This window comes from Nodosilinea sp. LEGE 06152, assembly GCF_015207525.1.
Classification (GTDB): domain Bacteria; phylum Cyanobacteriota; class Cyanobacteriia; order Phormidesmidales; family Phormidesmidaceae; genus Nodosilinea.
The window spans coordinates 1-49,238 of sequence record NZ_JADEWR010000028.1 but is presented as its reverse complement, the minus strand read 5'-3'; the positions used below and the strand labels follow the sequence as shown (position 1 = coordinate 49,238).

Here is a 49,238-nt window from a genome sequence, read left to right as displayed (position 1 = left end):
TACGGAGTCACAGGCTCCTGGCGATTTTTCGAGTTTTATCCTTAAAGGTGCGGCGACCCAAGCTACACGCGGTTTGCTTAACCTAGGGTGGGACGGTCTGCCACACTTTTTAAGATACAAGGGTGGGCACTGCCCACCATTGGGGAAACTATTTTCCAGAACTCCCATCAGCGCTGCCACGCCCGACTCAATAAACAGGCTAAGTCAACGCCCCACCGCAGCTCGACCCGGCCCCAGCCGTGCAGCCGTAGCAGAAGGGGCGCGTCTGTATCTCTGTGATCAGGTCGAGCGAGTTGGCGGTCAGCAGGTCGGCCACAGTTAGGGGCTGACCGCTGGGCGATAGGGAGGGCACCGACTCCATTTGGTTAAAGTCGCAGTCGTAGAGAACACCCTCGTAGTCGACCGAGAGCTGGTTGCGGCACATTAGGTTGGGTACGGTGGCGGGGTTGTGGTGGTCGGCTAAAAAGCGCAGGTAGGGCCAGTAGAGGTCTTTGCCCTGCAAATACTGCTTGACTCGACCGATGGGCAGGTTGGTAATGGTGTAGAGGTGGTTAAAGACGATGCCAAAGTGCGATCGCAAATATTCCTCATAATCGCTCTGCAGCCCCACCTGGCTGGGAGTCAGCGAAAACTCAGCGCTGCGGGGCACGGGCGGGTTGTAAACCAGGTCTAGGCCCAGGGCCGGGTCGTGGCCGTAGCCCAGCTGGTTGAGCCGCTGCAAGGCCCGAATTGACTCGCTATAGACTCCAGCTCCTCGCTGCTTGTCGACATTGTCTTCGAGATAGCAGGGTAGCGAAGCCACCACCTGCACCTGGTGGCGGGCAAAGTAGTCGGGCAAATCCTCAAAGCCTGGCGCAAAAAAGATCGTCAGATTCGATCGCACCATGACCGTTTTTCCTAGCCCTCGCGCTGCCTCGACCAGAGGGCGAAAGCCGTAGTTCATCTCGGGGGCACCGCCGGTCAAATCGACGGTGGTAATTTGCGGAAACCGCCGCATTAGCTCGATCAGCTGGTCGGTCACAGCTGGGGAAAGCTCTTCGGTGCGGTTGGGGCCAGCCTCGACGTGGCAGTGGGTACAGGCCAGATTGCACTTGCGGCCCAGATTGATTTGCAGCACGCCAATCGGCAGTTTAGTCAGGGGCTGATCGAGCCGCTGGTCAAAGGGGGTAACGGTAGCGACAGGAGAGGGGGGAGACTGAACCATGAAAACTATGTCAGTAAAACAGCATTGGTAATACGATTACCCAGTCGGCTTGGATAACAGCCGGGCGTGCCGACGGTCGAAGGCAGCTTTTGGCATTAGAACCCAAAGGGCTGAGAACAGCCTGAGAACGGCTCTACTGCGCTTCTCCATTCTGCCAGGCTCAATTCTGTCGGGCCACGACTTGGGGGTACAAATGTTGGCTCCCGTTTGCTAGTCGGCCTCACGGCCGCCCTGGATTGGCAGCCGCTCTCCGTCTACCCTAACCTGGTCGCGGCCCTGATGTTTAGCGCTATAGAGGGCATCGTCGGCCCGCTTAACTAGCTGGGCGGGGCTGCCGTCGCTGGCGGGTAGGGCGCTGGCCACCCCAAAACTCATGGTAACGATCTTAGCCACCGCCGACCCCTCATGGGCAATCCGGTGACTGCGAACCAGCAGGCGAATGTCTTCGGCTACGGTTTCGGCACCTTTTAGGTCGGTGTTGGGCAGCACCAGCACAAACTCCTCGCCGCCGTAGCGAGCCACCAGGTCGCCGGGGCGCTTGGCGGCTCGGGTGAGCAGGCGGGCCACTAGCCGCAGGCAGTTGTCGCCCGCCTGATGACCGTAGCGATCGTTGAACCCCTTAAAACTGTCAATATCTGCCATAATCAGCGACAGTGGGCCGTTTTCGCGGCTCATGCGCCGCCACTCTCGGTCGAGGTATTGCTCGAAGCGACGGCGATTGGCGACCTGGGTGAGGCCATCCAGGTAGGCCATGCGCTTGAGCCGCTGGTTGGCCAGCGTTAGCTCGCGGTGCATTTTGGCCTGCTGGATAGCGATGCCGACCTGGGTGGCCAGGTTTTGCAGCAGCCGCACATCGGGGGTGCGCCAGGCTCGCGGCGATCGGCACTGGTGGGCAATCAGCAGCCCCCACAGGGTTTGATCTTCCAGCAGGGGCACCACTATTTCGGCCTGAATTTGAAAGTATTCTAGAAACGCTAGCTGGCTGGGGGGCAAGTTTTGGGTGTAAATGTTTTCGACGGCCAGCCCCCGTCCGGCCCGATAGTGAGCCAAAAACTTTTCGCCCACCGACCAGGGGTCGCGCAGCGACCAGCCCAGCATGGGTGGGTAGGCCTCCGCACACGATTCTTGAATGACCTCACCACTCATATCGGCCCCACACTGGATCACAATGACGCGATCGGCTTCGATAAACGCCTGCACCGAGGTCACAGTCTGCGCCAAAATGCTGTCTAAATCGAGCAGGTGCCGAATGCGCTGGGCAATTTCGGCGACCAGCCGCTCCCGTTGAGACTGGAGCTTGATTTCAGCCTCGGCCCGCTTTTGATCGGATACATCGAGGGTGACCCCAGCCAGTCGGGGGGCGTGTTCGCCGTCGTCAAATACCTGCCCCCGAGCCGACAGCCAGCGAGTCTGACCGTCGCGGTGCAGCACGCGAAACTCGACTCCGTAGCGCTGTTTGAGCTGAATTGACCGCTGTAGGGCCTGGTGTATGGCAGCCTGATCGTCTTTGTGTAGGTAGGTAAAGAGAGTGTCATAGCTACCGTCAAACTCGCCCGGAGCTAGCCCCAAAAGCCGCTCCTGCTCATCAGAAATCACAATGGTTCCCTGGGCCAAATCCCAGTCCCAGGTACCCATTTGGGCTCCCTGGAGAGCCAGCGCTAGCCGCTCTTGCTGCTGCTGAAATAGGGCGGCGGCGTAGTGGCAGGCCGTGAGTTCGGCCCTGCCCGACGATACCATTTCGGCATCGTCGGGCAGGGTACAGAAGCCGTTTGGGGTCAGCAGACCCAGCCAGTGGTGGGCTTGATCGACTACGGGCAGGTAGGGCTGTTCGGGATGGAGGCGGCTAAAGCCTTGGGGCCAGGGCGGGGAGGTGTTGAGGGGTCGCAGCCAGTCGATGGGGGTCATCCAGAGGGCGACCGAAGTTTGGCTAAAGTTGACCTGGTAAGTAGCGGCCTGAGCGGCGTTGTCGTAGCTAAACACCCCCGACAACGCCCCACTGCGGTAGACCAGAGCATAGGTTTTGGCGGCTTGACCCATCGCTTTGATGACCCGCTGCAGGGTGTCCTCTGCCTCCACGCTAAGGGGCGAGGAATCAATGGTTGCTGTTAAGGCAGCGGCGCTGACCAGGTCGTTTTCAAGCACAGATTCGGGAGCCGGGATAGGTCATTAATGTTGAGAGAGTGGAAAGGCGAGGGGCAGTGGAGGTAGGGTTGGTGGGTACGGGATGATGCCGCAACGGCTTGTGATGTCAGCGGTGATGGCTGTTGTGGTTGTAATGCATACCACAGTGCACACACTTAGGATCTAGAATGCCCGTCGCTCGCTGCAGGTGGGTCATTATTGAGGAGGGCTTAACAACTGGCTGGGGGAAGGGGCTGCGTGTCTCTACCGAAATTGGGATTCAGATTTTACTGGCCTACGCTACAGGGCAAATCAGTTAAATCACGGAAGTAGACAGGGCAGTGGGATGGGCTCTTCGGGTTGGCGAGGGGGAGTTCTCTAGGCCGAATTCTCTATACTAGAAGGATGTATTTGTCCTAAATTGAGCGTATTCTTCTGTCTGAGCTGCCGTTGATTCACCAAGAGACTCTGAACCTGCTGGAATGGCCTCGGCTATGCCAGCACCTATCTACCTTTGCGGCGACCAAAATGGGTACGCTGGCGGCTCAGGCCCTGGCGGCCCCGGCTAGCCAGGCGGGCAGTCAGGCGCTGCTGGCCCAGACCCAGGAGGCCTATTGGCTAGAGGAACACAACAATGGCCTCAACTTTGGCGGCATTCGTGATGTTGGTGCAGCGGTAGAGCGGGCCTACCGTCAGGGGTTGCTGAGCGGCGAGGAGCTGCTGGCGATCGCAACCACCCTCAACGGAGCCCGCCAGCTGCGCCGCACCATCGACAGCCAGCCGCCGGAAGACTTGCCGGTGCTGCAGGATCTGGTGGCCGACCTCAGTACCCACCCCGACCTAGAGCAGCAGATCTACCACTGCATCGACGATCGCGGCGATGTGACCGACCGGGCCAGCGCCAAGCTGGGGGGCATTCGCGATCGCATCAAATCGACCCGCCAGGATATTCAGCAGCGGCTGCAGCGCATTTTGCAGCGCCAGGCCGGAGCCATGCAGGAGCCTCTGATTACCCAGCGGGGCGATCGCTTTGTGCTGCCCGTCAAAGCACCCCAAAAAGATGCCGTACCCGGCATTGTGCACGATGCCTCGGCCAGTGGGGCCACCCTTTACATTGAGCCCCAGGCGGTGGTCGAGTTGGGCAACCGCCTGCGCCAGCTGCAGCGCCAGGAAAAAACCGAGGAAGAGATCATTCTGCGCCAGCTCAGCGATGCGGTGGCGTTGGTTTACGACGATCTGTCTGCGCTGCTGGCCATTGTCACCGAGCTAGATTTGGCCCACGCCCGCGCCCGCTACTCGCTGTGGTTGGGGGCCAACCCGCCCCGCTTTACCGAACCCCATGAGCAGACCACCCTGCGCCAGCTGCGTCACCCCCTGCTGGTGTGGCAGCAGCGCCACGAGCAAGGCCCAGAGGTGGTGCCGATCAACCTGCTGATTCGCCCCGACCTGCGGGTAGTGGCCATTACCGGCCCCAATACCGGCGGCAAAACCGTTACCCTCAAAACCCTGGGGCTGGCGGCGCTGATGGCCCGCGCTGGTCTTTACATACCCGCCCGCGAGCCGGTAGAGCTGCCCTGGTTTGGGCAGGTGCTAGCCGACATCGGCGACGAGCAGTCGATTGAGCAAAGCCTGTCGACGTTTTCGGGCCACATTCGCCGCATTGGCCGCATCTTGGCCGCATTGGGGAATGGAGGCGAGGGAGATGAGGTAGGTGAGGCGAGTTTCGCGTCAGCCTCTGCAGAATCCACAGCAAATTCTGCCTTGCTACAGGAYYRWSWCTTANNNTANNCATCCCCCCATCCCCCATCCCCCCCGCCTACCCACCCACCCACCAACGCCCTCGTTCTGCTCGACGAAGTTGGCGCGGGCACCGACCCCAGCGAGGGTACGGCGCTGGCGATCGCGCTGCTGAAGCACCTGGCCAATCGGGCGCGGTTGACGATGGCGACTACCCACTACGGCGAGCTGAAGGCGCTGAAGTATCAAGATGCGCGGTTTGAGAACGCCTCGGTGGAGTTTGATGAGGCAACGCTGTCGCCGACCTACCGGCTGCTGTGGGGCATTCCAGGGCGATCGAATGCGCTGGCGATCGCGCGGCGTCTGGGGCTCAACGCCGGGGTGATCGACGCGGCTACGACCCTAATGGCGACCGGTGCCCGAGAGGATGTTAACCAGGTGATTGCCGGACTGGAGGCTCAGCGCCGCGACCAGGAGAATCGATCGCAGGCGGCGGCGGACCTGCTGGCGGCCACCGAGAAGCTCCACGATGAGGTGCAGCGCCGGGCCGACCTGCTGCGCGATCGCGAGCAGGAACTCAAACTCCAGCAGCAGGCGGCGGTGCAGCAGGCGATCGCCGACGCCAAGCGCGACATCGCTAAGGTGATTCGTCGCTTGCAGCAGGGCGATGCTACGGCCCAGGATGCGCAGCGGGCCACGGCGGCGATCGATGCGATCGCCCAATCCCGTCTGCCTGCGGCAGCGCCAGCGCCAGCGAAACCGGGCTACCGGCCAGGGGTAGGCGATCGCGTGCGCATCCCCAGCCTGGGCCAAACCGCCGAGGTGCTCACCGCCCCCGACGACGACCACCGCATTACCGTGCGCTTTGGGCTGATGAAAACCACCGTCAGCCTGGCCGATATCGAGTCGCTGCGGGGTGAAAAGGCCGAGGTGCCCGTTAAGACAAAGCCCGTCGATACCGTACCCGCCGCCCAAGCCGCGCCCCCGGCCCCGGCCATTCGTACCAGCCGCAACACCATCGACCTGCGCGGTATGCGGGTGGCCGAGTCGGAGGCGGTGCTCGAGGAGGCGATTGCCAAAGGCAGCGGTGCCCTGTGGATTATCCACGGCCACGGTACCGGCAAGCTCAAAGCGGGAGTGCACGAGTACCTCAAGCGCCATCCGCAGATTCAGCGGTTTGAGCCTGCGGCCCAGGCCGACGGCGGCACTGGGGTCACGGTGGCCTATTTGTAGAGGGTAGGGGTTTGTTCAAAATCTCGCCTGATTGTAGGTCTCTGGTTACGACTGAAAAATGTCGTAGCGCATTTTTTCAAGTTCGCGCTTGAGAACTTCAATATCCGTAGAGCAAATTTGGTAAACCTCCTCTGGGTCGATATCAAAATAATCGTGGGCTAGGATATTTCTAATGCCTTTAATATCTGACCAGTTGACATCAGGATAGCGAGCAAACCAAGCGTCACCAACAATTTTGTGAATTCTTCTAATATTTTCGCTAATGGCAATTAGCATCTAGCCGGTCGAGGCCTTCGTCGCTGGACACAAATCGTCGGCATGATTGATGGTTGCAAAGCGGCGTTCAATTCTACGAATCGCTTCTTCTACTTCAAGCAGCAACTCCAAGAGAAGAGAGCGATCATACATAGATAGCATCTTGATTGATTCTGGCTTTAAGAAAAGGATTCATTGACTCTCTGTATCGAATGAGATCCACCTCCCGGCCAAATACTTCCTCAAGCACGGCCTTCAGCCGTGCTCGTTTTAGCATGTCTGGACGCATATGGACAACTACATCAATATCGCTATCACCATAGGCTTCGTTTCTAGCTACTGAACCAAAAATGCCGATTCTGCTGATTGAATACTGCTTTACTAGCTGAGGCTTAATCGCCTGGAGTCGGCTCAGTACCTGCTCTCTAACGGCAAAATTGGTCGGGTGTATTGGCATAACAGCGCTCTCAGGTGTTTATTCCTAGGCTGCCTAAGCAGACGGGGCGGTAGGCAACGGCGACTCTGGGGGCTTACATAAAAAATCATAACCTCTTGGCTGAGTCTGCTCGATTGGTCTCGGCACTCTGTATCGAAATCGGTAACAACGCCATTGGCCGGAGATCGCCGTGGCACAGTGAATGGACTAGCTTCTATAGATGAGTGTGAGGCCCATGAAAATTAAGTCTTTTACCCCCAGACGAATGGCGGCGGCGGCGGTGATGTCTGCAACCCTGGTCTCGGGGCTCGGTTTTGTGCCTGTCTTTACTCCCACCGCGATCGCCCAGGAGGCTGCCATGAGAACGCTAACCGTAACTGGCCAGGGTGAGGAGTCGGTGCAGACAACCAAAACTCGGGTCGAACTCGGGGTCGATGTGCAGGGTACCGATGCGGCCGCCGTTCAGCGCGAGGTGGCCCAGCGCACCTCAGCGGTGGTTGAGCTACTGCGATCGCGCTCGGTCGAAAAGCTTGAGACCACAGGCATTCAGCTCAGCCCCCGCTACAACTACGAGAACGGTCGCCAGGATGTGATTGGCTACACCGGCAGCAACACCGTTAGCTTTCGTATGCCCACCGAGAGCGTTGGGTCGCTGATCGACGATGCGGTGAATGCCGGGGCTAACCAAATTCGCGGCGTCAGCTTTGTGGCCGACGAGGCTGCACTGGAGGCGGCTCGTCAGCAGGCGCTGCGCGAAGCCGTAGAAGATGCCCAGACTCAGGCGGGCGTGGTGCTGGGGAGCCTGAGCCTGCGATCGCAGGAGATTGTCGGCGTTCAAATTAACGGAGCGGCACCGCCTGTGCCGGTGCCCATGATGCGCCGGGCCGAGTACGGAGCCATGCAGAACGATGCCTCAACTCCAGTAGTAGGGGGCGAGCAAACGGTCCAGGCTCAGGTGACCCTACAGATTCGCTACTAAGGAACCTGGCTGAATGCCCAGAGGCCGTGGGCAGATCTGGGATCAGGTCGCAGGACGCCGATGCGGCCGCGCCTCAGCCCCAGCGGAAGTTCGTGAGCCATTGCGCGTATCCTAGAGAGAGCGTGTCGTTATCAAGACACGCTCTTTTTTTGTCGCTTATCGTTTGACTACTATGCCTGAGCTTGTCAGCATTCAGGTGGGCCTGCCCCAAACCCTGGGCACCGATGCCGCCCCTAACCCCATGGATCAGCGCTGGACCACCGGTTTTTTTAAGCAGCCAGTTGAGGGGGAGGTGTGGCTGAGCACGACTAACCTGGCAGGCGACGGTCAGGCCGATTTAAAGAACCACGGCGGCATTGATAAGGCGGTGTTGGCCTACAGCGCCGAGCACTACCCTGACTGGCGATCGCACCTCAACCACCCCGAGCTGCCCTACGGCGGTTTTGGCGAAAACTTTACGGTGGTAGGGCAAACCGAAGCGGACGTCTGCATCGGCGACATCTATGCGATCGGCAACGCCAGGGTGCAGGTTTCGCAGCCTCGACAGCCCTGCTGGAAGCTCTCCCGCCGCTGGCGCATCGCCGATCTGGCCCTTCAGGTGAAAGCCAACGGTCGCAGCGGCTGGTATTTTCGGGTGCTGCAGGAGGGCGCGGTACAGGCGGGGCTGGCGATAACCCTGTGCGATCGCCCCTACCCCCAGTGGACCGTAGCCCGAGCCAACCACATCATGCACCACGACCTGAGCGATCGAGCGGCGGCGGCTGAGCTAGCCCGGTGCCCCCTACTCTCGCGCAACTGGCAGGAAAAACTGCTCAAGCGGGGTGCGCCGTCCTAGCCAGGGTTTCGGGCTGAGCCAGGTTACAGACCTGCGCCGGTTGTCGAGACACAATTCGCAGCTCGTGGGGGTAGCGCGGGCGCGGATCATCCACAAGCCAGATGGGTGGTACCATCGTGGCCTCATAGCCCTCGATGGCGTAAAGGATGCCAGGTTCGTCAACCCGCTCGACCAGGGTGCCGGGCAGGTATTCAAACAGCTCGTCCCAGGCGATGGGCGAGTCTGGTGCTAAGTCTGGCGCTAGGTCGGTTAATGAATCGGGATGCATCAGACGTAAAAGTGGCTCTTGTGCAGCAGCGTTTCGCCGTGGTCGGGCACCCAGGCGACCCAGGTGTCGGGCGATGCCTGGCAAAGCAGTTTGGCCTCGGCGGCGGCGTACTCGTTGGGCCGGTCGGCCAGCGTTACCCAGGTGTCACGGGTATAGGCAATGTGGCAAACCGGGGGCCAGCCCGAAGTAAGTTGAGCGTCGGCTTGAGACTGAAGTTGCGGGGTCATAGGTCGCCTTTCTAAGTTCACTGCTGGCGACGGCACCCTCTTTGGCAAAGGTGAAGAGGGCTAGTCGAGCATTTCTGTATCTATTTTTACAGAATGCGCACAAATGTGCCGCGATCGCGCTAGATAAGTTCACAAACCATGACTTATTGGCCTGTGCGGCTTGGGCAATGCTCAGAAGGTTGCTAGGTAGGCTGACGCCAAAACCCCTGGTGCAGCGCCAAAATCTCCGCCTCTACCGCCGCGATCGGTCCCCAGACGCGAATGGCTTTTTGGCCGTGGTCAAATACGTAGCGGCAGGGCACATTCAGCGTTGGGTTTGCCGCGTGGTCGCCTGTAATTCTCAGCAGCAGCAGCTCTGAAATGCCGTAGACCAACCGCCCCACATTGGCCCAGTACTGCGCCCCAGCACACATAACGCAGGGTTCAACCGTGGTGTAGAGAGTGCAGTCCCACAAAAAAGCGGGCTCAAACTCGGCGTAGGCGCGCTGCATCAGGGTCAATTCGGCGTGGTTGACCGCATCTACGTTGCCCTGCTCCAACAGCACGGTGGCATGGTCAGGGGCTACCAAAATTGCCCCAAAGGGATGGTGCCCCTCAGCCATGGCCACCTGGGCGATTTGGTTAGCTCGCTGCAGGTGTTCAATCATTTGCACAGATGTAGGGTTGTTCATAGCGCACGACGGCATTTCTTCACTTTAAAGGGGCGAGGTTTTAATGGGTAAGATATAGATAAATCTATGCTAAAAAACTGGTAAAGCTATAGTTTGCGGGGCAGCATATTTCACTGATTAAATAAATGATACAACGGTACCTTTTGCCCATTTCCTCGCTAAGCACAGGTGAATCTTTTGCTAGAGGCTGAGTTAAAAAAGTCTCTGACTAACGACGAATAACAGGCTACCAAAAAAACTCTAACCTGTAAGACAAAGCGGGTTGATTAGCACTCTAATTTTTTTAGTTTGCCAAACCAGTTTTCCCGTATAGATAGACAGTGTTGTTTGTTCTCAGGAACCCAAACTATGAAAATTAATGCTTTGTCGAAATGGATCGGGGCCAGTGCCCTTGCGGTTAGCATGGCCGTTCTGCCCTCTCTCAACATGCCTGCTCAAGCCACCGCAAATGACCCAGTAGCACCCACTCAAAACGTTGCTACCGAAGATGATGGCTTTGACTGGGGCTGGCTAGGTCTGCTGGGTCTGCTAGGTCTGGCTGGCTTGAAGGGGCGCGATCGCCATACAACTACCACAACCGATCGCGTTGGTACGACTTCTGACTACAGCCAGCGTTACTAAATCGGTGGTCTAGCCGCGGTGCAAACCAAACCAAACCAAAAAGCAGGGGTCCCAACCGGTCTCCCTGCTTTTTGGTTTAGCTAGCAAAAAAAAGACTATTTCTACCTACTTACGATTCGCAACAGTTCAGCCAGGGCTGTACAGCCCTGGCTGATGTTCGAACCTAGCTGGTGGGCGGTTGGTTGAGCGCTTGCCGAGCTTGGCGCAGTTCATCGCTGTTGCCTTCAACAACCAGGCGAAACTGACGAGACAGGTCGGGATCACCCTTGATTTTTTCGCTCACCGGCTGGCTATCTCGCACCCCTTTGCCCACTAGTGCACCAAATATTGCACCTGCAAGCGCGAAGCCAAGCACCATGAGGCGGCTAAGGTTTGAATGGGGATAGTCTCCAGTCATTTGAAAGACGATAATGATGGTGGCAAACACGCCCAGCGCGCCACCCAAGAATCCGCCCGCAAAGAAACCTGCCTGCCCGCCTACGGTTGTACCCTGAGCGTACACTTGGGTAGTGGGGGAAACATGGTCGTCAACGTAGACTCGCTGCCCCATGATGCCGGCGTCTTGAATAGCTTTTTTAGCCTGGTCAGCTTCACGACGGCTGCCGTAGACCGCAATGACTTCACTGTTTTGCCTGGTTTGCATTGTTTGGGCTGTCATAGGATAAATTCCTTAAATGCTAAATACTGTTTAAACCTTGAGCAGGGCGTATGGCTCAGCCTCGAACCTGGCCCAAGATTCACCTTTTATAATGACAACCTCAGCCATAACCATGCTCTGTAGATAGATAGACTTGCAGGCCGAGCCATCAGTCCTTTATTCGTACTCCGTTTGGTTGTTAACTAGATGGTTTTACGACCTTCTAGGCGCTTAGAAATGAATAACTAAGTAAGTGCATAGTAAAAAAACTATTCTCTAGTCACTATTAAAACGGTTAGGACAGGTAGCATTTTAGGAACGCTGGCTATACGTCAGTTCGCTACCTCAATTATCGCAATGGCCGATTGCCCATGCCTGAGCTAACCGGTTATTGCGATAAAATTATTTTTTTCTTTAATTCTTTTCCTTTATCCAGAGTAGCAAAATAAAAAAGCGGCATTGAAACTAAATCAATGCCGCTTGCTCACACGTGATCAGAACTTTGACTGGACTCCTACATGATTCCCCAAAAATGGAGCACGCCCTGCCCGGAGAAGAGTTCGATAAGAATGGCCGAAAGAAAGCCAATCATCGCCAGGCGACCGTTCCAAATTTCGGCACTGGGAACGAAGCCCCAGTTCCAGTGGGTACCAGGATAGAAGTAAGGCTGTTTCACGTCTTCAGTTACAGTCGAGCGCTCTTTAACGTTTTGCATTTGAATTACCTTGGTTGACGTCACTGACAACAACTTAACAATGCTAAATAAAAGAACCATCCTTCCATAGAGACAGATCAAGATGGTTTAGAGCAGCGGCTTGATCTGCTTTTGGAGGGATACCTTTTATGGCCAAGTTAACAACAGATTAATGAAACACTGCGAAGAGCGATCGCGCCAGGGGTAGCCAAATTTTAGTCAACCCAAACTGTTAGGATTTATACCGTTTAATCAGTCGCTACACTAACAGTAATGGCCAGTAATGGCCGCTAGAAAAGATCGGTCGCAATGTACAGGACAATCTGCCATGAAATTGGGTCAGAGCTTGCTGATGTTAGGGGTTGTTGTTGTGGGGGTGGGGGTTTTGGCTTTTTGGGCCTACAGTGCGGCTTCTGCCCCTTTGCCGGAGGGCTTTCCGCCGCCCACAGCCGAGGGTGAGATTGAGCTTAAGCAGTATCCAGCCTACCGAGCCGCGACAGTGCAGGTCACGGGCGATCTGGCCAATGCCTCCTCCCGAGGGTTCTCGCCCCTGTTTCGCCACATTAGCAGCAACGATATCTCGATGACGGCTCCGGTCGAGACGCGGTACCCTGCGGCAACGCTCCAGGAGGGGGCAGCGGTGGCGCAGGGAGAGGCCGCTGTTTCGTTTTTATACCGCAGCTTAGATATCGTGCCCCAGGCGGTGGCCCAAGATGTACAGGTAGACGACGTTCCACCGATGACGGTGGTCAGCATTGGCGTCAGGGGTGGCTACGACTACGATATTTATGCCCGCAGCATCGCACGGCTTCGGGCCTGGCTGTTGGCCAATCCCGACTACGCCGTAGCGGGGTTACCCCGACGGTTTTTCTACGATGGGCCTTACGTTCCCGACCCGATCAAGCGGAGCGACATTCAGATTCCGGTGCAGCGCCGCTAGGGTGTGTAATCAATTCCCGCTACAGTCCTTATTGCATTGGCGTGTTGCCACGCCCGACCCAAAGAACAGGCTAGGGGTGTGGGGCGATTTAGGCTAGTTGGCCCAATCCGCCCCACGCGAAGCGATGACATGACCTATAGCGTTGCGGCCGCCTACTGGTCTACGGTACTGGGGTCCATATACATAAGTTCCCAAATATGGCCGTCTGGATCTTGAAACCCGTGGGCATACATAAACCCGTGGTTCTGTGGGTCGCTGTAGGTGGTGCCACCGGCATCGAGGGCTTTGCTCACCATCGTATCGACCTCTTCGCGGTTATCGCAAGATAGGCACACCAGCACTTCCGTACTTTTGGTAGCGTCGCAAATTGCTTTGGGCGTAAACATTTTGAACTTTTCTTCAGTCAGAAGCATGACGAAGATGTCGTCGCTGACCACCATACAGGTAGCTGTTTCGTCCGTGAATTGAGGATTAAACGAGAAGCCAAGCTGGGTAAAGAACTCAACCGACTGGTCGAGGTTTTTGATGGGCAAATTAACGAAAATTTTACGTCCCATGGGGGCTCCTTGGTAAGGTTAGAAGGGTTTCGCTGCGGTTTTGCGCTGGCGATCTGAGCTATTAAAGTCGGGCTTTGTCTTCTAGTCGAATGGAAGTGGGCAAAATCGACGGGTTAAAACCAGCTTGTTTAGAAAAATTGGCAAGCCCTGGGTGCAGGTTTTGCCCGCTCCTACTGGTCGGTGGGTAGGCCAGTCAGCTCTAGAATGGGGCGAATTTCGACGGTGCCTTTATACACCGAGGGAATGCGTCCGGCGATCGCGATCGCGTCATCGAGGTCCTGCGCATCAATTAAAAAGTAGCCGCCTAGCTGTTCTCGGGTTTCGGCAAAGGGGCCATCGGTCACCAGTCGTTTGCCGTCGCGCACCCGCACGCTGGTAGCCGTAGTGACCGAGTGCAGGGGGGAAGCCCCCAGGTATTTGCCGCTGGCGTGCAGGTCTTGGGTCAGCTGCACCGACTCTTGGTAGCAGCGCTGCTGCTCATCGTCGGTCCAGGCATTTTCGTCGCTGTAAATCAGCAGCATGTATTTCATGGTTTGGCCTCCAACGTTCATGGGTAAGAGCGGCTACTGTCGATGGTAGTGGGCCGTCATAAACTGGTGCCACTGGCCATCGTCGGTCAAAATTTGTGAGGTCATGATGCGGTGGTTGTCGTCAACAAACTTAATAATGTCTTTGTAGGGAGCCATAGCGGTTTCACCAAAATTAGGCCCCTCAGTTTCTAAGGTAAGGGTTGTTTTGGCCTCATTGAGCGCGCCGCTGTAGATCCAGAGGTGGGTCATCATCGAGCCGACAAAGGTGCCGGTGTAGCGCTGGGTTTGAGGGTCGTAGCCGAGGGTCATGATGGTCGTCCCGGTGTCGCCATCCGGCATTTCGCCTTCGCCTTCGGCTACCACCCAGAGCCCGTCCAGGCTGCGCACCACCTCAGTACCGCGAGTTTTTGAGGGGGGCTGGTCGGGTCCCATGCTGCACTCACATTCGCTGACCCATTTGCCCACGAGTTTGTCGAGCCAGCGGTGTTCTGCCTGCGGTTCAATCTGCATAATGTTTCTCCTAAAGTTGTTGAAAAGGTGGTTGAACGAGTGGTTGCACGGAGCGAGCAAATGGGTTCTGTAACCCGGCCCTACCCCGCTTACCGATGTGCTTACCCGTAGGTAGGCCGCTGCGGCCAGCCGGGGGGAGAATCTTCAAAGTCTTCCTGACGGCCGTAGGGGGTCAAGTCGAGCAGGCTGTAGGCGTCGGTCAGGCCTTCGCACCCCCGCGCATAGGTCGAATAGGTGTGAAAAACGTCGTCGTCGATGCGAAAGAACACGCTCATACCGTGGCGTTCGCCAGCGGTAGACTGCTGGTCCTGACCGTTCGAACTCGACTGGTCGCGGTAGTTGTACTGCACCGGGGCAACCGATGCATCTAGCGAGACGTGGAAGTCGTAGTTGAAGTCGCGGCCAAAGGAGGAAACCCAGGGCAAAGTCCACTGGTGGCGAGCTTTGTAGGCCTCAAGCTTGGCTAGCGGCGCGCGGGAAATGAGCGCGAATGTGGTGTCGCGATCGCCCAGCAAGCTCAGGTTGCCCAGGGCGTTGACCAGGCCAGTACAGCCCGAGCAGCCGTTGTCCCACTCAGGGGCAAACATAAAGTGGTAGACAATCAGTTGAGGGCGACCCTCAAACAGATCGAGCAGGCTGGTTTCACCATCAGGGCCTTCAAAGCGGTAGGTTTTCTCTAGCTTGACCATTGGCAGACGGCGGCGCTTGGCATTGACGCGATCGCGCTGTTTGGTCAGCTCTTTTTCCTCGGCTAGCAGCGCCTTGCGATCGGCCAGCCAGGTTTCTGGCGATACCACCGGGGGATGTGCGCGAGTATTGGTGGTCATGACGGGTTCTCCTTACAAAAAGACAGGTCTTTAGTACACATTGGTCTCCAAGGTTTTGCTCTGGTTAACCTGGGCGTTAATCTCCTCATCGGCTGGGCGAATCTCAAAGGGGCCGCTGCGAACGCCGGGATGATGCGACATCAGCTGAATGGCGTGGTTGAGATCGCGGGCCTCCAGCATTAAGATGCCGCCGAGCTGCTCTTTGGTCTCGGCAAAGGGGCCATCGGTGACGGTCACTTTGCCGTTTTGGTAGCGCAGCGTGGCCGCGTTTTTGACGCTTTGCAACGCTTCTCCACCAATGAAATGGCCGCTGCGCTTTAGTTCATCGTCGTAGGCAAAACAGTCAGCCATCAGAGCCGCCTGTTCGGCTTCAGAAAGCCTGTCCCACTGCGCTTCGTCGAAGTAGCCCAGACAGATAAATTTCATGGTTGCCTCCAAAAGTGGGTCTGAATTGGTCACCTTTGTGGAGTAGTCGTTCGGCGAGACCGCAAATCGACAGGGCTACAAAAAAACTTTTAAATTGCGGAGGCACTGACCTCAGGATCAGAATTCAATCAGGTGGGATAGCCGTTTCGGCTGTACACAGTTAAGCAGGATGCTTAACCTACGAGGCTCATTGACAAATCGATACACCTCTGAGAGGGCTACCTTCTCAGACCAGCTCGCGCAGACGGCTTTCTAAAAATCGACGCTCAGGCTCTTGCTTAACCAGTTCTAACGCCCGCTGGTAAGAGGCTCTGGCAGCAGCGGTTTCCCCTAGCCGTCGGCACAGGTCGGCCCGGGCCGCGTGGGCCAGGTGGTAGTTGGCCAGATCACCCTCGGCCAAAATCTCATCCAGCAGTTGCAACCCCGCCTGCGGTCCATCGCGCATAGCGACGGCGACAGCTCGATTGAGCTGCACCACGGGGGAGGGTTCGATTTGAGCCAGCAAACCATAGAGACCGACAATCTGTGTCCAGTCGGTGGTGGCGGGGCTAGGGGCCTCGGCATGAACGGCGGCGATCGCGGCCTGCAGTGCGTAGGGGCCAACCTGCTGCGACGACAGCGCCTGCTGCACCAGGGCTCGCCCCTCGGCAATTTGGGCCTGGTTCCACCGGCTGCGGTCCTGGTCGGCCAGCAAAATTAAGTCACCCTCGGGGGAAGTGCGAGCCGCCCGCCGCGACTCCTGCAGCAGCATCAGCGCCAGCAGCCCCATTACCTCTGGGTTGGGCAGCAGCTCCATCACCAGTCGCCCCAGCCGAATCGCCTCGCCCGATAGGTCGGCGCGGGTTAGCGATGGGCCAGAGGAGGCCGCGTAGCCCTCGTTAAACACCAGGTAGATAACCTGCAGGACGGTATCTAAGCGATCGGGCAGATCCTCTATCGACGGCACCTGGTAGGGAATGCCCGCCGCGCGAATTTTGGCCTTGGCCCGCACAATCCGCTGGGCCAGGGTAGGGGGCGCAACCAAAAAGGCGCTGGCAATCTCTTCGGTTTTGAGGCCGCAAACTTCCCGCAGGGTGAGCGCTACCTGGGCATCCTGGGGCAGCGAAGGATGGCAGCAGGTAAAGATCAGCCGCAGGCGATCGTCCTCGACATCTTCATCGGCTCTGACATCGGGTTCAGCGGCATCGATCCGCTCGGCCAGTTCGGCCAGGGAAGCGTCGAAACGGGTGCGCCGCCGAATCGTATCAATGGCTCTAAACCGACCCACCGAAACCAGCCAGGCGCGTGGGTTGTTCGGAGCACCATCTCGGGGCCACTGCTCCATAGCGACGGCAAAGGCTTCATGTAGAGCTTCTTCGGCCAGGTCAAAGTCGCCCAGCAGCCGAATCAGCGTGGCAAACACTCGCCGCGACTCGGCGCGGTAAACGGCATCCACCTGCCTCTGCACCGAATTGGACTCGTTCATAGGGCATGATCCCGAAACCAAGGTCCGTCCTCTTGGTTCAGTCTAATATAGTTTGTCCGTACTATTACCCATTGCCGGGATTGTTCGAGATCGGCTTGTGCTACGCAGCTAGGCTTGCCCACTAGCTAATCACGACTAGTCACGGCAGCTCACGACTGATCACAGCGGTCGGGCTGCCCCCTGGTGGCCCCTGGTACTTGTCGCTTCCCGACATACGAAGCATGGAATGTTGTCCAGCGGAGGCGATCGCAGCACCAGCGCCCTGGCCGCGCGGGTGTGATTGATCTCGAAGTTGGACTTTAAACAGGAAGCCGAATAGGTGAATTGGAAAGTTAGTTTTCCTTGGTAAAGCCTCATAAATTTCAAGCAATTACACGCTTTTTTATGAGCTGGTCACTACAAAAACGGTACAGAATATCCGCTGACTGCGCACAGGTGGACAGCCTTTCAATATAGGTCTAGCGAGAGATGTAGCGCCTGGTATATGCGTTGAACATGTTTGAAGCCCCAGCGCTCTGAACTCATTCTTTTAATGGTACCTGCGCATGTCAGAGTCAACGCGGTTTTAAGACCGAAGTACGCTTAGGAAGCAACTATTGTGAGTCAAAGCATTAAGGTTGAAAAGACAGTAACGATTGATAAACCCGCCGCAGAACTCTACAGCTTTTGGCGTCAATTTGAGAATTTGCCTCGCTTTACAAGGCACCTCAAAGACGTGAGAGTGATCAGCGACAACCGATCACACTGGGTCATAACTGGACCTTTAGATGGAACGGTTGAGTGGGATGCAGAAATTGTTGACGATCGCCCCAACGAATTAATTGCCTGGAAGTCGGTTCCTGGAGCAGACGTTGACAACGCTGGCTCTGTTCAATTTAAAGCCGCTCCGGGTAATCGTGGCACCGAGGTCAAAGTGGTCACAGTTTATAACCCGCCTGGTGGGGTAATTGGAAACATGCTGGCAAAGCTGTTTGGTGAATCGCCCGAACAGCAAATCGGCGACGACCTGGCCCGTTTCAAAATGCTCATGGAAGCAGGCGAAATTGCTACAAACGATGGTCAGCCATCGGGACATTCTCACTCAAAGGATTAATCACAATGAAAGCAGTTTGTTGGCACGGTGCGGAAGATGTGCGAGTGGAGACAGTGCCCGATCCCACCATCCTCAATCCGCGGGATGCCATTCTCAAAGTGACCTCTACAACCATCTGCGGTTCCGATTTACACATTTACGATGGGTTTATCCCTACTATGGAGCCCGGTGATATTCTTGGGCACGAGTTTATGGGAGAAATTGTTGAAGTTGGGGCTGAGGTAAAGCGTCTGAAGAAGGGCGATCGCACGGTAGTCTCTTCGATTATTGGCTGTGGTCACTGCTGGCATTGCAACCAGCAGCAGTGGTCCCTGTGCGATAACTCCAACCCAAACAGCTGGATGCTGGAAAAAATTTACGGCCATGGCACCGCAGGAATTTTCGGCTACTCCCACGCCTTTGGCGGTTATGCGGGTTCGTTTGCTGAGTACATCCGCATCCCCTTTGCCGATTACACCGCCACCGCTGTGCCCAAAGGCATTCCCGATGAGAAGCTGCTGCCTGTTTCTGATGCCTTTCCGACCGGGTATATGGGAGCAGACCTGTGCCACATTCAACCAGGCGACATTGTTGCGGTCTGGGGCTGTGGGCCGGTGGGTCAATTTGCCATGCTAAGTGCCTATTTACTGGGCGCAGAGCGCGTCATTGGCATCGATCGCTTTCCTGAGCGCCTGCAGCTTGCCAGAGACTTTGCCAAGGCTGAAACGCTCAACTACGAAGAGGTAGATGTGCTCGAAGCGCTCAAAGAAATGACGGGAGGACGGGGTCCTGATGCCTGTATTGATGCGGTTGGCATGGAAGCCCACGGCCAGGGACCGGAGGGGTTGTACGACAAAGCCAAACAAGCCATCCGCTTAGAAACCGATCGCCCGCACGTGCTCCGGCAAATGATTTTGGCCTGTCGCAAGGGTGGCACCTTGTCCATCATGGGGGTCTATGGCGGCTTTGTAGACAAAATGCCGATGGGCGCAGCAATGAACAAAGGCCTGACCTTTAGAATGGGGCAAATGTTTGGTCCAAAGTATATTCCCAAGCTAGTGGAGCACGTGCTGAACGGCGACGTTGACCCCTCCGTGGTGCTAACCCACCGCCTGCCCCTAACCGAAGCAAAGCAGGGCTTTGAAATGTTCAAGCACAAGCAAGACCAGTGCATCAAGGTGATGTTTCAGCCCGACTAGGGGGTATGTCAAGCGCTAAGGCGGGCTGAGCTGGCTCCGTTAGGCCATCGGTTTTGCCCATCACTGCCACAGTGTTGGGGTCGAGCCGCCCAGCCCGCTCAGGTCATCGGGGCCGTTCTGGGCCACCGTAAAGACATAAACTTTCACAGAGCGCTATCCGCTTCCGTAAAGCCTAACGACTGCAGCGCCTGCGCTACCTTGGCTCGGTGGCTAGCTTCCCAGTCGGTGAGCGACTGGGCGGCATCGGCATCGCTACGCTGCTGGGCCGCCTGCCAAACGGCCTCCTGCTGAGCGGCAGGAATTACAGCAATACCCTCTTCATCGGCCACCACCATATCCCCAGGGCTAACCTGCACACCGCCGCAGACAATCGGCTGATTCAGTGTGCCCAACTGCTTTTTTTGACCCGGCACCGGCATTACCCCGCGGGCAAACACCGGAAACCGAGCTTCGCGCACTTCGGCCACGTCGCGAATAACACCATCGACCACAAAGCCAGCAATGCCCCGGTTTTGGGCGATCGCACAGACATTGCCCCCCGCCACTGCGTAGTCAACATCGCCCGCCTGCACCACGATCACAGAACCGGGGGTCGCCCGGTAGATGGCGGCGTGCAGCATCAGGTTATCGCCGGCTGGGCATCGCACGGTGTAGGCGGGGCCAGCCAGCCGAGGAATGCGGGGCCACAGTTCTCGTATACCCATATCCATTACCTGGGTACGCCCCAGAGTATCGGCGTAGGCGGTGGGGGAAATAGCCGTAAATTTTGATGCGTTGTTCACAGGGTAATTCGCCAGCCTGGCCTAAACACTGCTCAAATACTAGGGCGTATCATCAATTCTCGCTACAATCCTTGTCCCATCAGCATCGTAGGGTGGGCAGTGCCCACCAGTTATGAGCGACTGCCATCCACCGTACATAGAGTTTGGCGTTAGGGGCAACCTCGTTCGTTCAATTCACATCCCATAGAGACAGAAATGCGATTAATAAAGCCTCCAAGTCGCTTTGACCGGAGGCTTTATTAATCGCAGATAGAGTCAGGTGGGTAGGTTTAAAGCAACTACAGCCGCGTATTGGCCAGATTTTGACGAGGGTCGGTGGTGCGGCTGGCGCGAATTTGCTCGTAGAGCTGGCGTTCGGCATCGCTTAGGGTGCTGGGCGGCATGATCACAACTTTGATCAGCAGGTCGCCGCGATCGCCCTTGGGGTTCGGCCAGCCTTTGCCTCGCAGCCGCAGGCTCTGGCCAGAGCGTATGCCCGCCGGTAAGTTCATCGTGACGCTGCCGTCGGGGGTGGGCACGTCAATTTTGCCGCCCAGCACCGCTTCGTCGGGGGTAATCGGCACCTCGGCGGTGAGGCTGTCGCCCTCCAGCTTAAAGAAGCTGTGAGTATCGAGCTGCACCACCAGGTAAATGTCGGCGGGCTGCTTGCTGTAGGGGTTCATTGGCCCTTTGCCCTTGAGGCGAATTTTGCTGCCCTGTTTCGCCCCCGGCGGAATGCGCACCTCAACGCTGTCGTTGCCAATGCGCAGGCGCTTTTGCGCCCCGTGGAACGCTTCGCTAAAGCTGAGGCGAATGCTGGCCTCCTGGTCAAAAGACTGACCAGCTCCGGCTGTGTCGTAGCCAAAGCCAGGGCCAGCACCGCCGCCAGGGGTACCGTAGGAGTACGATCGCCCGCCGCTGCCAGGGGTCGAAAAGCGACCCAGCAGCTCGTTGATAAACTCGTCGAAGCTACCGTAATTGCTGAAGTCAAAGCCACCATCGCCAGGGCTGCCATAGGCTCCACCAAAGGGGCTGCCGTAGGCTCCGCCCGCCCCGGCCCGGCTGGCCTGCTGCCAGTACTGGCCGTACTGGTCATATTTTTTGCGCTTGTCGTCGTCAGAGAGCACTTCGTAGGCTTCGCTGACCTCTTTAAACTTGGCCTCAGCGGCTTTGTCGTTGGGGTTAACGTCGGGGTGGTACTTGCGGGCCAGCTTGCGAAATGACTGTTTAATCTCATCAGCACTCGCCGTACGGCTGACGCCAAGCACCGCATAGTAGTCTTTAAAGCCCGTAGCAGCCATTCCAATCCTCCTAAAAACCCGCGCCTGCGTTGGCCCTGAGGGGCCTGTCTTCGACCATCGCCCCGAAGGCGATTTTATTGTAGTCAACTCTGGGCCTGGGGAGTGGCATTGTCACGTTTGCCTCAGCCCTGCCAACCTTTGGGTCGACCACCTTTGGATTTAGCCTAGCAAACCCACTGCCCTAGAGAAGTTCGGTTTTCCAGGTCAAAACCGGTATGGGTAGCTGATCGCGCTAGCAAATTCCGACGACGGCATCGAGTTCGGCGTAGTCGGGCAGGGTAGTATCGATGGCGATGCCCCGGCGAATGACGACGCGATCGCTCTGGGGCCGCGACAGCATCTCGCCAAAGCCGCGGGCCTTAAACACGACCAAATCAGCGGGGCGACCCACGCCAATAATGCCGGCATCGAGGCCCATGATTTGGGCCGGGGTACGCGTTACCGCCTGGGGCCAGTCGCCAATCGGGCGATCGAGCTGGCCAATGCGTACCGATTGGGTAAACACCTCCACCATGTCGTGGTCGCCGTAGGCAAAAAAGGCGTCGCGGCAGTTGTCGCTGGCCAAAGCCACCGCCACCTCAAACTGGCGCAGTTCGGGCAGCAGGGTAACCCCCCGGTAGCGCGGCATGCGACCCTGCTGACGATCTTGCAGGTAGAGGTTGCACATGGGCAGGCTGACGACACTCACCCCGGCGGTTTTGAGCAGGGCTAGGGTGGCTTGGGCGCGATCGCTGGTCTGCACCGAGAGGCTGCAGCAGTGGCCGCAGTTAACGTTACCCGCAAAGCGGCGGCGCAGCTTGGTTTCAGCCACAATTCGCAGCCCCTCCGCCTCGGAGTTCAGGCTCTCATCGGCGTGAAAATCGAGGTCTAGCCCGCGCGCCTCGGCTAGGGCAAAGGCGCGATCGATCTGCGCCTCCAGGCCTGGTTGCGGATAGATCACGCCGCCCAAAATGCCGCCGTACTGGGCGACGGTATCGGCTAGCCCCTCGGCCTCGGGGCGATCGTAGTAATCCATCGGCACCAGGCTAACAGCCTGCAGCGTCAGCCGGTCGGCCCACTCCTGCCGCAGCCGATTGAATACCGCAAAGCTAATCTTTTCCTGGCCATCCAGGCAGTCGAGGTGGGTTCTCACCGCCTGGGTGCCGTGGGCATAGCTGCACCGCAGCCCAAACGACATGCGGGGGTAGAGGTCGGCGGCGCTCCAGTGGCGGTGGTCGGCGGCGGCGGCCTCGAGAGCCGCCTCGAAGGTGCCATTGGGGTTGGGGCTACGCAACCAGGTGTGGCCCTTGTCGAGGTGGGTGTGGCAGTCGGCAAAGCAGGGCCACACCAGGCCCTGGCTCAGGTCGTAGCGGGGCAGGCCATCGTCTGGAGGTGAGGCGGCGGGGGCTAACGCTGCGATCGCCCCCGCCTGCACCTGCAGGTGAACCGCAACCAGGTTTTCTGAGCGGGGCGGGGCAGCCAGCTCGGCGATCGGGGTCAGCGGGGGACCTGCCCCATCCAGGCAGGCCAGGGGAATGCGGGCGTTGCAGAGCCAGTAGTCGGCAGGTTGTGCTGCCCGGAGATCCGTGAGGGGTAAAGTCATGGCACCAAGGTATCACTAAGGAATAGGGATTTTGTTTAATCCGCGCGGGCTAGGCGTTCTGCCTATCCCCTAGGTAGCCCGAGACAGCCATTTGCGATGTTAATCCTTCGTTCCCAAGGTTTGTTTCCCCACAGCATTCCGCCCGATCAACGGCTGAAAAGTTGCTCCCTCGCCGCTGGCCCAGCCCCTGGCCCCTACGGCTGATCCAGCCATACCGAATCAATCTACATAGATACGCTCAACCGAGAAGTCGTTAATTGTGTCTTCAAATCGGTTAAACGTAACGCGCATTTCGTCGTAGGCGCGGGCCGTAGAAACGCCGCCCGGCGTGGGGCACTGCACCTGCAATAGGGTTTGAAACGACCCATATTCTACGTGGGTATACAGCGTTTTTTCGCAAACAGGGCTGATAAACCCTTCGATCGCCAGCTGGTTTAGCGCAGCCACCCCCAGTGGGCTTTGCAGCACAAACTGCCAAACCAGCGCCTCATCCTCTGCGCTAGCCGGTTGCCAGATCTCGGGTAGCGCAGAGCTGGCTTCGCTCTGGGCCAGGTTGCTCCCGGCGGTATCGGCATCGACGGCAGGCATCCAGGCCACACCCACAACCAGTAAGCTGACGCCAGCGGCTAGGCCAGACCACCGCTGCCACAAAGATTGCCTATTCATCATCGTCTCCTTCTATAGCTAACTAACTGTTGCCATTTTAGGGAGCGAGCCTGTGCCTACGACTGGGGGTTACGAGATTTGCAACAGAAAGCCCCCCACCTCAACCAGCAAGTTAAGGCAGGGGGCTACAGCACCTAAAACACAGAACGGCGACCTAGTACTTGACCAACCTGATTGTGACAGGCTCTAACGGTCTAAGGGTGCAGGATACAAGGTGTACGGTTCAAGGACTGCCGTGGACCGTACACCTTACACCGCGCACCCCACCTACGAGAACCCTAATGTTTAGGATTGACGCTGTACTAGGCCTGTTCGGGCACAAACTCTAGGGAAACACCGTTCATACAGTAGCGCTGGCCGGTGGGGGCAGGCCCATCGGGAAACACGTGGCCCAGGTGGCCGCCACAGGTGGCGCAGTGCACCTCAACGCGGGTCATAAAGAAGGAGCGATCGACGGTGGTTGCGATCGCACCCTCGATCGGCGCGTAGAAGCTAGGCCAGCCGGTGCCGCTGTTGAACTTGGTGTCGGAGGTAAACAGCGGTGTGCCGCAGGCTGAGCACTTGAACACGCCGGGTTCATAGATCTTGTCGAGGGGGCTAGACCCGGCCCGCTCGGTGCCGTGCTGACGCAGCACCCGAAACTGCTCGGGGGTGAGCTGTTCGCGCCACTGCTCTTCGGTTTTGTTGACGGTAAATTGCTCGTTGGAGGTTGCCATGGTGTCTACTGATTGGGAATTGACTTGCTTGGAAAAAATTTCGGCGGTGAAGTTATTCAACAGCCAGGTGCCGCCAACCACGGCGGTCCCGGCTTCCAGGAGCTTGCGTCGCTTCATGTCGAGGTCAAACCATCGGTGGGTTAGGTAACGTGAGGCGGGCAATCGCCCAGCGGCTCGTTTTATTTAACTTAACGTATCTGCCCCAGGCAACGCTGATAACCCCGTGAGAATTTGCCCCAAATCCCCTGAACCCTCGGTTCTTTAGTACGCTATGACTATCAGTGATACCCCCAGGGATTGCCGCTCCGCCTCTATGTCAGCTATCGCTTCTGCCCCCTCTAAACGCCGCGATCACACCTGGCCGTTTTGGCCAGTGGTACCGCTTTACCCCTACGGCCAGCGCCCAACGCTGCGGGTCGAGGTGGTCAAAGACACCGTCTGGACCTTTGAGCAGTTTCAGGGCATTTTCTACGTCGTGGTGCCCATTCGCATGACGGTGGTGCGGCTAGAGCCGACGGGTTTGCTGGTGTACTCCCCGGTGGCCCCCACCCCAGAGTGCATCGCCCTGCTGCGTGAGCTAGAGGAGCGCTTCGGTCCGGTTAAGTACATCATTATGTCCACGGTGACGGGCATTGAGCACAAGGTCTTTGTCGGCCCCTTTGCCCGGCGATTTCCCCAGGCCCAGGTCTATGTCACCCCCAACCAGTGGAGCTTCCCGCTCAATCTGCCGCTGCCCTGGCTGGGGCTGCCGCGCGATCGCACCCACATGCTGCCCGCCGACAGCTCCCAGGCTCCCTTTGCCGACCAGGTCGACTACGCCGTGCTGCCCCCTATCGACCTAGGCCTGGGGCCGTTTGGAGAAACCGCCTGCTTTCACCGGGCCAGCCGCACCCTGCTGCTGACCGATGCGATCGTGGCGGTGCCAGAAGAGCCTCCCGCGATCGTGCAAGTCAACCCCTTTCCGCTGTTGTTCCATGCTCGCGACAGCGCCACCGATGCCATTGTCGATACCCCAGCCAATCGACGCAAGGGATGGCAGCGCATTGCCCTGTTTGCCTTTTACTTTTGCCCCAGCACGCTAGAGGTGGCAACCACTGGGGAGATGTTGAAAGAGGCCAAGCAGGCACCCGTGCGATCGCGCCAGCACTACTTTGGTTTTTACCCCTTTCGCTGGCGGCCCGACTGGCCCCAGTCGTTTCAGGCCCTGCACAACCACGGTCAGCTCCAGGTGGCCCCCATTCTGCAAACGCTGATCTTTAACCGTGGCCCCCAGGACGTTCTAGACTGGGCCAAAAGGGTGGCTAGCTGGCAGTTTGAGCGCATCATTCCAGCCCACTTGGCAGCGCCCATCAGCGCGACTCCAGAGCAGTTTTTGGCGGCGTTCCAGTTCTTGTACGCCGGGCCGGTCGCAGAGGCCAATCAAAGCCTGCCCAATGCCGATTTCGGCCTGCTACGCCAAATCGAGGGGCTCCTGCTAAGCCGAGGTATTTCTCGTCCGCGCCAGCCCGCGCCCGCGATTGATAAAAAACCTAGCGACAAAAAAGCAGAGGCTTAAACGGCCTCTGCAAAAGAAAACTTAGGGACGTTAGGGGCGGTGCTGTTGCCCGACCAAACCTACTCGACCATAGCTTCCATCTGGGCAGAAATTTTCTCCTTAATGTCCTCAAGGCTGGGCATAAACTCTTTCTTTTTTTCAAAGCCCAGCTTTATTTTTTCGGCAATTTCGTCTGGGGTGGGAGACATGTCAGACCCCGTCGCGTCGGGGGCGAAGGAGGCTTTACTCTCCATACCGGCCTTGATGCGCGCAGCGATTTCGTCGGGAGTCGGCATAAACATGTCTTTCTTATTTAGAAAGACCTCTTTCTTCTGCTCGGGCGTGAGGGCTGCAAACAAATTCCCCTTGGGGACGGTTTTCAAGGTGGCGGCCAGCTCGGTTTTTTGCTCCGTGGTCAGCGCCATTGTCTTAAATGCTTTGCGCAGGCTGGAGCCGTTTTGAACGGCCTGCTCAAACTTCTCTCGCTGTTCGGGGAAAAGAATACTTTCAATTTGGGGCACGTACTTAGAGCGTAGCTCCTCAACTAGAGTTTCCTGCTCCGTGGTCAAATCAACATTTTCAAAGAGCGGCAGCGCAAATGGAAACGGCTTAGCGCTAACCGGGCTAGCGATCAGGGTTACTGACAATAGCGTACACAGCAATGGGCATAGCGCAGCAGCTAAAAGCTTTCGTAACATGCTGAAACAATCTCCGTACTAGTAAATACAACGCTGGGGCAAGCATGAGCTGTGCCCGCCATTAAATAAGTCTGGAGTAAAGCGACTAGCGATCTTCAGCAACACGCTTAAAATGCTCTGAGAAGGCTATAACTGCCATAAACGATATCACAATCACCGGAATGACCAGACTCCACCAGGTTTCAGAAATTAACACAAAGTAAGTAGCCCCCAAGCCTCCCAGAGCAAAACCTACCAGAATGGGCAAAATACGACCCATTCGCTCAACCGATTCAGCGGCTGCTAGGGCCGCTTTTTCATCCCCGGCAGGGGCAAACTTGGAGACGGCCACCTGCACCAAATCAATGGTGAGCTGGGTTGTGTTGCCGGTCATGACGGTGGTAGGAATGTAGCTTTTGAACACCCCTTTTGCCTCTTTCATTAGAGCATTTTGAATCGCCATCGCAATCACCCCCGCAATGCCAATTGGCAGAATGTATTCCTCCTGGATATTGAACATTAACGCCGGGGAAAGGTTGACTCCCACAATCAAAAAAACAGTCAGGGCGATCGCCTCAGCCGTTAGCAAAACTGCGAATACAGGCCAGTTTTTCTTGCGGGCGTACCGCGCCAGCAGAGATGTGCCTGCCACCGCCACCATAAAAGCCGGAAACATTAACAGGTGAGTAATGGTGGATTCCTCATCGGACTGCACAAACTCGTACCCAGCCAGGGCAATATTGCCGGTCACGTGAGCAGTAAAAATGCCAAACAAAATAATAAAGGCCGAGGTATCTACAAAGCCCGCCACCCAGCTCAGCATAAACCCGGCTGGGCCATCGCTGAGCAGGTAGCCGCCAAGGCTAAACTCAGATTTAGTCGGAGAACTCGCAACCATGGTAACTATCTAAACTGTGCAGCGGTAACACAACAAAGTTCTAACTCTAGGGCTATCATGGGCCGTTGCCTGCCCGCCGTCGGTAGCAGACATAACGGTATTACCTCTTGCCATAGTCAGCTTTGGGAGTAATGATCTTAATTGCCTGGTACAGGCGGCTGTCGGTTGTAAACGCGATCGCCGCAGCCTCTTCCCCGTTGGGCTGAGCCGTCGGTAGAACTAGCTGAGGTACCTGGCTGGGGTCGCTAAACTCAGCGGCGCTGCCCCAGTGGGTTAGGAGGGCAATGTGCGGCGCATCGATACCCCTGAGCAAAATGGCGGTGCGCGGAGCGGGGTAAAGTTGGGGAATGGTTGCCAGAGCCGCCTGGGCCGCCGCCATCAGGCTGGTCTGCTGCTCAGGGGTGTTGGTGGCAAAGTCGCTGATCTGCACCAGAGCCGTGCTGCCCGGAATTGCCGACACCATACCCGGCGGCGATACCGCTTGGTCAATGGTAAACACGGTGGTCAGACTGGGGGCTCCTAGGCTGACGCTTGCTTTGCCCTGGCCTTCATCTTTGTAGCCGCTGGAGCCACCCTCGACGTACTGTTCGTAGTACTTTTTGTAGTCTTTGCTGTCGCCACCGCCATCGCCGCTGATCAGTGAGCTTTGAAAGGCGTCGTAGCTAGCCTGGTCGGCCCACTGGCTCAGCTCTAGCGCCCGCAACCCATCCACGCTAGAGAAAAGCGCCAGCCCGTAGAAGCCGGGAATGGTTTTGTAGAACGGCTTGGTAGTTTTGTAGAACGATTTGACCGCGTCGACCTGGGTCGTGGGGTCAGTTTCGTAAATTGAGAGCACTGCGATCGCACCCTCACCAGCCTTAAAGACCAGAGGCTCAGCGACCTTGTCAGCCCACGTTGGGGCACCGGGCAGCAGCAATAGGCCCAGCAGGCAGGCTTCCAGTAGTGCTTTCAAACCTTTGGTCATGAATCTTGAAAACCTTTCAGAATCTTTCTTAAAACCTTCTAAGAAGCGGCCGGGCGCAGTTTAGGATCCTGATGACCGACTTAACACCCCATCCTATATGGCAGAGGCAGGGGTGTTTTGTTAGCGTCCACACCGTTTTTAATATCTTTTGAAGGCATAAATTTAGAGCACACCCTCCCTAGGGAAGATTTTTGGCCTACACGCCATCCTGCATCAGACAGAGTTATGACGTCCTGTGCTCTTAACTACAGAACACACCAGGTCTTTACTTCTATAACATCCTAGAGCATTTGTATACAGTACACCGTATTCAGGCCGTGGTCTTGAGTATCGGCTCTTTTGTCTTGAAAAGGAGGTTAGCTGCCAGGAGGGAAAATTAGCGGGTTTGCTTAAGTTCGGTTAAGCACGGCTGCAAAGCCCTTTCATTTGTATCTCAGTGAACAAACAAACGCATTTTTGGTTGTAATTCTTTGTTAGGTCGCAAAGCCCAGCATTTTGCATTTTACAAAAACAATTTGGGAGGGTACATGGCACAGGCAGACCGCGAAAGCACCATCGCGCAGGAGATGGACGGCGACAGAATTAGTTTTCAGTCTGAATTGATCTACGGTTTGAACGATAAGCCGCCGGTTGGAGAATCCATTTTTGTGGCCATTCAGCACGTGCTGGCGTCCTTTGTCGGCATTATTACTCCAGGGCTGTTGATCTGTGGGGCCCTGGGGGTAAGCCCTGCCGACACCGGCATTATTGTTAGCATGTCCTTGTTTGCCAGCGGCATCTGTACATTCATTCAGTGTCGCCGGTTTGGACCAGTTGGGTCTGGTCTGCTGAGCCTGCAGGGCACCAGCTTTGCGTTTTTAGGGCCAGTAATTGGCGTCGGTACGGCAGCGATCGCCAGCGGCAGCACCCCTGAGCAGGCGCTGGCGCTAATTTTTGGCGTTTGCTTTTTTGGCTCCGCGATTGAGATCATTCTGAGCCGATTTTTGCACCTGCTGCAGCAGATTATTACTCCGGTAGTGACCGGTACGGTGGTCATGATCATTGGCCTTAGCCTGATCAAGACCGGCTTCTTTAGCCTGGCGGGCGGTGCCCCTGCGATCGCGAGTGAGACCTTTGGCAGTACCCAAAACCTGGCTTTGGGCGGTCTCGTTTTGGCAATTGTAGTATCCCTCACCCTGTCGCAAAACCGCTTCTTGCGCATGGGGGCGATCGCCATTGGTCTGGTGGTCGGCTACGTGATCGCGATCGTTTTGGGCCTGGTTGACTTTAGCTCCCTCAGCACCCTGCCGCTGATTCGTCTACCGCTGCCCCTGCGCTACGGCCTAGACTTTAACTTCGCAGCCTTTGCACCCTTTGTTATTCTCTACGTCATCACCGCTATTGAAACCATTGGCGACCTGACGGCGACCTCGGCGGTGTCGGGCGAACCGGTTTCTGGCCCGCTCTACTTCCGACGCATCAAGGGCGGGGTGCTGGGTGACGGGGTCAACTCGGCCATTGCGGCGGTGTTCAATACTTTCCCCAACACCACCTTTAGCCAAAACAACGGCGTGATTCAAATGACTGGGGTCGGCAGCCGCTATGTGGGTTTCTACGTGGCGGGTATCTTCGCCATCCTGGGCCTGATTCCCATTGTTGGCGGTGTTTTTCAGGTCATTCCGCAGTCGGTTCTAGGCGGAGCCACGCTGGTTATGTTTGGCTCGATCGCGACAGCAGGCCTAAACATTGTGGCCTCTACCGGGCTCGATCGCCGCTCTGCCGTGATTGTGGCGGTCTCTTTGGCACTGGGGCTGGGGGTGGTCTACTCCCCCGATATCTTTGCCGATAAACCCGCCCTAATCAAAAACGTGTTTTCCTCGGGTATTTCTACCGGTGGTCTAACGGCTATTCTGCTGAACATTTTGCTGCCTGGGCGGCCCAGAGTAGCAACGAAAACCAGCCCAGAGCTTTCTGAGGCCTAGGGAATGTTTCGTTCTGTCATCAAAGGGGCTTTCAAACTGCTTTGGTGACAGAAACCATAATTTTTTTGGATTCTGCGCCGAATGGCGGTGAATCACCGAGCCGCTGTGGGTAGCCAGCGTCGGCTTTACCAAACCGATGGCGCACCCGATGGCGTCTCAGTTGTGGACGAGTTTGAGAGGTCGGCGACGGCAGGGCAGACCGGGTGAACTGGAGAATTGCCTGGTTTTTTGACTCCGTTTCTCATCACCTTGGAGCTTTTGGGCCTAAAGGTTTTGACGGTTTTCCGCCCAAATAGTTCCCAAGGGCCGACGAACGTGTGGATGTGTTTAGGTGTGAGGAAAATTGATGGTGAACGTTCTGTTTGGGCGGGCTGCGGCGCGCCTCTGTTTGGAGAGCTGCGGGCGCAGTTTGGTGGCGACTGCGGTGCTGCTGCTGTCAGCGACGGCGGCGATCGCCGGTGAGCCTGCGGCTGAACCGCTGGAAAGCAGTGAGGCGGCGATCGCCGCTGCTTTTGAACCTGTCGCGTTCGAGAATGCGGGAGAGGCAGATGCAGGGCTAGCGATTGCTGAAACTGCGCCCCACGCTCCCGATACGGCAGGTGCTCTGCTGGCGGCTGACCCCCTGCCAGCGATCGAGCCGAGTGCCACCGGCATGTTTCGAGTTGACGATCTCGAAGCCAGTTTAGCCGACGACGCCACGGTACAGCCGGTAGCCGCTGACGGCCTGGCTCAGGTCACCCAGGTCAGCGATTTTTCAGACGTGCTGCCCTCCGACTGGGCCTTCCAGGCGCTGAGCAACCTGGTCGAAAGCTACGGCTGCATTCAGGGCTACCCCGACAGCACCTTCTGGGGGCAGCGATCCCTCACCCGGTTTGAGTTTGCCGCTGGCCTCAATGCTTGCCTAGATGTCATTGTCAGCACCCTGGGCACGGGCGTTTCAGAGGAGGATCTAGCTGTCATCCGCCGCCTTCAGGAAGAGTTTGCCGCTGAACTGGCCTCCCTGGGTGGTCGAGTCGATCAGCTAGAGGCCGAAACGGCAGAACTGCGAGCCCAGCAGTTTTCCACCGTCACCAAGCTGCGGGGTCAGGTATTTTCTAACATCGGCGGCGGCTTCTCCAATGGCAACGTGCTGGCCGAAACCGGCACGCGGGTGGGCGGTGTACCGGCAACACGCACCGTGGTTGGCGACCCCGGTATTACCGTCGCCAACTATCTCTGGCTCAACCTAGACACCTCCTTCAGCGGGGCCGATCGCCTCAAGCTCCAGCTGGTCAGCGGCAGCGGCACCGGCGTCGGCAACTTTTGGACCTCATCGGGGCTGTTTAATACCTTTGGCACCCCTATTCAGTTTCAGGGCGGGGTGCCCGGCAACAACTTCGATGTCTATATCCGCGAGCTGAGCTACGCCTTTCCGGTGGGCAACAGCATTACCGTCGACGTTGGCCCCCGCGTCAACTGGTACAGCTACTTCGACAACAACCGCTACACCTTCTTTTTAACCGGAGCCAACAGCTTTAACTCCAGCGGCGGCACCCAGGTCAACGCCGTAGACCGGGGCACAGGGGCGATCGCTGTGTGGAATGTGACCGACTGGCTCGATGTGCGGGTGGGCTACCTGGCAGAAAACACCGAGTTTATCGGCGGGAACAAGGCCCCCAGCGACCCCAGCATTGGCCTGTTTGGCGGCACCAGCACCCTCACGGGGCAGGTTGGGATCAGGCCCTTCAACAACTTCAACCTGCGATTTTTGTACACCCGCTCTAACCTGACCCCCGACGCCCTGGGCCGAGTCGGCGGCACCTTTGGTGAACCGATCTATGGTCTGGCCGACGATGGGGCTGGCGGAGCGCTGACCAACGCCCCCGCCGACACCTTTTTGGTGAACTTCGACTGGACACCGCTGAACTGGCTCGGTCTATTTGGCCGCTACACCTACGGCAGCGTTGACCTGACCTCGGCCACTACCCGTGCCTCCCTGGGCAGCATCGATGCTCAATCCTTTCAGTTTGGCGTGGCCTTCCCCAACCTGTTTAAGGAAGGGGCGCAGGCGACGATCTCCTACCTGGTGCCCTTTAGCGTCATCAGCGGTCGTCAGTTTCTGGTTTCCGGCGGGGGCAACGGCGGTCGTCAGCAGGAGCTAGAGCTGGTCTACCGCTATCCGGTGAACCGAAACCTCTACCTTATGCCCTCCGCCATCTGGATTATGGACGCCAACAATTTCAGCACCAATCCTGATATTTTCATCTTCAATATGCAGGCGCAGCTTCTCTTCTAAGCTTCGCCGTGCTGCTAAAGATAGAGCCTTCAACAGACAGTAAACCGTGCCTTTGCCCCATCAATTAACTGGTGGGGCTTTTTTTAGTCTTTAGCCATTGCCGGCATTTTGCGGGCAATCACCACCAGCTGATCGCTGTCGGCCAGTCGGTAGTTGGCGGGAGGGTTGACCAGGGTGCGGCGCTTGGGTTGACTCACCTCGACGGCGATAGGCAGCGCATCTTGCCGGTGTTTCATGCGGTCTACGGCTTGCCAAAACGGTAAATCGACTCAGCTGGGGGGCACCGGAACTTTGTAAATTTGGTTGCCCACCTGCACCGTCAGCAGTTCTGCCAGCACCTCCACAGACCCCTGGGCGCGGGCCGAGGTGGCAATAATGTGGCTGGTGATTTCGTCGGCCACGATCACATCGTCTACACCAGCGGCCTTGAGCTCGATGTCGTTGATGCGATCGAGCATCTGGGCACAGGTATAGATCGCCGGGTTGAGTTTTTCAATGGTGAGGGCGGCTAGCACCGTGCGGGCGTCGATGTCTTAATCGCTGCGCGATCGCTACCACCGCCCAGCATACCCAAGGCCAGCCCGGCTAGCTGCCCAGGCGCAACAGAAATGCTTTGATATCCAAACTCTCAGCGCTATTCCACGAAGTCTGTGGCAATATCGATATCTAGCGAAACATCGTCTACCGTGACGTAGAGCTGGTTGGGCCGACAGCACACCTGGCAATCTTCAATGTAGGTCTGGGTCAGCCCAGCGGAGAGATCGACAAACGTGGTGTTAGGCTCGCCGCAAAAGGCACAGATATACTCAGCGGTAGATTGCATAGACAGCAGGAAGATCGCGGTTGGGTAGGAACATTTGAATTAGCGGGCCGTCTTCACATTCAGAGGTAATCTTTGAGCGATCGCGGGCCTTATCGGCCTAACTAACCTATCATTCCCGCTGTCTCTGTGCCCGCTTCACGAACAAGGCACCCCTATAACCTCAATTCCGTTTCTGGAGATTGTGATGAAAGTAAGTCACCTAGCGGCTCTAACCTTAGCGGTAATGCCCGTCGGCACTCTGGCTCAGGCCCCTATTACCCAGGCGCAGCTGTTTGTGTCGTCGCCCATTCAAGCGGTGACCCCCAACAGCGAAACGCTCTATCTCAACACCAATGCCACCGTCGAGCAAACCCTGCGGGTGGGGGCAGCCACCAGCCTAAACGGCCGCAGTATTCCAGCGGGTGCGATCGTTCGCGGTCGGTTTGAGCCTGCCGAGGGCGGGGTGCGCTACGTCGCTACCGCCGTTGAAGTCGGCAACCAGGTCTACCCCGTCAACGCCGCCTCTGAGCTGCTGCGCGACATCAAAGACCCCAGGGAAACCAGCACTGGGGCTATTCTGACCGATGCCGGCATTGGGGCCGCAGGCGGGGCTGCCGTTGGCGGCATTCTCAGCGGTCGGGTATCCATCGGCAGTATTCTTGGTGGGGCTGCGGCTGGGGCCATCATTGGCAACACGACCGCCCAGCGGGTGGTCGTAGTTGAGCCCAACCAAACCCTGACGCTGAAGACCCAGTAGTTTCGAAACCTGCTGACTTCGACTCCGCTCAGTCAGCGGGTTTCGACTCCGCTCAACTATCGGGTTTTGACGGTGCTCGACTGCCGGGTTTGGCTCAACCGGCAAGAGATAGTGCCACTATCCCATCGATTTAGGCTTTAGGGTAGCGGCATTTGGCGTCGATATCGGCCAGCTCTGCCTCGATCGCGCGGGTGCTGATTGCAATTTCGTAGAGCGAGGTCAGCAGCGAAGCTACCAGCAGCAGCAGGCTCAGGCCAAACAGGGCTTCCGCCAGCCGCTGCTGGTTGATAAACAACCCCAGCATGGACAGGGTGCAAACAATAAAACTCGACACTCCCAGCGCCTGCATCAGACGAATCAGGGCGATGCGCTGGCGCAGATTTGAGATCTGGCGCTGCACCATGCTTTGAAAATAGTCGCGCTCAGAGCTGTGCAGTTGACGAATGAGCTGAGCCAGCACCAAAAAGCGGTTGGTGTAGGCCAGCAGCAGCAGCGAAATAGCTGGAAACAGCAGGGCCGGAGTCGTAAGTTCCATAACAACCAAAAAGAGAGGACATCCCCATGGATATCCTCTCTTAGTTAGGCCAGACAGATGAAGTTAAACCGGCAAGCCAGACAACCACATCAAGATAGCTTGACGTAGCGGTTATGCGGTGGTGGCGACTTCGCGGTTAGCGGCGGTCAGGCGCTCATAGGTGGCGCGCATTTTGAGACCCACCAGCACCTGGAACAGGCCGCTACCGTTGGTAGAACCGGGGTACTCGCGGTGCTTGAGCAGCAGCTCGGTCATTTCGCCGTAGTACTTGGTAGAGGTGTTGCTGAGATGGCTCTCGATGTAGATCATCTCCTCAAGGCGATCGAACTGACCGTCCACCTCTAGCACCGACACCTCGTGCCCGTAATAGGAGTCGGGACCGTAGTGCATGCGAATGCCCGGGTAGGAGCAGGTGAGCTTGCGCCCGCAGGGAATCCAGTCGATGGTGGAACCTTCATCAAACAGGTAGACGGGGTCGAAGCCCTCAATACCTTCGCGCTGCATGAGGCGCACCCGCAGCACCTTCTTCTCCTCATCGTTGGGAATTAGCTGGGTGGGCAGGATTTGAATCACTACGTCGGCATACTGCTTTTGAATGTCGATATAGGCTTCGAAGTCGGGGCGACGGGCATTGATGGAGGCCAGCACGTCTTCGTAGGTGTGGCCACGCTCGGCCATATCGCGCTGAATTTTCCAGGCGATTTTGACTTCATCGCTGATGTCGAGGTAGACGCTGAAGTCAAGCAGCTCACGCACGCGCTCGTCGTAGAGGGGGTGTAGTCCTTCGATTACGACAATGCGGTTGGGGTCGACCCGCTCGGGGGGGTCGAGTTCGCCGGTTTCGTGGTTGTAAATGGGCTTATCAATGCTCTTGCCTTCTTTCAGCGCTTTGATCTGCTCATACATGAGGTCAAAGTTGTTGGCCTCAGGGTTGAGGGCGGTAACGCCAGCCGCCTTGCGCTGCTTGCGATCGAGGCTGTGATAGTCATCTAGGCAGATGACGGTCATGAATTCAGCGCCGAACAAATCGCTCAGTCGTCGTAGAAACGTAGACTTGCCGCATCCAGAGTCGCCGGCGACACCAATTAGAACTACTTTGTCTGGCTTGCTGATCATAAGTTCCCTCTAAACAACCTTCTATAAAAATAGAACCCAGCGTTGCAACATAGCAAAGGATTCACCAACCCCAGAGGTGGCTCTGGCCTGGTTCTCACACCCCATGCTCTAGGGCGATCGCCCCAAGCGGCACATTACCTGTAAATGTCGCGGTCGTGAAGCCCAAGCGGCTTGACCAGAGAAGCTAGCCTTCCCCCTAGGGGCCAAGCACCGTCGCCCATGCAGCTAAAACTAAAAAGCTCCTAGCCTAAGCGTCGACACTTCCTACCCTCCCTAAACCAGCTAAACCGCCAATGGCATGGAGCCGGCCCAGCGGATAAGTATTTCTACCGCGATTAGGTTCATCCTATCAGAAGCCAGTATCCTTCACAACAGTTTTTAGCGGGGGATCGGCTGAGCAGCAGCAGCTGAGGGTTTTAGCCTGAAGAGAGATTTTTAGATTAACTTAACGCTCACTGCTGCAAAGAACACAATCTTTCCCGCAGGATGTTATTAGAGTGCAACCATTCACTGGGGCATTGGCTGGATGCGGAGCTAAATGCAGGCCCCCGGTCTGCTATATCTCTCAACCCTCAGTATTACACCGTCTTACAGTGATACCCTAAGCTAAAAGCATTTCTGATGTCACCGTCTCTGGGTTGGCCCTATGGCTGGTCGAGCAGGCGCATTAGAAGGTATGCGACGGGTCATGACGGTGTGCCTCCGTCGCACTTAGTTGGGTCTAGAGAGTCACTGAATTTTAGATATGTACAATCCAAGTGTGAGCGGCGGCAACGCCAGTACTGTGGCCGGAAGCCGTTTGTTTTTATACGAGGTGCAGGGCCTGCGTCAAAACGCAGAAACCGACCAGATGAATAACCCCATTCGCAAGAGTGGCAGTGTTTTCATCACAGTGCCCTACGACCGTATGAACCAGGAAATGCAGCGCATTACCCGCATGGGCGGCAAGATTGTCAGCATTCGACCCATTGAAGAGGTGGGTACCGTTAACGCTGCTGAGCCTACGCCCATTACGGCTCCCGTGGTTGCGCCCGCCGAAGCTGCTGCCCCAGCAGAGACCGCGCCAACCCAAACTAACAACAAGCCCATGACTCAAGCCGCACCCAAGGCCGCTGCCAGCGTGCCCATTAACCTCTACAAGCCCAACAGCCCCTACGTCGGCAAGGTGTTGTCGAATGAGCCGCTAGTTCGAGAAGGCGGAACGGGTATTGTGCAGCACATTACCTTTGATCTGTCTCAGGGCGACCTGCACTACGTGGAAGGCCAAAGTATTGGCATTATTCCCGATGGCACCGACGACAAGGGCAAGCCCCACAAGCTGCGCCTGTACTCCATTGCTTCAACTCGCCACGGCGACCACATGGACGATAAAACCGTGTCGCTCTGTGTGCGCCAGCTCGAGTACAAGCACCCTGAGTCGGGCGAAACTGTCTACGGCACCTGCTCAACGTTTCTGTGTGGCATTGAGCCTGGGGCCGATGTGAAAATCACCGGGCCAGTCGGTAAAGAGATGCTGCTGCCCGACGACCCGGAGGCCACTATTATCATGCTGGCGACGGGCACCGGTATTGCCCCCTTCCGCGCCTACCTGTGGCGCATGTTTAAGGAAGCTGAGCGCCAGAAGAACCCTGAATACCAGTTCAAGGGCCTGGCCTGGCTGATCTTTGGCGTAGCCTATACCGGCAATGTCCTCTACAAAGAGGAGCTGGAGCAGATGCAGGAGCAGTACCCTGACAACCTTAAGCTCACCTACGCTATCAGCCGTGAGCAGCAAAATGCTGAGGGGGGCCGCATGTACATTCAGCACCGGGTAGGCGAACACGCCGCTGAACTGTGGGAGCTGATGCAGAAGCCCAATACCCACACCTACATGTGTGGTCTAAAAGGGATGGAAGACGGTATCGATGATGCGATGTCGTCTGAAGCCACCAAGCACGGCGTTGACTGGATCGAGTTCCGCAAGCAGATGAAGAAAGAGCACCGCTGGCACGTGGAAACCTACTAGGTCGCGCGCTAGGCAAAAAAAAGAAGGGCCAATTCGGTCCTTCTTTTTTTTGCCTAGCAGCAATCCCTTTACAATTGGGCATGGCGATCGCGGTTAAGGAAGTCAGGCTATGCGTGTCGGTTTGCTGGGGCTGGGAACGGTGGGGTCGGGAACGGCCAAGATTTTGCTCGACCCGGCCCATCGCCACCCGCTGGTGGGGCAGATAGAGCTGGCTAGAGTGGGCGTGCGGAGTTTGGATAAGCCGCGATCGGTGGCGATTGAGGGCGATCGCCTCACCACTGACCTAGAGAGCATTGTGGCTGACCCCACCATCGACGCGGTGGTAGAGGTGATGGGGGGGCTGGAACCGGCGCGATCGCTGATACTCAAGGCGATCGCCCACGGCAAGCATGTGGTGACGGCCAACAAGGCGGTAATCGCCCGCTACGGCGATGAGATTTTTACCGCCGCTAATCAGGCGGGGGTGTACGTGCTGCTGGAGGCGGCGGTTGCGGGCGGCATTCCGGTGATTCAGCCGCTGAAGCAGGCGCTGGGGGTGAACCGCATTCGGGCGGTGACGGGGATTATCAACGGCACCACCAACTATATCCTCACTCGCATGCAGCGGGAGGGGGGCGACTTTGAGCCAATTTTGGCCGATGCCCAGCGGTTGGGCTACGCGGAGGCCGACCCCACGGCGGATGTGGACGGGCTGGACGCCGCCGACAAAATTGCGATTCTGGCGTCGCTGGCTTTTGGGGGGCGCATTAAGCTGTCGGAGGTGTACAGCGAGGGCATTCGCCAGGTGACGGCGGCGGATATTGCCTACGCTGAGCGGCTGGGGTTTGTGATTAAGCTGCTGGCGATCGCCCGCCGCGACGGCGAGTTTGACGAAACCTCAGAGCAAGCGATGGATCAGCTGCAGCTGCGAGTGCATCCGACGCTGGTGCCGGTAGCCCACCCGCTGGCTTCGGTGAACGATGTGTATAACGCGATTCTGATTGAGGGAGAGCCGATTGGGCAGGTGATGTTTTTTGGGCCGGGGGCGGGGGAAGGACCGACGGCCAGTGCGGTGGTGTCTGATCTGCTGAACCTGGCGGCGAACCTGCGGGCGGGGACGACGCCTCAAGCGACCAACCCGCTGCTGGCCTGTAGTCATCAGCACTACTGCAAGGTCAGCCCGATGGCGGATATTGTCAGCCGCTTTTATGTGCGGCTGCTGGCGGAGGATGCGCCAGGGGTGATTGGTAAGCTGGGCACCTGTTTTGGTCGTCACCAGGTGAGTTTGGAGTCGATTGTGCAGATTGGGCAGCACGAGACGCGGGCGGAGATTGTGATTGTGAGTCACGAGGTGACGGAGGCGAATTTTCAGACGGCGCTGAATGAGCTGCGGGAGTATGGGGAGATCCACAGCGTGGCGAGCGTGCTGCGGGTGCTGTAGGGTGCATTCGCGGCCAGACCCTACCTAGGAGCGTTGTTCAAGATTTAAGGGCCGCAATGCACCGCCTACGGTGTCGGGTATCTTGCTGGCTGAGCGGTGCACAATTGGGGGCAAAAGCCAAATCTACTGCTGGGGCCATTTCGCTGGCCCCAGACCCCCATCGAGCAGGACGTTCCGTCGTCCTGCACCTCACGGAAAGGATTGACCGATCATCGGTTTAAACGTCTGTTTTGCAAATTGACCGATTGGCAGCTTTGATGCAATGAACTGGCTGATCGTAGGGTGGGCAATGCCCACCTTCTACATTACGACGGTGGTCATTCTGACTTGGGGCAAATCCAAAATCGCCAATCCAAAATCCAAAACCGATCTTGGGTTGGTTACACTATTAGCCTTTGCAGTTAGGGCATCTATGGCCAGTATTCAAGCAGCAAGGCACCCGCTACAACGGCTGTTGCGCTACGGGCGCAACTACCGGCCGCAGATTTGGGGTGCGATCGCCAATTCCATTCTCAACACCATCTTTGACCTGGCTCCGCCCTACCTGATTGGTATTGCCATTGATGTGGTGACAAACACCGAAAACTCGCTGATTGCCCAGGTGGGGATCACCAGCATTGCGGGGCAGCTGGGGGTGTTGTCGGCGCTGACGTTTTTGATCTGGAGTCTGGAGTCGCTGAGCGAGTATATCTATGCCTGGCTGTGGCGCAACCTGGCCCAGAACCTCCAGCATGACCTGCGCGTTGACACCTATAGCCACCTGCAAGCGCAAGATCTCAGCTACTTTGAAGACCGCAGCACAGGCGGTCTGCTGTCGATTCTTAACGACGACATCAACCAGCTGGAGCGGTTTTTGAATACTGGGGCGCACAACCTACTGCGGTTTTTTACCACAGTGATTTGGGTGGGGGCGACGTTTTTGATCTTGGCCCCAGAGGTGTCGTGGATGGCGATGCTGCCGATTCCCTTTGTGCTGGGGGGGTCGATCGCGTTTCAGCGGCGGCTGGCTCCGCGCTACGCCCAGGTGCGCGACAAGGCGGGGCTGATCAGCGGGCGGTTGGCCAACAACCTATCGGGCATTGCCACCATCAAGAGCTTTACGGCGGAGGGGTACGAGCGCGATCGCGTCTCCCAGGATAGCGATGCCTACCGCCGCAGCAACCGCCGGGCGATCGCCCTCAGTGCCGCCTTTGTGCCGCTAATTCGCATTGTAATTCTGGTGGGCTTTACCGCCATGCTGTATTTGGGTGGTATGGCGGTGGCCAACGGCAGTCTGTCGGCAGGTACCTACGGCTTTTTGGTATTTATTGTGCAGCGGCTGCTGTGGCCCTTTACCCAGCTGAGCGAAATTATGGATGAGTACCAGCGGGCGATGGCTTCGGTGCGCCGAGTGCTGGGCCTGCTGGATGAGCCGATTGAGCTGGTGCCGGGGCGCAATCCGCTGCCGGTGGAGCAAGTGAAGGGCGACGTGCGCTACGAGAATGTCAGCTTTGCCTACGCCAGTCGCCAGCCGGTGCTGAAAAATCTGTCGCTGCACATCCCTGCCGGGCAGAGTATTGGTGTGGTGGGAGCTACCGGCTCGGGCAAGAGCACCCTGGTCAAGCTGCTGTTGCGCTTTTATCAGCCTCAGCAGGGCCGCATTTTGGTTGATGGCCAAGAGATTCAAGACCTGCTGCCCCAGGATCTGCGCCGCTGTATCGGCCTGGTCAGCCAGGACGTGTTTTTGTTTTCGGGCACCGTGGCCGAGAATATCGCCTACGGCAGCTTTGACGCCACCCCCGACGAAATTCTTCACGCCGCTAAGCTGGCGGAGGCCCACGAGTTTATCGTTCAAATGCCCGAGGGCTACAACACCATTGTGGGCGAGCGGGGGCAGAAGCTCTCGGGGGGACAGCGGCAGCGCCTGGCGATCGCCCGCGCCATTCTCAAAGACCCGCCCATCTTAGTGCTGGATGAGGCCACCTCAGCGGTAGATAACGAGACCGAGGCAGCGATCCAGCGATCGCTGGCGGTAATTACCCAGGGCCGGACTACGCTGGCGATCGCTCACCGCCTCTCCACCATTCGCCACTGCCACTGCATCTACGTAATGGCCTACGGCGAGATCGTTGAGCGGGGCCGCCATGAGGAGTTGCTAGAAATGAACGGCATCTACGCCAGCCTATGGCGGGTGCAGTCGGGCTTGAGATAGGGCATTACAACTCGTGGGCCAGCGTCATGGTCTGCATTTTCGCCAGCACGGGGTCAAGCTCAGACGATTCTTCGGAATAGACCTGATTCAGCTGTTGCAGCCTTTGCTTCCGGCTGTATTTCTTTAAATATGCCTGGAGGGATTTGCTCTATAAATAGCCGTCCCTTCGACTTCGCTCAGGGATCGGCTATCGCTGTTTTTATCGTTGGGGGTGCCGCGCTAGCGGCATGGACGATTGGTATACAACTCACTGCGCGACACCCCCAACTGCTGAGCGATTGCCGCCGCCTCAAACACCCCATCAGGAATTGACATAGCTGTCTTCATCCCGGCTGCCCCTAGAACGGCTACCCTGGCCATACCTCCACGGTTGTACCACAGGGCAAACGCATACTCGGCGAGTAGGGATACTAATGGATAAGTTTGACATCGAGGCTATCCATGTCCCCTTCAGTGCCACCGACCGATTCACTGTTAAGCCACTTTGGGGGTCTAGAGGATCCTCTAGACCCCCAAAGTGGCTTAACAGTGAATCGGTCGGTGGCACTGAAGGGGACATGGATAGCCTCGATGTCAAACTTATCCATTAGTATCCCTACTCGCCGAGTATGCGTTTGCCCTGCCCGCTAGGTTGTTCAAACCTTGACAAGTATTGAAAAATGTTAAATTGGTACATGCGTTGTCACCAAGCCCCCAGACATGCCCAAATCGGACGCTTCTGCTAAGAAAACCGCCGCCGCTAAAAAAGGCCAAGCGTCCAGCAAGGATGGTGCTCATTCTCAAAATGGCAACAGCGCCCGAACCGATAGCTCCACCCCAGGTCTGGCCCACCACCACGCCGCCATCGACGACAATGTGATTCGCATTCGCGGGGCGCGCCAGCACAACCTCAAGAACCTGGATCTAGAGATTCCCCGCAATCAGCTGATTGTGTTTACGGGGGTGTCGGGATCGGGCAAGTCGTCTTTGGCCTTTGACACCATTTTTGCCGAGGGGCAGCGCCGCTACGTGGAGTCACTCAGCGCCTACGCCCGCCAGTTTTTAGGCCAGGTGGATAAGCCTGATGTGGATGCGATCGAGGGGCTGAGCCCGGCCATTTCCATCGACCAAAAATCGACCTCCCACAACCCCCGCTCCACCGTGGGCACGGTTACTGAGATCTATGACTACCTGCGTTTGCTCTACGGGCGGGCGGGCGACCCTCACTGCCCCCACTGCGATCGCAGCATTTCCCCCCAGTCCATCGACCAGATGATCGATCGGATTATGGAACTGCCCGATCGCACCCGCTTCCAGATTCTCGCCCCGGTGGTGCGGGGCAAAAAGGGCACCCACAAAAAGCTGCTCTCCAGCCTGGCTTCCGAGGGCTTTGTGCGGGTGCGGGTGAATGGGGAGCTGCGGGAGCTGACTGACAATATCGAGCTGGACAAAAACTACAGCCACAATGTCGAGGTGGTGGTCGATCGCCTGGTTAAAAAAGAAGGGCTGGAGGACCGACTGGCCGATTCGCTGCGTACCTGTCTGAAGCGATCGGAGGGGATCGCGGTAATTGAGATCTTGTCGGACAAGCCCCAAACCGCCGAGGCCCCGGCTCCCGGCAGCAATGTGGTGTCAATCTCAGATCGTCTGCCCCAGGCGGCTGAGGCCGAGGGCAGCTACGGGTTGCCCAAAGAGCTTGTCTTTTCGGAAAACTTCGCCTGCCCCGAGCACGGTGCAGTCATGGAAGAGCTGTCGCCCCGGCTGTTCTCCTTTAACTCGCCCTACGGGGCCTGCCCCAACTGCCACGGCTTAGGCAGCCTGCGGACGTTTTCCGCCGAGCTGGTGGTGCCGGATCCATCCTTGCCGGTGTATGCTGCGATCGCCCCCTGGTCAGAGAAAGACAACACCTACTACTTCTCCCTGCTCTACAGCGTCGGCCAGGCCTTCGGCTTTGAAATCCAGAGCCGCTGGGACCAGCTCACCCCCGAGCAGCAGCACATTGTGCTCCACGGCAGCGATGAGAAAATCTACATTGAGTCCGACTCGCGCTACCGCGATCGCAAGGGCTACCACCGCCAGTACGAGGGCGTGCTGCCCATCCTCGATCGCCAGTACAAAGACAGCACCTCCGAGCTGCACAAGCAAAAGCTCGAAAAGTACCTGATCGACCAGACCTGCGAGGTCTGCCGGGGCACCCGACTCAAACCCGAGTCCAACGCGGTACGCATTGGCCCTCACTCGATCAGCGACCTCACCAACGTCTCCATTCGCGAGTGCCTCAAGCGCATTCGCATTTTGGTAGGCGAAGAGGTGGTGGGCGAAGAGGGCAATTCGCCTAAGCTCTCGGCCCGGCAGCTCCAGATCGGGGCGCTGGTACTGCGCGAAATTCGCGCCCGCCTCCAGTTCATGATGGATGTCGGCCTCGACTACCTCACCCTGCACCGCACGGCGATGACCCTCTCCGGTGGCGAGGCCCAGCGCATTCGCCTGGCCACCCAGATTGGCTCGGGCCTCACGGGCGTACTCTACGTGCTCGACGAGCCCAGCATTGGTCTGCACCAGCGCGACAACGATCGCCTGCTCAACACCCTCACCCGCCTGCGCGACCTGGGCAATACTCTGATCGTGGTCGAGCACGACGAAGACACGATTAGGGCCGCCGATCACTTAGTCGATATTGGTCCTGGAGCGGGTATTCACGGCGGGGCGATCGTCGCCGAGGGCGATCTCAAAACCCTGATGACCGCCAAGGATTCCCTCACCGGGGCCTACCTATCGGGGCGAGTTTCTATCCCTACCCCAGGGTCGCGGCGACCGGGCAACGGGCGATCGCTAACCCTCAAAAATGCCCACCGCAACAACCTCAAGCACCTGGATATCGACATTCCCTTGGGGGCGCTAGTGTGCGTTACTGGCGTCTCGGGTTCTGGCAAATCGACCCTGATCAACGAGCTTCTCTACCCCGCGCTGCAGCACCACTTTGGCAGCAAGGTACCCTTCCCCAAGCACATGGACAAGCTCGACGGGCTGAAGGCGCTGGACAAAGTAATTGTGATCGACCAGTCGCCGATTGGCCGCACACCCCGCTCTAACCCCGCCACCTACACCGGCGTGTTCGACGTGATCCGCAACTTGTTCACCGAAACCATCGAGGCCAAGGCGCGGGGCTACAAGGCGGGCCAGTTTTCTTTCAATGTTAAGGGCGGGCGCTGCGAGGCCTGCGGCGGCCAGGGCGTCAACGTCATTGAGATGAACTTTTTGCCCGACGTGTACGTGCAGTGCGAGGTGTGCAAGGGGGCGCGCTACAACCGCGACACCCTGCAGGTCACCTACAAGGGCAAAAATATCTCCGACGTGCTGAACATGACCGCCGAAGAAGCCCTGGCCTTTTTCGAGAATATTCCCCAGGCCGCCAGCCGCCTGCAAACGATGGTGGACGTGGGCCTGGGCTACATTCGCCTGGGGCAGACCGCCCCCACCCTCTCCGGTGGCGAGGCCCAGCGCATGAAGCTGGCCTCAGAGCTGGCCCGCCGCTCGACCGGCAAAACCCTGTACCTGATCGATGAGCCGACCACGGGGCTGTCGTTCTACGACGTGCACAAGCTGCTGGACGTGGTGCAGCGCCTGGTGGATAAGGGCAACTCGGTGCTCACCATTGAGCACAACCTAGATGTAATTCGCTGCTCTGACTGGATCATTGACCTGGGCCCGGAAGGGGGCGATCGCGGCGGCGAGCTAATCGCGGTGGGCACACCCGAAGAGGTGGCTCAGGTGCCCGGCTCCTACACCGGCAAGTACCTGGCCAAGGTGCTAGAGCAGCACCCTGCTGTGGATAAAGCGGCATCGGTATCTTAGGCAACACCGACTAGGAGACACCTGCACCCATAGACGGCCATGGAACCGCGAGATCTCATCAAGCTTTGGGTTGATACGTTTAACCGTCACGATGCGGATGGTTTAGCAGCTTTCTACAGCGACGATGCCGTTAACCATCAAGTCGCCAATGTGCCCGTTGTTGGTCGCGATGCCATTCGCGACATGTTTTCGGCGGAGTTTGCCCAGGCCGACATGGTCTGCATCGTTGAGCAAATTTTCCAGGACGGGGAGTGGGCAATTCTCGAATGGCGCGATCCTTTGGGTCTACAAGGATGTGGCTTTTTTCACATTCTGGACGGAAAAATCGTCTTTCAGCGCGGCTATTGGGACAAGCTGACGTTTTTGCGTCTCAACGGATTGCCCCTGCCAGCGTTCCCTCATGGGGGATAGAGGCCCAACTTTTCCCAGTGAACCCAACGGAATTTCTCAAACAAAAGAGCAGGGGCGATCGCCCCTGCCTTTTTTCTTCATTTAATTAGGTTTGAGAGAAATTCAGCTCTTCCCTAAAAGCCAGCGTCCGAATCTGTCCAGGTTTCGCAGGGTTCGAGGCTGCAGCTGGCCATTACCACCTCAATCAAGAAATCGCCCTCGTAGGGGGCCACCACCACGGGCACAGCATCGACCAGGGTGTCTGAGGCTACCAGTTCACCCGTAGCAGCATCGTAAAGAAACATATCCAGGTCGGCACAGTCGTTATCGCAGGCGGCAAAGACGGCCTCATCGGCTAGCAGGTAACCGTCGTAGGTAATGGTTTCGCCGTGGTGCAGCCAGTCTACGCGAGATTGCGCCTGGGCAATGGTGGCCGTCGTCGCAACGGCGATCGCGCCCAAGGCCACCGTTGCCGTCATCTTCACTCCAAACTTAGCCATGATTTCGTGCTCCAATGTGATAAAAAATGCAGGTCAGCGCCCGGCCTGTGACCAGCGATTGACCTCACCCCTAGACTGCCCTAGTGGTATCTAATACAACACTAGGTTTTGCCAGCTCTACGGATACTTCAACCAATGATTAAGTAATTTGCACCAGCACCCAGTCGCGCACCTGGCCCAGGCGAATCGTTTCGGCGGGTAGCGTCCCTAGGTCTGGAACGGCAACCCAGGCGTAGCTACCCGGCGCTAGGGCTTGCCAATTGTCGGTCGCGACACCAGGTTGAGGCGTATAGAAGGTGATCAACACCGCGTCTTCATCACCCAGGCTGATACTGTTGACAATGGCGTGAACTGGGTTATTGGCCACGATTTCTTGAAGGGGAGGCGTAGTTAGCGCTAGCTTGACATCGGGGTTGTAGTTGCCCCATAGGCCCGTAGCGTAGAGTAGCGCGATCGCCAGCCACGGCCCCAGCAGCCAGCCGGCCTGCCACAGCGGGGCTGAGTCAGCCTGCCGCGACTGGGTTCTAGAGCGCCAGTNAACCCCTRSSRKCANYAGCNNCANYCSASYYCMRCCKCNWYCGYCACYANNSAKSGTWGMRCCAMAGCCNSMWYYAMMCSWWTSSWCWGNSKSWWGSANGCNNAKSGCKRCKWYMMCCGCMSCSRCYAGCACGGCCCCAATCCCGGCGAGAACCCAGGTCAAGCCCGCCACCAGCCGCCGTCGTCGTCCCGTGCGGTAGACCGTTCCTAGGGTTCTTAGGGTGAGAGCCGCTAGCAGCGCCACAAAGGGCAGCAGTTGCAGCGGATAGTACCAGGTGCGGGTTTTAAAGAGGGCTAGCAGGGTAAACAGCACCAGCGGATACCCCAACCACAGCGCCTTGCGCGGGTAGGGTGACTGCCACCCCAGCCACAGCCCCGGCACCGCCAGCAGCGGCCAGGGAAAAGCATTGAGGGGAATGTTCCAAAAATAGTAGAGGGGGCCAACGTTGTGAAAGTCTTCCTGGGCCAGGTTGGCCAGCAGGCCAAAGGTGCGCTCCAGCGGCAGGGTGCCATAGCGCTGCACGCTGAGGGCTATCCAGGCGATCGCGGGCACCATGCCCGCCACCAGGCCCAGATAGAGGCCTGGATTCAGCAGGTGACGGTGGCGACGGTGCTCCAGCACCAGGTACGGCCCCAGGGCCATCACCACCGGAATCACCATAATGCTCTTGAGCATAAAGCCCAGGCCCACCGTGCTGCCCGCCAAAAACCCCCAACCCCACCGCCTAGGCTGAGTTTCGGCCTGTAGCAGCGCCCAGATGCCCAGCAGCTCCAGCGCCGTTAGGGGTACATCTTGAATGGCCAGCCGCGAGGCCTGCATCCAGATCGGGGTGGCCGCCAGAATGGCCGCGCCCCAGAGGGCGATCGCCGGGGTCAAACACCGCAGGCCGATCGCATAGGTGAGCATGACCGCGCCCCAAGAGGCGATCGCCCCCGGCAGCCGCGCCGACCACTCACTCACCCCAAACAGCTTGTAAGAAGCGGCAATCAGCCACTGGATGCCCATCATGCGATCGTGCACTGGGGCACCCCACCACGGCTGGGTGATCCAGTCGCCGGTTTCCACAATCCACCGGGCCTGCTGGGCGTACCAGCCCTCGTCGTGGGGCATCAGGCTTTGCAGCGGGCTGCGCAACAGCAGCAGAATGCCCACCCACAGGCTCAGCCCCAGGTAGGGAGCAAGGGAGGATTTGCTGGGGCTAAATCGTTGGGCGGCGGGGCTAGAGGACAATGGCATGGCGAATCTGGTGCTTTATTACGAAGAAGACCTGGGAGTGAAGGGCCAGAGGTAGGTGGTGGGCATTGCCCACCCTACTATAGATAGAGGCATTAGGAGGGCTGGGTTAGTCCAGTGGGTTAGTCAACCGCTTTGGCTAGTAGAGATAAGCGCCTATGATGGTGCCTAGCCCCAAGCTCAAGGGAGAGGCAGACGACGGAATGGCGCTGGAAAGCATCGATCGACACAATCAAAAAAATCTCAAAAATGCCGACGCCTGGAAAAAGAAACCGGCTCTGCGGGCCATTTACAAAGCCTTTCACCAAACTATCGCCCGCCATCTGGCCCCGCTGCCCCAGCCCACCGTTGAGCTAGGGTCTGGAGTTGCCGATATTCAGCGGGTGATCCCCGGCTGCATTCGCACCGATATTTTTCCTAACCCCTGGATCGATCGGGTTGAGAATGCCTACGCCCTCTCATTTGCCTCCGGTAGCCTCTCAAATCTGATCCTTTTTGACGTGTTTCACCACCTGCGCTACCCCGGCACTGCCCTGCAGGAGTTCGATCGCGTGCTGGCCCCCGGTGGCCGGGTAATTTTGTTTGAGCCCTGCGCTAGCCTGCTGGGCCTGCTGGTCTACGGCGCGCTCCACCCCGAACCCCTGGCCCTAAACCAGCCCATTCAGTGGCACGCTCCTCAAGGGTGGAAACCGACCCAAATCGACTACTACGCTGCCCAGGGCAACGCCAGCCGCCTGTTTCTAAAGTCCGGCAAGCAAGACTTACACGGGTTTCGCGTCGTCACCACCCAGCGCTACGCCGCCTTGTCCTACGTCGCCTCCGGCGGCTACTCTAAGCCCCAGCTCTACCCCACCGCCTGGCTGCCGCTGATGACCGCAATCGATCGCCTCTGCGACCACCTGCCCCAAATCTTCGCCACCCGCCTACTCGTCGTCCTAGAGAAAGCCACCTGACCCCCTCGCACCCTTGCCCTAAATCCTGGTTGCCTAACCCCCAACTGGTTCAGGGCAAACAACCGTTTGCCCCTACGGGATACCTATGTTGATCCAGGGTTTTTGGAGTTCGGACTTGCTCTATAAATAGCCATCCCTTCGACTTCGCTCAGGGACCGGCTGTGGCTGTTTTTATCGTTGGGGGT

The 49,238-nt window shown here is 57.7% G+C and carries 47 protein-coding genes and 2 pseudogenes; 18 read left to right on the top strand and 31 right to left on the bottom strand.

Annotation, left to right across the window (positions count from 1 at the left end; translation table 11 throughout):
- Nucleotides 1-199: 199 nt before the first annotated feature.
- Nucleotides 200-1,204: an arsenosugar biosynthesis radical SAM (seleno)protein ArsS gene (gene arsS, locus IQ265_RS26265; protein WP_194059110.1), complete on the bottom strand. Its 1,005-nt coding sequence runs from the start codon at nucleotides 1,202-1,204 to the stop codon at nucleotides 200-202.
- A gap of 210 nt (nucleotides 1,205-1,414) precedes the next feature.
- Nucleotides 1,415-3,346, bottom strand: coding sequence for a diguanylate cyclase (locus IQ265_RS26260; protein WP_194059104.1), 1,932 nt, complete (start codon nucleotides 3,344-3,346; stop codon nucleotides 1,415-1,417).
- A gap of 429 nt (nucleotides 3,347-3,775) precedes the next feature.
- On the opposite strand from IQ265_RS26260, the gene IQ265_RS26255 reads away from it, so the two are divergent.
- Nucleotides 3,776-6,295: an endonuclease MutS2 gene (locus IQ265_RS26255; protein WP_194059100.1), complete on the top strand. Its 2,520-nt coding sequence runs from the start codon at nucleotides 3,776-3,778 to the stop codon at nucleotides 6,293-6,295.
- Nucleotides 6,296-6,340: 45 nt separating this feature from the next.
- Here IQ265_RS26255 and IQ265_RS29170 read toward each other — a convergent pair whose 3' ends face one another.
- On the bottom strand, nucleotides 6,341-6,571 hold the full coding sequence (locus IQ265_RS29170; RefSeq protein WP_228038535.1) for a HepT-like ribonuclease domain-containing protein: 231 nt from the start codon (nucleotides 6,569-6,571) through the stop codon (nucleotides 6,341-6,343).
- Nucleotides 6,572-6,695: 124 nt separating this feature from the next.
- Nucleotides 6,696-7,007 (bottom strand): nucleotidyltransferase family protein, encoded by a 312-nt coding sequence (locus IQ265_RS26245; RefSeq protein WP_194059098.1) that lies wholly within the window; start codon nucleotides 7,005-7,007, stop codon nucleotides 6,696-6,698.
- Between the two features lie 262 nt (nucleotides 7,008-7,269).
- Between IQ265_RS26245 and IQ265_RS26240 the strand changes: the two genes are divergently transcribed.
- On the top strand, nucleotides 7,270-7,965 hold the full coding sequence (locus IQ265_RS26240) for an SIMPL domain-containing protein (protein ID WP_194059120.1): 696 nt from the start codon (nucleotides 7,270-7,272) through the stop codon (nucleotides 7,963-7,965).
- Nucleotides 7,966-8,137: 172 nt separating this feature from the next.
- A complete protein-coding gene (locus IQ265_RS26235; protein ID WP_194059096.1) occupies nucleotides 8,138-8,800 on the top strand; it encodes an MOSC domain-containing protein in 663 nt (220 codons plus the stop codon).
- Here IQ265_RS26235 and IQ265_RS26230 read toward each other — a convergent pair.
- From IQ265_RS26230 to IQ265_RS26220, 3 genes are all read right to left on the bottom strand, one after another.
- The gene (locus tag IQ265_RS26230) at nucleotides 8,778-9,068 is read right to left on the bottom strand and encodes a hypothetical protein (protein ID WP_194059094.1); all 291 of its coding nucleotides are present in this window, start codon (nucleotides 9,066-9,068) and stop codon (nucleotides 8,778-8,780) included. The two genes, IQ265_RS26235 and IQ265_RS26230, sit on opposite strands and share 23 nt — an antisense overlap.
- On the bottom strand, nucleotides 9,068-9,295 hold the full coding sequence (locus tag IQ265_RS26225) for a hypothetical protein (protein ID WP_194059092.1): 228 nt from the start codon (nucleotides 9,293-9,295) through the stop codon (nucleotides 9,068-9,070). The genes IQ265_RS26230 and IQ265_RS26225 overlap by 1 nt, the downstream gene beginning before the upstream one ends.
- Before the next feature lie 182 nt (nucleotides 9,296-9,477).
- A complete protein-coding gene (locus IQ265_RS26220; RefSeq protein WP_228038532.1) occupies nucleotides 9,478-9,966 on the bottom strand; it encodes a nucleoside deaminase in 489 nt (162 codons plus the stop codon).
- A 348-nt stretch (nucleotides 9,967-10,314) separates the two neighbouring features.
- Here IQ265_RS26220 and IQ265_RS26215 point away from each other — a divergent pair, with 348 nt between their 5' ends.
- A complete protein-coding gene (locus IQ265_RS26215; protein WP_194059091.1) occupies nucleotides 10,315-10,587 on the top strand; it encodes a WGxxGxxG family protein in 273 nt (90 codons plus the stop codon).
- A 163-nt stretch (nucleotides 10,588-10,750) separates the two neighbouring features.
- Here IQ265_RS26215 and IQ265_RS26210 read toward each other — a convergent pair whose 3' ends face one another.
- Nucleotides 10,751-11,245, bottom strand: a complete 495-nt coding sequence (locus tag IQ265_RS26210) for a hypothetical protein (RefSeq protein ID WP_194059090.1) — start codon at nucleotides 11,243-11,245, stop codon at nucleotides 10,751-10,753.
- A gap of 493 nt (nucleotides 11,246-11,738) precedes the next feature.
- Nucleotides 11,739-11,999: a chlorophyll a/b-binding protein gene (locus tag IQ265_RS26205; protein WP_347405023.1), complete on the bottom strand. Its 261-nt coding sequence runs from the start codon at nucleotides 11,997-11,999 to the stop codon at nucleotides 11,739-11,741.
- 247 nt (nucleotides 12,000-12,246) lie between these two features.
- Here IQ265_RS26205 and IQ265_RS26200 point away from each other — a divergent pair, with 247 nt between their 5' ends.
- The gene (locus tag IQ265_RS26200; RefSeq protein ID WP_194059088.1) at nucleotides 12,247-12,858 is read left to right on the top strand and encodes a heme-binding protein; all 612 of its coding nucleotides are present in this window, start codon (nucleotides 12,247-12,249) and stop codon (nucleotides 12,856-12,858) included.
- A 152-nt stretch (nucleotides 12,859-13,010) separates the two neighbouring features.
- Here the strand turns inward: IQ265_RS26200 and IQ265_RS26195 are convergent, their stop codons facing one another.
- The 6 genes from IQ265_RS26195 to IQ265_RS26170 all read right to left on the bottom strand — a co-directional run bounded on the left by IQ265_RS26195 (nucleotide 13,011) and on the right by IQ265_RS26170 (nucleotide 17,173).
- On the bottom strand, nucleotides 13,011-13,415 hold the full coding sequence (locus IQ265_RS26195; protein WP_194059087.1) for a VOC family protein: 405 nt from the start codon (nucleotides 13,413-13,415) through the stop codon (nucleotides 13,011-13,013).
- A gap of 170 nt (nucleotides 13,416-13,585) precedes the next feature.
- Nucleotides 13,586-13,945, bottom strand: a complete 360-nt coding sequence (locus tag IQ265_RS26190) for a YciI family protein (protein WP_194059116.1) — start codon at nucleotides 13,943-13,945, stop codon at nucleotides 13,586-13,588.
- A 33-nt stretch (nucleotides 13,946-13,978) separates the two neighbouring features.
- A complete protein-coding gene (locus IQ265_RS26185) occupies nucleotides 13,979-14,455 on the bottom strand; it encodes a DUF1579 domain-containing protein (protein WP_194059086.1) in 477 nt (158 codons plus the stop codon).
- 101 nt (nucleotides 14,456-14,556) lie between these two features.
- Nucleotides 14,557-15,282, bottom strand: a complete 726-nt coding sequence (locus tag IQ265_RS26180; protein WP_194059084.1) for a DUF899 domain-containing protein — start codon at nucleotides 15,280-15,282, stop codon at nucleotides 14,557-14,559.
- A gap of 30 nt (nucleotides 15,283-15,312) precedes the next feature.
- Nucleotides 15,313-15,708 carry a YciI family protein gene (locus tag IQ265_RS26175; RefSeq protein ID WP_194059083.1) on the bottom strand — a complete coding sequence of 132 codons (396 nt, stop codon included), beginning with the start codon at nucleotides 15,706-15,708 and terminating at the stop codon, nucleotides 15,313-15,315.
- Nucleotides 15,709-15,934: 226 nt separating this feature from the next.
- Nucleotides 15,935-17,173 carry an RNA polymerase sigma factor gene (locus IQ265_RS26170; protein ID WP_194059082.1) on the bottom strand — a complete coding sequence of 413 codons (1,239 nt, stop codon included), beginning with the start codon at nucleotides 17,171-17,173 and terminating at the stop codon, nucleotides 15,935-15,937.
- Nucleotides 17,174-17,771: 598 nt separating this feature from the next.
- Here IQ265_RS26170 and IQ265_RS26165 point away from each other — a divergent pair.
- Together IQ265_RS26165 and IQ265_RS26160 are read left to right on the top strand one after the other, a co-directional pair.
- Complete coding sequence (locus IQ265_RS26165) at nucleotides 17,772-18,266, top strand: SRPBCC family protein (RefSeq protein WP_194059062.1); 495 nt, start codon at nucleotides 17,772-17,774, stop codon at nucleotides 18,264-18,266.
- Nucleotides 18,267-18,271: 5 nt separating this feature from the next.
- A complete protein-coding gene (locus IQ265_RS26160) occupies nucleotides 18,272-19,444 on the top strand; it encodes a zinc-dependent alcohol dehydrogenase (protein WP_194059060.1) in 1,173 nt (390 codons plus the stop codon).
- A 143-nt stretch (nucleotides 19,445-19,587) separates the two neighbouring features.
- Here the strand turns inward: IQ265_RS26160 and IQ265_RS26155 are convergent, their stop codons facing one another.
- From IQ265_RS26155 to msrB, 5 genes are all read right to left on the bottom strand, one after another.
- Nucleotides 19,588-20,226 carry an RraA family protein gene (locus tag IQ265_RS26155; protein ID WP_194059058.1) on the bottom strand — a complete coding sequence of 213 codons (639 nt, stop codon included), beginning with the start codon at nucleotides 20,224-20,226 and terminating at the stop codon, nucleotides 19,588-19,590.
- A gap of 278 nt (nucleotides 20,227-20,504) precedes the next feature.
- Complete coding sequence (locus tag IQ265_RS26150; RefSeq protein WP_194059056.1) at nucleotides 20,505-21,506, bottom strand: DnaJ C-terminal domain-containing protein; 1,002 nt, start codon at nucleotides 21,504-21,506, stop codon at nucleotides 20,505-20,507.
- Between the two features lie 232 nt (nucleotides 21,507-21,738).
- The gene (locus IQ265_RS26145; RefSeq protein ID WP_194059054.1) at nucleotides 21,739-23,088 is read right to left on the bottom strand and encodes a cytosine deaminase; all 1,350 of its coding nucleotides are present in this window, start codon (nucleotides 23,086-23,088) and stop codon (nucleotides 21,739-21,741) included.
- 219 nt (nucleotides 23,089-23,307) lie between these two features.
- Nucleotides 23,308-23,754 carry a hypothetical protein gene (locus tag IQ265_RS26140; RefSeq protein ID WP_194059052.1) on the bottom strand — a complete coding sequence of 149 codons (447 nt, stop codon included), beginning with the start codon at nucleotides 23,752-23,754 and terminating at the stop codon, nucleotides 23,308-23,310.
- 302 nt (nucleotides 23,755-24,056) lie between these two features.
- On the bottom strand, nucleotides 24,057-24,587 hold the full coding sequence (gene msrB, locus IQ265_RS26135; RefSeq protein WP_194059115.1) for a peptide-methionine (R)-S-oxide reductase MsrB: 531 nt from the start codon (nucleotides 24,585-24,587) through the stop codon (nucleotides 24,057-24,059).
- Nucleotides 24,588-24,783: 196 nt separating this feature from the next.
- Between msrB and IQ265_RS26130 the strand changes: the two genes are divergently transcribed.
- Nucleotides 24,784-26,025, top strand: a complete 1,242-nt coding sequence (locus IQ265_RS26130; protein WP_194059050.1) for a DUF4336 domain-containing protein — start codon at nucleotides 24,784-24,786, stop codon at nucleotides 26,023-26,025.
- Between the two features lie 59 nt (nucleotides 26,026-26,084).
- On the opposite strand, the gene IQ265_RS26125 is transcribed toward IQ265_RS26130, so the two are convergent.
- From IQ265_RS26125 to IQ265_RS26115, 3 genes are all read right to left on the bottom strand, one after another.
- On the bottom strand, nucleotides 26,085-26,525 hold the full coding sequence (locus IQ265_RS26125; RefSeq protein ID WP_194059048.1) for a hypothetical protein: 441 nt from the start codon (nucleotides 26,523-26,525) through the stop codon (nucleotides 26,085-26,087).
- A 262-nt stretch (nucleotides 26,526-26,787) separates the two neighbouring features.
- A complete protein-coding gene (locus IQ265_RS26120) occupies nucleotides 26,788-27,579 on the bottom strand; it encodes a YoaK family protein (RefSeq protein WP_194059046.1) in 792 nt (263 codons plus the stop codon).
- A gap of 100 nt (nucleotides 27,580-27,679) precedes the next feature.
- Entirely contained in the window at nucleotides 27,680-28,543 is an 864-nt protein-coding gene (locus IQ265_RS26115; RefSeq protein ID WP_194059044.1) for a hypothetical protein, read from the bottom strand.
- Between the two features lie 527 nt (nucleotides 28,544-29,070).
- Between IQ265_RS26115 and IQ265_RS26110 the strand changes: the two genes are divergently transcribed.
- From IQ265_RS26110 to IQ265_RS26105, 3 genes are all read left to right on the top strand, one after another.
- The gene (locus IQ265_RS26110; RefSeq protein WP_194059042.1) at nucleotides 29,071-30,504 is read left to right on the top strand and encodes a nucleobase:cation symporter-2 family protein; all 1,434 of its coding nucleotides are present in this window, start codon (nucleotides 29,071-29,073) and stop codon (nucleotides 30,502-30,504) included.
- An 81-nt stretch (nucleotides 30,505-30,585) separates the two neighbouring features.
- Nucleotides 30,586-30,711, top strand: coding sequence for a hypothetical protein (locus IQ265_RS29760; RefSeq protein WP_255524003.1), 126 nt, complete (start codon nucleotides 30,586-30,588; stop codon nucleotides 30,709-30,711).
- A gap of 139 nt (nucleotides 30,712-30,850) precedes the next feature.
- Nucleotides 30,851-32,779, top strand: a complete 1,929-nt coding sequence (locus IQ265_RS26105; RefSeq protein ID WP_194059040.1) for an iron uptake porin — start codon at nucleotides 30,851-30,853, stop codon at nucleotides 32,777-32,779.
- 83 nt (nucleotides 32,780-32,862) lie between these two features.
- Here IQ265_RS26105 and IQ265_RS26100 read toward each other — a convergent pair whose 3' ends face one another.
- The 3 genes from IQ265_RS26100 to IQ265_RS26090 all read right to left on the bottom strand — a co-directional run bounded on the left by IQ265_RS26100 (nucleotide 32,863) and on the right by IQ265_RS26090 (nucleotide 33,602).
- Nucleotides 32,863-33,015 carry a hypothetical protein gene (locus tag IQ265_RS26100; protein WP_194059038.1) on the bottom strand — a complete coding sequence of 51 codons (153 nt, stop codon included), beginning with the start codon at nucleotides 33,013-33,015 and terminating at the stop codon, nucleotides 32,863-32,865.
- A gap of 33 nt (nucleotides 33,016-33,048) precedes the next feature.
- Entirely contained in the window at nucleotides 33,049-33,294 is a 246-nt protein-coding gene (locus IQ265_RS26095; protein ID WP_194059036.1) for a hypothetical protein, read from the bottom strand.
- A 119-nt stretch (nucleotides 33,295-33,413) separates the two neighbouring features.
- Entirely contained in the window at nucleotides 33,414-33,602 is a 189-nt protein-coding gene (locus IQ265_RS26090) for a CPXCG motif-containing cysteine-rich protein (RefSeq protein ID WP_106868614.1), read from the bottom strand.
- Nucleotides 33,603-33,786: 184 nt separating this feature from the next.
- Here IQ265_RS26090 and IQ265_RS26085 point away from each other — a divergent pair, with 184 nt between their 5' ends.
- Entirely contained in the window at nucleotides 33,787-34,338 is a 552-nt protein-coding gene (locus IQ265_RS26085) for a hypothetical protein (protein WP_194059034.1), read from the top strand.
- A 130-nt stretch (nucleotides 34,339-34,468) separates the two neighbouring features.
- Here IQ265_RS26085 and IQ265_RS26080 read toward each other — a convergent pair whose 3' ends face one another.
- Entirely contained in the window at nucleotides 34,469-34,873 is a 405-nt protein-coding gene (locus tag IQ265_RS26080) for a DUF2721 domain-containing protein (protein ID WP_194059032.1), read from the bottom strand.
- 111 nt (nucleotides 34,874-34,984) lie between these two features.
- Nucleotides 34,985-35,989, bottom strand: a complete 1,005-nt coding sequence (locus IQ265_RS26075; protein WP_194059030.1) for a phosphoribulokinase — start codon at nucleotides 35,987-35,989, stop codon at nucleotides 34,985-34,987.
- Nucleotides 35,990-36,734: 745 nt separating this feature from the next.
- On the opposite strand from IQ265_RS26075, the gene petH reads away from it, so the two are divergent.
- The 3 genes from petH (at nucleotide 36,735) to IQ265_RS26060 (ending at nucleotide 41,605) form a co-directional block, all read left to right on the top strand.
- Nucleotides 36,735-37,994: a ferredoxin--NADP reductase gene (gene petH, locus IQ265_RS26070; RefSeq protein WP_194059028.1), complete on the top strand. Its 1,260-nt coding sequence runs from the start codon at nucleotides 36,735-36,737 to the stop codon at nucleotides 37,992-37,994.
- A 109-nt stretch (nucleotides 37,995-38,103) separates the two neighbouring features.
- Nucleotides 38,104-39,414 carry a homoserine dehydrogenase gene (locus tag IQ265_RS26065; RefSeq protein WP_194059026.1) on the top strand — a complete coding sequence of 437 codons (1,311 nt, stop codon included), beginning with the start codon at nucleotides 38,104-38,106 and terminating at the stop codon, nucleotides 39,412-39,414.
- 412 nt (nucleotides 39,415-39,826) lie between these two features.
- Nucleotides 39,827-41,605 (top strand): ABC transporter ATP-binding protein, encoded by a 1,779-nt coding sequence (locus IQ265_RS26060; RefSeq protein WP_194059024.1) that lies wholly within the window; start codon nucleotides 39,827-39,829, stop codon nucleotides 41,603-41,605.
- 4 nt (nucleotides 41,606-41,609) lie between these two features.
- Here IQ265_RS26060 and IQ265_RS30415 read toward each other — a convergent pair.
- Nucleotides 41,610-41,932: pseudogene (locus tag IQ265_RS30415) on the bottom strand (hypothetical protein).
- A 372-nt stretch (nucleotides 41,933-42,304) separates the two neighbouring features.
- Here IQ265_RS30415 and uvrA point away from each other — a divergent pair.
- Complete coding sequence (gene uvrA / locus IQ265_RS26050; RefSeq protein ID WP_194059022.1) at nucleotides 42,305-45,439, top strand: excinuclease ABC subunit UvrA; 3,135 nt, start codon at nucleotides 42,305-42,307, stop codon at nucleotides 45,437-45,439.
- A gap of 39 nt (nucleotides 45,440-45,478) precedes the next feature.
- Nucleotides 45,479-45,850 (top strand): nuclear transport factor 2 family protein, encoded by a 372-nt coding sequence (locus IQ265_RS26045; RefSeq protein WP_194059020.1) that lies wholly within the window; start codon nucleotides 45,479-45,481, stop codon nucleotides 45,848-45,850.
- A gap of 113 nt (nucleotides 45,851-45,963) precedes the next feature.
- Here the strand turns inward: IQ265_RS26045 and IQ265_RS26040 are convergent, their stop codons facing one another.
- Both IQ265_RS26040 and IQ265_RS26035 read right to left on the bottom strand, forming a co-directional pair.
- Nucleotides 45,964-46,329: a hypothetical protein gene (locus IQ265_RS26040; protein ID WP_194059018.1), complete on the bottom strand. Its 366-nt coding sequence runs from the start codon at nucleotides 46,327-46,329 to the stop codon at nucleotides 45,964-45,966.
- A 139-nt stretch (nucleotides 46,330-46,468) separates the two neighbouring features.
- A pseudogene (locus IQ265_RS26035) lies at nucleotides 46,469-48,103 on the bottom strand (glycosyltransferase family 39 protein).
- Between the two features lie 155 nt (nucleotides 48,104-48,258).
- Between IQ265_RS26035 and IQ265_RS26030 the strand changes: the two are divergent.
- Nucleotides 48,259-49,053, top strand: a complete 795-nt coding sequence (locus IQ265_RS26030) for a methyltransferase domain-containing protein (protein WP_228038527.1) — start codon at nucleotides 48,259-48,261, stop codon at nucleotides 49,051-49,053.
- Nucleotides 49,054-49,238: the final 185 nt, after the last annotated feature.

Excerpts from the sequence above, each read along its gene's own strand:
- IQ265_RS26140 (WP_194059052.1), bottom strand. The coding sequence starts at position 23,754 with ATGAATAGGCAATCTTTGTGGCAGCGGTGGTCTGGCCTAGCCGCTGGC.
- IQ265_RS26170 (WP_194059082.1), bottom strand. The coding sequence starts at position 17,173 with ATGAACGAGTCCAATTCGGTGCAGAGGCAGGTGGATGCCGTTTACCGC.
- IQ265_RS26185 (WP_194059086.1), bottom strand. The coding sequence starts at position 14,455 with ATGCAGATTGAACCGCAGGCAGAACACCGCTGGCTCGACAAACTCGTG.
- IQ265_RS26075 (WP_194059030.1), bottom strand. The coding sequence starts at position 35,989 with ATGATCAGCAAGCCAGACAAAGTAGTTCTAATTGGTGTCGCCGGCGAC.
- IQ265_RS26160 (WP_194059060.1), top strand. The coding sequence starts at position 18,272 with ATGAAAGCAGTTTGTTGGCACGGTGCGGAAGATGTGCGAGTGGAGACA.
- IQ265_RS26060 (WP_194059024.1), top strand. The coding sequence starts at position 39,827 with ATGGCCAGTATTCAAGCAGCAAGGCACCCGCTACAACGGCTGTTGCGC.
- petH (WP_194059028.1), top strand. The coding sequence starts at position 36,735 with ATGTACAATCCAAGTGTGAGCGGCGGCAACGCCAGTACTGTGGCCGGA.
- IQ265_RS26100 (WP_194059038.1), bottom strand. The coding sequence starts at position 33,015 with ATGAAACACCGGCAAGATGCGCTGCCTATCGCCGTCGAGGTGAGTCAA.
- IQ265_RS26105 (WP_194059040.1), top strand. The coding sequence starts at position 30,851 with ATGGTGAACGTTCTGTTTGGGCGGGCTGCGGCGCGCCTCTGTTTGGAG.
- IQ265_RS26190 (WP_194059116.1), bottom strand. The coding sequence starts at position 13,945 with ATGAAATACATGCTGCTGATTTACAGCGACGAAAATGCCTGGACCGAC.
- IQ265_RS26220 (WP_228038532.1), bottom strand. The coding sequence starts at position 9,966 with ATGAACAACCCTACATCTGTGCAAATGATTGAACACCTGCAGCGAGCT.
- IQ265_RS26085 (WP_194059034.1), top strand. The coding sequence starts at position 33,787 with ATGAAAGTAAGTCACCTAGCGGCTCTAACCTTAGCGGTAATGCCCGTC.
- IQ265_RS26045 (WP_194059020.1), top strand. The coding sequence starts at position 45,479 with ATGGAACCGCGAGATCTCATCAAGCTTTGGGTTGATACGTTTAACCGT.
- IQ265_RS26065 (WP_194059026.1), top strand. The coding sequence starts at position 38,104 with ATGCGTGTCGGTTTGCTGGGGCTGGGAACGGTGGGGTCGGGAACGGCC.
- IQ265_RS26110 (WP_194059042.1), top strand. The coding sequence starts at position 29,071 with ATGGCACAGGCAGACCGCGAAAGCACCATCGCGCAGGAGATGGACGGC.
- uvrA (WP_194059022.1), top strand. The coding sequence starts at position 42,305 with ATGCCCAAATCGGACGCTTCTGCTAAGAAAACCGCCGCCGCTAAAAAA.
- IQ265_RS26235 (WP_194059096.1), top strand. The coding sequence starts at position 8,138 with ATGCCTGAGCTTGTCAGCATTCAGGTGGGCCTGCCCCAAACCCTGGGC.
- IQ265_RS26080 (WP_194059032.1), bottom strand. The coding sequence starts at position 34,873 with ATGGAACTTACGACTCCGGCCCTGCTGTTTCCAGCTATTTCGCTGCTG.
- IQ265_RS26090 (WP_106868614.1), bottom strand. The coding sequence starts at position 33,602 with ATGCAATCTACCGCTGAGTATATCTGTGCCTTTTGCGGCGAGCCTAAC.
- IQ265_RS26240 (WP_194059120.1), top strand. The coding sequence starts at position 7,270 with ATGTCTGCAACCCTGGTCTCGGGGCTCGGTTTTGTGCCTGTCTTTACT.
- IQ265_RS26180 (WP_194059084.1), bottom strand. The coding sequence starts at position 15,282 with ATGACCACCAATACTCGCGCACATCCCCCGGTGGTATCGCCAGAAACC.
- IQ265_RS29170 (WP_228038535.1), bottom strand. The coding sequence starts at position 6,571 with ATGCTAATTGCCATTAGCGAAAATATTAGAAGAATTCACAAAATTGTT.
- msrB (WP_194059115.1), bottom strand. The coding sequence starts at position 24,587 with ATGAAGCGACGCAAGCTCCTGGAAGCCGGGACCGCCGTGGTTGGCGGC.
- IQ265_RS26215 (WP_194059091.1), top strand. The coding sequence starts at position 10,315 with ATGAAAATTAATGCTTTGTCGAAATGGATCGGGGCCAGTGCCCTTGCG.
- arsS (WP_194059110.1), bottom strand. The coding sequence starts at position 1,204 with ATGGTTCAGTCTCCCCCCTCTCCTGTCGCTACCGTTACCCCCTTTGAC.
- IQ265_RS26115 (WP_194059044.1), bottom strand. The coding sequence starts at position 28,543 with ATGACCAAAGGTTTGAAAGCACTACTGGAAGCCTGCCTGCTGGGCCTA.
- IQ265_RS26225 (WP_194059092.1), bottom strand. The coding sequence starts at position 9,295 with ATGACCCCGCAACTTCAGTCTCAAGCCGACGCTCAACTTACTTCGGGC.
- IQ265_RS26195 (WP_194059087.1), bottom strand. The coding sequence starts at position 13,415 with ATGGGACGTAAAATTTTCGTTAATTTGCCCATCAAAAACCTCGACCAG.
- IQ265_RS26230 (WP_194059094.1), bottom strand. The coding sequence starts at position 9,068 with ATGCATCCCGATTCATTAACCGACCTAGCGCCAGACTTAGCACCAGAC.
- IQ265_RS26205 (WP_347405023.1), bottom strand. The coding sequence starts at position 11,999 with ATGGTTCTTTTATTTAGCATTGTTAAGTTGTTGTCAGTGACGTCAACC.
- IQ265_RS26130 (WP_194059050.1), top strand. The coding sequence starts at position 24,784 with ATGTCAGCTATCGCTTCTGCCCCCTCTAAACGCCGCGATCACACCTGG.
- IQ265_RS26040 (WP_194059018.1), bottom strand. The coding sequence starts at position 46,329 with ATGGCTAAGTTTGGAGTGAAGATGACGGCAACGGTGGCCTTGGGCGCG.
- IQ265_RS26200 (WP_194059088.1), top strand. The coding sequence starts at position 12,247 with ATGAAATTGGGTCAGAGCTTGCTGATGTTAGGGGTTGTTGTTGTGGGG.
- IQ265_RS29760 (WP_255524003.1), top strand. The coding sequence starts at position 30,586 with ATGGCGGTGAATCACCGAGCCGCTGTGGGTAGCCAGCGTCGGCTTTAC.
- IQ265_RS26210 (WP_194059090.1), bottom strand. The coding sequence starts at position 11,245 with ATGACAGCCCAAACAATGCAAACCAGGCAAAACAGTGAAGTCATTGCG.
- IQ265_RS26120 (WP_194059046.1), bottom strand. The coding sequence starts at position 27,579 with ATGGTTGCGAGTTCTCCGACTAAATCTGAGTTTAGCCTTGGCGGCTAC.
- IQ265_RS26175 (WP_194059083.1), bottom strand. The coding sequence starts at position 15,708 with ATGAAATTTATCTGTCTGGGCTACTTCGACGAAGCGCAGTGGGACAGG.
- IQ265_RS26030 (WP_228038527.1), top strand. The coding sequence starts at position 48,259 with ATGATGGTGCCTAGCCCCAAGCTCAAGGGAGAGGCAGACGACGGAATG.
- IQ265_RS26245 (WP_194059098.1), bottom strand. The coding sequence starts at position 7,007 with ATGCCAATACACCCGACCAATTTTGCCGTTAGAGAGCAGGTACTGAGC.
- IQ265_RS26150 (WP_194059056.1), bottom strand. The coding sequence starts at position 21,506 with ATGGCTGCTACGGGCTTTAAAGACTACTATGCGGTGCTTGGCGTCAGC.
- IQ265_RS26145 (WP_194059054.1), bottom strand. The coding sequence starts at position 23,088 with ATGACTTTACCCCTCACGGATCTCCGGGCAGCACAACCTGCCGACTAC.